The organism is Haemophilus sp. HN_Hi16 (assembly GCF_049823435.1).
Lineage (GTDB): Bacteria > Pseudomonadota > Gammaproteobacteria > Enterobacterales > Pasteurellaceae > Haemophilus > Haemophilus influenzae_D.
On record NZ_CP187500.1, the window covers coordinates 170,726 to 228,396 of the forward strand.

General features: G+C 38.6%; 52 protein-coding genes, 2 tRNA genes, 3 pseudogenes and 1 riboswitch (2 of these 58 running past the window's edge). Of the genes and pseudogenes, 19 read left to right on the forward strand and 38 right to left on the reverse strand.

The annotated features are described in order from the left end of the window. Together rsmD and trmL are read left to right on the forward strand one after the other, a co-directional pair. Window positions 1-34, forward strand: the 3' end of a protein-coding gene (rsmD, locus tag ACPT9C_RS00875; protein ID WP_014551074.1) for a 16S rRNA (guanine(966)-N(2))-methyltransferase RsmD. It extends 548 nt beyond the left edge of the window; 34 of the gene's 582 nt are visible here — the last part of the coding sequence; the start codon falls outside the window, past its left edge; its stop codon occupies window positions 32-34. Window positions 35-44: 10 nt separating this feature from the next. Beyond that, window positions 45-527: a tRNA (uridine(34)/cytosine(34)/5-carboxymethylaminomethyluridine(34)-2'-O)-methyltransferase TrmL gene (gene trmL, locus ACPT9C_RS00880; protein ID WP_005685948.1), complete on the forward strand. Its 483-nt coding sequence runs from the start codon at window positions 45-47 to the stop codon at window positions 525-527. Window positions 528-575: 48 nt separating this feature from the next. Here the strand turns inward: trmL and ACPT9C_RS00885 are convergent, their stop codons facing one another. Beyond that, on the reverse strand, window positions 576-1,346 hold the full coding sequence (locus ACPT9C_RS00885; RefSeq protein WP_050948741.1) for a glycosyltransferase family 25 protein: 771 nt from the start codon (window positions 1,344-1,346) through the stop codon (window positions 576-578). Window positions 1,347-1,442: 96 nt separating this feature from the next. Then, window positions 1,443-2,090 carry a 3,4-dihydroxy-2-butanone-4-phosphate synthase gene (ribB, locus tag ACPT9C_RS00890; RefSeq protein WP_050948742.1) on the reverse strand — a complete coding sequence of 216 codons (648 nt, stop codon included), beginning with the start codon at window positions 2,088-2,090 and terminating at the stop codon, window positions 1,443-1,445. Between the two features lie 88 nt (window positions 2,091-2,178). Continuing rightward, a riboswitch (FMN riboswitch) is annotated at window positions 2,179-2,356 on the reverse strand. Here ribB and nadR point away from each other — a divergent pair. Continuing rightward, window positions 2,333-3,574: pseudogene (gene nadR / locus ACPT9C_RS00895) on the forward strand (multifunctional transcriptional regulator/nicotinamide-nucleotide adenylyltransferase/ribosylnicotinamide kinase NadR); the annotation flags it as partial. It overlaps the preceding riboswitch by 24 nt. Continuing rightward, on the forward strand, window positions 3,571-4,251 hold the full coding sequence (locus tag ACPT9C_RS00900; RefSeq protein ID WP_021034689.1) for a metallophosphoesterase family protein: 681 nt from the start codon (window positions 3,571-3,573) through the stop codon (window positions 4,249-4,251). The pseudogene nadR and the gene ACPT9C_RS00900, both read left to right, overlap by 4 nt. Window positions 4,252-4,312: 61 nt before the next feature. On the opposite strand, the gene ACPT9C_RS00905 is transcribed toward ACPT9C_RS00900, so the two are convergent. From ACPT9C_RS00905 to pyrR, 14 genes are all read right to left on the reverse strand, one after another. Next, window positions 4,313-5,983 (reverse strand): fructose-specific PTS transporter subunit EIIC, encoded by a 1,671-nt coding sequence (locus ACPT9C_RS00905; protein ID WP_050948743.1) that lies wholly within the window; start codon window positions 5,981-5,983, stop codon window positions 4,313-4,315. A 1-nt stretch (window position 5,984) separates the two neighbouring features. Then, window positions 5,985-6,926, reverse strand: coding sequence for a 1-phosphofructokinase (gene fruK / locus ACPT9C_RS00910; RefSeq protein WP_050948744.1), 942 nt, complete (start codon window positions 6,924-6,926; stop codon window positions 5,985-5,987). Window position 6,927: 1 nt separating this feature from the next. Next, window positions 6,928-8,427 carry a fused PTS fructose transporter subunit IIA/HPr protein gene (gene fruB / locus ACPT9C_RS00915; protein ID WP_050948745.1) on the reverse strand — a complete coding sequence of 500 codons (1,500 nt, stop codon included), beginning with the start codon at window positions 8,425-8,427 and terminating at the stop codon, window positions 6,928-6,930. 71 nt (window positions 8,428-8,498) lie between these two features. Continuing rightward, entirely contained in the window at window positions 8,499-9,029 is a 531-nt protein-coding gene (locus tag ACPT9C_RS00920) for a hypothetical protein (protein WP_050948746.1), read from the reverse strand. Window positions 9,030-9,124: 95 nt separating this feature from the next. After that, a complete protein-coding gene (vapD, locus tag ACPT9C_RS00925) occupies window positions 9,125-9,403 on the reverse strand; it encodes a virulence-associated protein VapD (protein WP_050848517.1) in 279 nt (92 codons plus the stop codon). An 8-nt stretch (window positions 9,404-9,411) separates the two neighbouring features. Then, on the reverse strand, window positions 9,412-9,603 hold the full coding sequence (locus ACPT9C_RS00930; RefSeq protein ID WP_012055040.1) for a DUF5397 family protein: 192 nt from the start codon (window positions 9,601-9,603) through the stop codon (window positions 9,412-9,414). A 70-nt stretch (window positions 9,604-9,673) separates the two neighbouring features. Continuing rightward, window positions 9,674-10,972, reverse strand: a complete 1,299-nt coding sequence (locus ACPT9C_RS00935) for a hemolysin family protein (protein ID WP_050948747.1) — start codon at window positions 10,970-10,972, stop codon at window positions 9,674-9,676. 50 nt (window positions 10,973-11,022) lie between these two features. Beyond that, window positions 11,023-11,547 carry a DUF1523 family protein gene (locus ACPT9C_RS00940; protein WP_050948748.1) on the reverse strand — a complete coding sequence of 175 codons (525 nt, stop codon included), beginning with the start codon at window positions 11,545-11,547 and terminating at the stop codon, window positions 11,023-11,025. A 26-nt stretch (window positions 11,548-11,573) separates the two neighbouring features. Further along, complete coding sequence (locus ACPT9C_RS00945) at window positions 11,574-12,356, reverse strand: YchF/TatD family DNA exonuclease (RefSeq protein WP_050948749.1); 783 nt, start codon at window positions 12,354-12,356, stop codon at window positions 11,574-11,576. A gap of 38 nt (window positions 12,357-12,394) precedes the next feature. Next, window positions 12,395-13,375 carry a DNA polymerase III subunit delta' gene (locus tag ACPT9C_RS00950; RefSeq protein ID WP_050948750.1) on the reverse strand — a complete coding sequence of 327 codons (981 nt, stop codon included), beginning with the start codon at window positions 13,373-13,375 and terminating at the stop codon, window positions 12,395-12,397. Then, a complete protein-coding gene (tmk, locus tag ACPT9C_RS00955) occupies window positions 13,372-14,004 on the reverse strand; it encodes a dTMP kinase (RefSeq protein ID WP_050948790.1) in 633 nt (210 codons plus the stop codon). Before tmk ends, ACPT9C_RS00950 begins: the two co-directional genes overlap by 4 nt. Before the next feature lie 16 nt (window positions 14,005-14,020). Next, window positions 14,021-15,064, reverse strand: a complete 1,044-nt coding sequence (gene mltG / locus ACPT9C_RS00960; protein WP_050948791.1) for an endolytic transglycosylase MltG — start codon at window positions 15,062-15,064, stop codon at window positions 14,021-14,023. A gap of 69 nt (window positions 15,065-15,133) precedes the next feature. After that, entirely contained in the window at window positions 15,134-16,069 is a 936-nt protein-coding gene (locus ACPT9C_RS00965) for a peptidylprolyl isomerase (RefSeq protein WP_050948792.1), read from the reverse strand. 76 nt (window positions 16,070-16,145) lie between these two features. After that, the gene (gene pyrR / locus ACPT9C_RS00970; RefSeq protein ID WP_042593314.1) at window positions 16,146-16,685 is read right to left on the reverse strand and encodes a bifunctional pyr operon transcriptional regulator/uracil phosphoribosyltransferase PyrR; all 540 of its coding nucleotides are present in this window, start codon (window positions 16,683-16,685) and stop codon (window positions 16,146-16,148) included. A gap of 131 nt (window positions 16,686-16,816) precedes the next feature. Between pyrR and mazG the strand changes: the two genes are divergently transcribed. Next, entirely contained in the window at window positions 16,817-17,608 is a 792-nt protein-coding gene (gene mazG / locus ACPT9C_RS00975) for a nucleoside triphosphate pyrophosphohydrolase (protein WP_050948751.1), read from the forward strand. Window positions 17,609-17,747: 139 nt separating this feature from the next. Here the strand turns inward: mazG and ACPT9C_RS00980 are convergent. From ACPT9C_RS00980 to mutY, 5 genes are all read right to left on the reverse strand, one after another. Next, window positions 17,748-17,823, reverse strand: a tRNA-Asn gene (locus ACPT9C_RS00980). 2 nt (window positions 17,824-17,825) lie between these two features. Then, window positions 17,826-17,901: transfer RNA gene (locus ACPT9C_RS00985), tRNA-Phe, on the reverse strand. Window positions 17,902-18,138: 237 nt separating this feature from the next. Continuing rightward, complete coding sequence (gene mltC / locus ACPT9C_RS00990) at window positions 18,139-19,212, reverse strand: membrane-bound lytic murein transglycosylase MltC (RefSeq protein WP_050948752.1); 1,074 nt, start codon at window positions 19,210-19,212, stop codon at window positions 18,139-18,141. Between the two features lie 14 nt (window positions 19,213-19,226). Next, window positions 19,227-19,499, reverse strand: a complete 273-nt coding sequence (locus ACPT9C_RS00995; protein ID WP_005690347.1) for an oxidative damage protection protein — start codon at window positions 19,497-19,499, stop codon at window positions 19,227-19,229. Next, window positions 19,477-20,613 (reverse strand): A/G-specific adenine glycosylase, encoded by a 1,137-nt coding sequence (mutY, locus tag ACPT9C_RS01000; RefSeq protein ID WP_050948753.1) that lies wholly within the window; start codon window positions 20,611-20,613, stop codon window positions 19,477-19,479. The genes ACPT9C_RS00995 and mutY overlap by 23 nt, the downstream gene beginning before the upstream one ends. Before the next feature lie 175 nt (window positions 20,614-20,788). Here mutY and rpmE point away from each other — a divergent pair, with 175 nt between their 5' ends. Beyond that, window positions 20,789-21,001, forward strand: coding sequence for a 50S ribosomal protein L31 (rpmE, locus tag ACPT9C_RS01005; protein WP_005625828.1), 213 nt, complete (start codon window positions 20,789-20,791; stop codon window positions 20,999-21,001). A 77-nt stretch (window positions 21,002-21,078) separates the two neighbouring features. On the opposite strand, the gene ACPT9C_RS01010 is transcribed toward rpmE, so the two are convergent. Continuing rightward, window positions 21,079-21,762: a 2,3-diphosphoglycerate-dependent phosphoglycerate mutase gene (locus ACPT9C_RS01010; protein WP_021034671.1), complete on the reverse strand. Its 684-nt coding sequence runs from the start codon at window positions 21,760-21,762 to the stop codon at window positions 21,079-21,081. 175 nt (window positions 21,763-21,937) lie between these two features. Between ACPT9C_RS01010 and envC the strand changes: the two genes are divergently transcribed. Both envC and ACPT9C_RS01020 read left to right on the forward strand, forming a co-directional pair. Beyond that, window positions 21,938-23,170, forward strand: a complete 1,233-nt coding sequence (gene envC / locus ACPT9C_RS01015; RefSeq protein ID WP_050948754.1) for a murein hydrolase activator EnvC — start codon at window positions 21,938-21,940, stop codon at window positions 23,168-23,170. Continuing rightward, window positions 23,170-24,012, forward strand: coding sequence for a divergent polysaccharide deacetylase family protein (locus ACPT9C_RS01020; protein WP_050948755.1), 843 nt, complete (start codon window positions 23,170-23,172; stop codon window positions 24,010-24,012). Before envC ends, ACPT9C_RS01020 begins: the two co-directional genes overlap by 1 nt. A 60-nt stretch (window positions 24,013-24,072) precedes the next feature. On the opposite strand, the pseudogene ACPT9C_RS01025 reads toward ACPT9C_RS01020, so the two are convergent. From ACPT9C_RS01025 to ACPT9C_RS01045, 5 genes and pseudogenes are all read right to left on the reverse strand, one after another. Further along, window positions 24,073-24,816 (reverse strand): annotated as a pseudogene (locus ACPT9C_RS01025) (glycosyltransferase family 25 protein). A gap of 168 nt (window positions 24,817-24,984) precedes the next feature. Then, window positions 24,985-25,131, reverse strand: coding sequence for a hypothetical protein (locus ACPT9C_RS01030; RefSeq protein WP_230306563.1), 147 nt, complete (start codon window positions 25,129-25,131; stop codon window positions 24,985-24,987). A 195-nt stretch (window positions 25,132-25,326) separates the two neighbouring features. Continuing rightward, on the reverse strand, window positions 25,327-29,220 hold the full coding sequence (gene purL / locus ACPT9C_RS01035) for a phosphoribosylformylglycinamidine synthase (RefSeq protein WP_050948757.1): 3,894 nt from the start codon (window positions 29,218-29,220) through the stop codon (window positions 25,327-25,329). Window positions 29,221-29,573: 353 nt separating this feature from the next. Continuing rightward, complete coding sequence (xerC, locus tag ACPT9C_RS01040) at window positions 29,574-30,461, reverse strand: tyrosine recombinase XerC (protein WP_021034665.1); 888 nt, start codon at window positions 30,459-30,461, stop codon at window positions 29,574-29,576. Continuing rightward, window positions 30,461-30,895: a GNAT family N-acetyltransferase gene (locus ACPT9C_RS01045; RefSeq protein ID WP_021034664.1), complete on the reverse strand. Its 435-nt coding sequence runs from the start codon at window positions 30,893-30,895 to the stop codon at window positions 30,461-30,463. The genes xerC and ACPT9C_RS01045 overlap by 1 nt, the downstream gene beginning before the upstream one ends. 165 nt (window positions 30,896-31,060) lie before the next feature. Here ACPT9C_RS01045 and tpiA point away from each other — a divergent pair, with 165 nt between their 5' ends. Then, on the forward strand, window positions 31,061-31,852 hold the full coding sequence (tpiA, locus tag ACPT9C_RS01050) for a triose-phosphate isomerase (RefSeq protein WP_050948758.1): 792 nt from the start codon (window positions 31,061-31,063) through the stop codon (window positions 31,850-31,852). Window positions 31,853-31,936: 84 nt separating this feature from the next. Here the strand turns inward: tpiA and glpE are convergent, their stop codons facing one another. Genes glpE through ilvY form a run of 3 tightly spaced genes read right to left on the reverse strand, consistent with a single transcriptional unit; the run spans window position 31,937 to window position 34,043 of the window. Next, window positions 31,937-32,254 carry a thiosulfate sulfurtransferase GlpE gene (gene glpE, locus ACPT9C_RS01055; RefSeq protein WP_050846532.1) on the reverse strand — a complete coding sequence of 106 codons (318 nt, stop codon included), beginning with the start codon at window positions 32,252-32,254 and terminating at the stop codon, window positions 31,937-31,939. Further along, window positions 32,255-33,133 carry an EamA family transporter RarD gene (gene rarD, locus ACPT9C_RS01060; RefSeq protein ID WP_050948759.1) on the reverse strand — a complete coding sequence of 293 codons (879 nt, stop codon included), beginning with the start codon at window positions 33,131-33,133 and terminating at the stop codon, window positions 32,255-32,257. It abuts the gene before it with no gap. A 31-nt stretch (window positions 33,134-33,164) separates the two neighbouring features. Beyond that, window positions 33,165-34,043 (reverse strand): HTH-type transcriptional activator IlvY, encoded by an 879-nt coding sequence (gene ilvY, locus ACPT9C_RS01065; RefSeq protein ID WP_050948760.1) that lies wholly within the window; start codon window positions 34,041-34,043, stop codon window positions 33,165-33,167. 124 nt (window positions 34,044-34,167) lie between these two features. Between ilvY and ACPT9C_RS01070 the strand changes: the two genes are divergently transcribed. Both ACPT9C_RS01070 and ilvC read left to right on the forward strand, forming a co-directional pair. Further along, window positions 34,168-34,332, forward strand: a complete 165-nt coding sequence (locus tag ACPT9C_RS01070) for a hypothetical protein (RefSeq protein ID WP_021034659.1) — start codon at window positions 34,168-34,170, stop codon at window positions 34,330-34,332. Then, a complete protein-coding gene (gene ilvC, locus ACPT9C_RS01075) occupies window positions 34,308-35,786 on the forward strand; it encodes a ketol-acid reductoisomerase (protein WP_050948761.1) in 1,479 nt (492 codons plus the stop codon). The genes ACPT9C_RS01070 and ilvC overlap by 25 nt, the downstream gene beginning before the upstream one ends. Window positions 35,787-35,896: 110 nt before the next feature. Here the strand turns inward: ilvC and glpC are convergent, their stop codons facing one another. The 3 genes from glpC to glpA are packed head-to-tail and all read right to left on the reverse strand — an operon-like array spanning window position 35,897 to window position 40,168. Then, window positions 35,897-37,177 carry an anaerobic glycerol-3-phosphate dehydrogenase subunit GlpC gene (gene glpC, locus ACPT9C_RS01080; protein ID WP_021034657.1) on the reverse strand — a complete coding sequence of 427 codons (1,281 nt, stop codon included), beginning with the start codon at window positions 37,175-37,177 and terminating at the stop codon, window positions 35,897-35,899. A gap of 11 nt (window positions 37,178-37,188) precedes the next feature. After that, a complete protein-coding gene (gene glpB, locus ACPT9C_RS01085) occupies window positions 37,189-38,487 on the reverse strand; it encodes a glycerol-3-phosphate dehydrogenase subunit GlpB (RefSeq protein WP_050948762.1) in 1,299 nt (432 codons plus the stop codon). After that, complete coding sequence (gene glpA, locus ACPT9C_RS01090) at window positions 38,477-40,168, reverse strand: anaerobic glycerol-3-phosphate dehydrogenase subunit A (protein WP_005667659.1); 1,692 nt, start codon at window positions 40,166-40,168, stop codon at window positions 38,477-38,479. Before glpA ends, glpB begins: the two co-directional genes overlap by 11 nt. A 292-nt stretch (window positions 40,169-40,460) precedes the next feature. Here glpA and glpT point away from each other — a divergent pair, with 292 nt between their 5' ends. The 4 genes from glpT to glpK all read left to right on the forward strand — a co-directional run bounded on the left by glpT (window position 40,461) and on the right by glpK (window position 45,656). Beyond that, window positions 40,461-41,903, forward strand: a complete 1,443-nt coding sequence (gene glpT / locus ACPT9C_RS01095; protein ID WP_038440425.1) for a glycerol-3-phosphate transporter — start codon at window positions 40,461-40,463, stop codon at window positions 41,901-41,903. 103 nt (window positions 41,904-42,006) lie between these two features. Further along, a complete protein-coding gene (gene glpQ / locus ACPT9C_RS01100) occupies window positions 42,007-43,101 on the forward strand; it encodes a glycerophosphodiester phosphodiesterase (RefSeq protein ID WP_038440423.1) in 1,095 nt (364 codons plus the stop codon). A 228-nt stretch (window positions 43,102-43,329) separates the two neighbouring features. After that, on the forward strand, window positions 43,330-44,124 hold the full coding sequence (locus ACPT9C_RS01105) for an MIP/aquaporin family protein (RefSeq protein WP_038440421.1): 795 nt from the start codon (window positions 43,330-43,332) through the stop codon (window positions 44,122-44,124). A gap of 20 nt (window positions 44,125-44,144) precedes the next feature. After that, window positions 44,145-45,656, forward strand: coding sequence for a glycerol kinase GlpK (gene glpK / locus ACPT9C_RS01110; protein ID WP_050948763.1), 1,512 nt, complete (start codon window positions 44,145-44,147; stop codon window positions 45,654-45,656). An 83-nt stretch (window positions 45,657-45,739) separates the two neighbouring features. On the opposite strand, the gene gpt is transcribed toward glpK, so the two are convergent. Beyond that, on the reverse strand, window positions 45,740-46,207 hold the full coding sequence (gpt, locus tag ACPT9C_RS01115) for a xanthine phosphoribosyltransferase (protein WP_005632242.1): 468 nt from the start codon (window positions 46,205-46,207) through the stop codon (window positions 45,740-45,742). Between the two features lie 21 nt (window positions 46,208-46,228). Here gpt and ACPT9C_RS01120 point away from each other — a divergent pair. The 3 genes and pseudogenes from ACPT9C_RS01120 to ACPT9C_RS01130 form a co-directional block, all read left to right on the forward strand. Continuing rightward, window positions 46,229-46,366: pseudogene (locus tag ACPT9C_RS01120) on the forward strand (glycerophosphodiester phosphodiesterase family protein); the annotation flags it as partial. 125 nt (window positions 46,367-46,491) lie between these two features. Continuing rightward, window positions 46,492-47,316 carry a lipoprotein e(P4) gene (hel, locus tag ACPT9C_RS01125; protein WP_011272171.1) on the forward strand — a complete coding sequence of 275 codons (825 nt, stop codon included), beginning with the start codon at window positions 46,492-46,494 and terminating at the stop codon, window positions 47,314-47,316. A 177-nt stretch (window positions 47,317-47,493) separates the two neighbouring features. Continuing rightward, window positions 47,494-48,177 carry an rRNA large subunit pseudouridine synthase E gene (locus tag ACPT9C_RS01130; protein WP_048942484.1) on the forward strand — a complete coding sequence of 228 codons (684 nt, stop codon included), beginning with the start codon at window positions 47,494-47,496 and terminating at the stop codon, window positions 48,175-48,177. Between the two features lie 63 nt (window positions 48,178-48,240). Here ACPT9C_RS01130 and ppx read toward each other — a convergent pair whose 3' ends face one another. From ppx to slyD, 4 genes are all read right to left on the reverse strand, one after another. Then, window positions 48,241-49,770 (reverse strand): exopolyphosphatase, encoded by a 1,530-nt coding sequence (ppx, locus tag ACPT9C_RS01135; protein ID WP_050948764.1) that lies wholly within the window; start codon window positions 49,768-49,770, stop codon window positions 48,241-48,243. 7 nt (window positions 49,771-49,777) lie between these two features. Next, entirely contained in the window at window positions 49,778-53,674 is a 3,897-nt protein-coding gene (locus tag ACPT9C_RS01140; protein ID WP_118879797.1) for an autotransporter assembly complex protein TamB, read from the reverse strand. Between the two features lie 9 nt (window positions 53,675-53,683). After that, window positions 53,684-55,420, reverse strand: a complete 1,737-nt coding sequence (locus tag ACPT9C_RS01145) for an autotransporter assembly complex protein TamA (protein WP_050948766.1) — start codon at window positions 55,418-55,420, stop codon at window positions 53,684-53,686. Between the two features lie 147 nt (window positions 55,421-55,567). Beyond that, the gene (gene slyD, locus ACPT9C_RS01150; RefSeq protein WP_050948767.1) at window positions 55,568-56,128 is read right to left on the reverse strand and encodes a peptidylprolyl isomerase; all 561 of its coding nucleotides are present in this window, start codon (window positions 56,126-56,128) and stop codon (window positions 55,568-55,570) included. Window positions 56,129-56,356: 228 nt separating this feature from the next. Between slyD and ACPT9C_RS01155 the strand changes: the two genes are divergently transcribed. Then, window positions 56,357-57,671, forward strand: the 5' portion of a protein-coding gene (locus ACPT9C_RS01155; protein ID WP_050948768.1) for a site-specific DNA-methyltransferase. 602 nt of this gene lie beyond the right edge of the window; 1,315 of the gene's 1,917 nt are visible here — the first part of the coding sequence; it begins with the start codon at window positions 56,357-56,359; its stop codon lies beyond the right edge, outside the window.

The window sequence follows — 57,671 nt, forward strand, 5'->3', positions numbered from 1 at the left end:
GGGAATGGTGAGTTATCGTTTATATCAGAATTAGAGAAAAAATTATGTTAGATATTGTTTTATATGAACCAGAAATCCCACAAAATACCGGTAACATTATCCGCCTTTGTGCCAATACAGGATTTCGCTTGCACTTAATTGAACCCCTAGGTTTCACTTGGGATGATAAACGCTTACGCCGCTCAGGTTTGGATTATCACGAATTTGCGGAAATCAAACGCCACAAGACTTTTGCAGCCTTTTTAGAAAGCGAAAAACCCCAACGTCTCTTGGCACTCACAACAAAAGGCAGTCCAGCACATAGCCAAGTAAAATTTGAACTTGGGGATTATTTAATGTTTGGCCCAGAAACTCGTGGCATTCCGATGTCAATTTTAAATGAAATGCCGCTGGAACAAAAAATCCGCATTCCAATGACAGCCAATAGCCGCAGTATGAACTTGTCTAATTCGGTTGCAGTAACGGTTTATGAAGCGTGGCGACAATTAGGCTATAAAGGTGCGGTAAATTTACCAGAAGTAAAATAAACAAAAAAGTGCGGTTAAAATTTAATAAGATTTTTAACCGCACTTTTGTTATTTAAATGGAACTTGTTTTCCGAACATTTTTATTTTTACTCGTCCAAATTCATTTTTTATTTTTTCTAAAATAGAAAACTTACGTTGATTTCCGTGCACTCTATCTCTCCCCTCTTTTAAACTGCTTTCAAAAGGATGATCTGGATGTAATATAAAATCTTGAACGCAAATACCAGGTGAAAGTTGTACTATTTTATAATTCTTGAAATGTAAAAAATCCTCAAAAACAAGGGAATCAACTGCTACATCAAGTGGTTTATTTTTTACTAATTCAAGCAAATATTTAGCCCCTTTCGCTGTAACAGTATATCCAGCACATCCTGATTGTTTTACCGTAATGGGATAAACATTTCTATCACATTTTACAGATTGTGGTTTTTTTAAGAACATTTTGCCATTTGCTTCTAATTTTAAAACATGAATATCATCAGAAATATAATCAATTTCTAATAATTCTTTGGCATTTTCCCCTAGATGAATGTCATCTTCAAAAATATTGATATAGTTTAAATTGTTCTCTAAGGCTAAATTCCACAAGACAATATGACTTAATGCACAACCAATTTCTCCATCTGATAACTTGGCTTGAGGAGAACGATCTAATGTAATATTAAATTTTTTAGCGGTTTCTTCAATAAGGTCAGGCGTGATAGCATCAAAGAATGCAAAGGGAATATTCTGCTTACCGAATTCTTCGGTAATGTGTTTTCGGCGTTTTTGTTCGGTAGTTAAACTGATAACATAATTGTGCTGAGCTGCATTATGCATAATAAGTAACCCAAATAAATAAAAAGGTGGAACAGTATAATATAAAAAGTGCGGTGAAAAATCATAGAAATTTTAACCACACTTTTCTCTCTAAAATTAAATATTATTTGCTAAACGATATTCAACCAAATCTTCAATGGTAAGCACAGAATAACCAAATTTCTTTGCAAATTCTACAATATCGGGGGTGCGAGCCATTGTGCCATCGTCGTTAGTAATTTCACAAATAACACCTGCTTCTTTAAATCCTGCTAAACGCGCTAAATCAACGGACGCTTCAGTGTGTCCGCGGCGAGTAAGTACGCCACCATTTGCTGCACGAAGTGGAAATATATGACCAGGACGATGCAAATCTGTTGGAAGTGCATTATCCGCAATCGCCATTTGAATAGTAGTTACTCGGTCTGCGGCAGATACGCCTGTAGAAACACCTTTCGCGGCTTCGATCGTTACAGTGAAAGCCGTTTTGTTTACGCTATTATTGTGTTCTACCATTGGCGGTAAATCGAGTTGTTGGCAACGTTCATCGGTAATACATAAACAAACGATACCACTGCCATAACGAATTAATTTTGCCATTTGTTCTGGCGTGATTGTTTCTGCTGGGAAAATTAAATCGCCTTCATTTTCACGATCTTCATCATCTAAAACTAATACGCCATTTCCCTTTTTGAAGGCATTAATTGCTTTAAGTACGCGTTCTTCAGCGGTATTGCCGAATGGAGATAAAATTGACTGATTCATAGTAATTTCCTAATTTGAGATTTCAATTAAATACCAGAATCAGGGCTGAGAAATGCAAATAAAATGAACGATTTGGGAACCCAATTCGTTTTATTCTCTTTCATCCAGACTTTACTGTCGGCTTTGGAATTTCACCAAATCTGCTGACTTTAAAAATGAATGTCAGGACAATTTCGCAGGGAAAATTTGCCAAAAATTGACCGCACTTTTAAACGCTCGTGGGCTTTACCACCGGTAGGGAATTTCGCCCTGCCCTGAGAATGCGTGCTAAGTATAACGCAAAATACCTAGGCACTAAATCAGAACGTGAAAAATATTTTCATTTATCCTACAATAAACACACTCAATTCTTACGCTATCAAGAGCGGATTATGTCAAAAGCAAAAGAAAAAAAAGTCGGTGTCATTTTCGGGAAATTTTATCCTGTACACACAGGTCATATAAATATGATTTATGAAGCGTTCAGTAAAGTCGATGAACTACACGTTATCGTGTGTAGTGATACGGAGCGCGATTTGAAATTGTTTTACGATAGTAAAATGAAACGTATGCCAACCGTGCAAGATCGTTTGCGTTGGATGCAGCAAATTTTCAAATATCAAAAAAATCAGATTTTTATTCATCATTTAGTTGAAGACGGTATTCCAAGTTATCCAAATGGCTGGCAATCTTGGAGTGAAGCGGTTAAAACCCTATTTCATGAAAAACATTTTGAACCTTCAATCGTATTTAGTAGCGAACCTCAAGATAAAGCACCTTACGAAAAATACTTAGGTTTAGAAGTTTCGTTAGTCGATCCTGACCGCACTTTCTTTAATGTGTCCGCCACTAAAATTCGTACGACACCATTCCAATATTGGAAATTTATTCCGAAAGAAGTTCGTCCTTTCTTTGCCAAAACGGTAGCGATTTTAGGAGGAGAGAGCAGTGGTAAAAGCGTGCTTGTGAATAAATTAGCCGCCGTATTTAATACCACTTCCGCGTGGGAATACGGACGTGAATTTGTATTTGAAAAGCTAGGTGGCAATGAGCAGGCCATGCAATATTCTGATTATCCGCAAATGGCTCTTGGTCATCAACGATACATTGATTATGCAGTTCGCCATGCACATAAAATTGCATTTATTGATACGGATTTCATCACTACGCAAGCGTTCTGTATTCAATATGAAGGAAAAGCCCACCCATTTTTAGACTCAATGATTAAAGAATATCCTTTCGATGTCACTATTTTGCTTAAAAATAATACTGAATGGGTGGATGATGGCTTGCGTAGCTTAGGTTCACAAAAGCAACGCCAACAATTTCAACAACTACTCAAAAAACTGTTAGATAAATATAAAGTTCCTTACATAGAGATTGAATCGCCAAGTTATCTTGAACGTTATAACCAAGTTAAAGCCGTCATTGAGAAAGTGTTAAATGAAGAAGAAATCAGTGAATTACAAAACACAACTTTTCCTATAAAGGGGACATCTCAATGATTTTATTTGCTGGTGATCCGCACGGAAGCTATGATCATATTTACCCTTTTATAAAAGAACAGGAAAATGTCGCACTGATAATTTTAGGCGATTTACAGCTCACGACAGCAGATGAATTGGATAAACTCGCACAACATTGTGATATTTGGTTTATTCATGGAAATCATGATAGTAAAACCATTAGTGCTTTTGATTCAATTTGGGGTTCTGAGTGGCAATCACGTAATTTACACAATCGCGTAGTTGATATTCAAGGAACCCGCATTGCGGGATTAGGCGGTGTATTCCGCGGGCAAATCTGGATTCCGCCAAATCGCCCCATGTTTTTTGATCCTATTCATTATTGTCAATATAGTCCACAAGAGAAAATCTGGCGAGGCGGTGTGCCTTTGCGTCATCGCACGTCAATTTTTCCATCAGATATTGAAATCTTAGAAAACCAACAAGCGGATGTGTTGATTTGTCACGAAGCTCCTAAGCCACATCCGATGGGTTTCCAAGTAATTAATGATTTGGCAATGAAGATGGGGGTTAAGCAAGTATTCCACGGACATCATCACGAAAACTTTACTTATCGAACAAACTACCCCTACAAAATCACAAATGTAGGTTTCCGCAGTCTTGCTGATGCAGAGGGAAATTATTTGCTACAAACGATCGACGATCGTGAAAAATAAATCTATTCCAAAATAAAAGCCGATTCAAATGAATCGGCTTTTTTACATTCAAAGTGCGGTATTATTCCGCATTGTTTTTCGATTTAATGACAGCGTAAACTACACCTGTTGATAAAGCACCAATCGCAATTGCACCAAGATATTTCAACGGCTCAGATACAAATGGAATGACAAATAATCCGCCGTGCGGAGCTTGTAATGTAATATTTAATCCCATTGAAATCGCACCAGCCACCGCACCACCAATCACAGAGCTAATAATGACTCGAATTGGATCTGCTGCCACAAATGGTAATGCGCCTTCAGAAATAAAGCATAAACCAAGGACAAATGATGCTTTCCCTGCATCGCGTTGGCTAACTGTGAATTTATTGCGAGCAATCCAAGTCGCAACTGCCATACCAATTGGTGGAACCATACCTGCTGCCATTGCCGCAGCCATTGGCGTATAAACTTGGGAAGCAATCAATCCAACCGAAAAAGTGTACGCTGCTTTATTTACCGGTCCGCCCATATCGATACACATCATTGCGCCGATAATTGCACCTAACACAATCGCATTCACTTCGCCCATTGAAGTAAGCCAATTACTTAACTCTTTCATAATTTCAGCCACTGGTGGATTGATGAGATAAATCATCGTCAAACCAACAATCATCGAACCTAAGAGCGGTAAAATTAAAATCGGTTTTAATGAAGTCAGGCTTGCTGGCAATCGAATAATCACATTCAGCCCTTTCACCACATAGCCCGCTAAGAAACCAGCAATAATACCGCCAAGAATCCCTGCACCCGATTCACTTGCCAACATCCCAGCAATCAAACCAACTGCAAGCCCTGGACGATCAGCGATAGAAAATGCAACGTAACCAGCAAACACGGCTATCATTAATTTAAACGCCACACCTCCGCCGATATTCATCAACATATCGGGAAGATCTTGAAAAACTCCTGTATTTTCAATTACATTAAAACTGAACATAAAGGAAATCGCGATCAACAACCCACCCGCAACCACTAACGGTAACATATGAGAAACACCAGTCATTAAGTGTTTGTACACACCTTTTTTCTCACGGCTTTCTTCTTTCGATTCCGAATTATTTCCACCATCAAAAATTTTGGCTTCTTTAAATGCTTGATCAAATTCTTGCTCGGTTTTCTTCAAGGCTAATCCTGTTGAAGTGCGGTACATTGGTTTACCTTTAAATTTATCTAAAGGCACATCAATATCTGCTGCAACAAATACCAAATCAGCCGCCGCGACTTCTTCTGCAGTAATTTCATTGCCAGCCCCAACTTGACCACGGGTTTCAACTTTTACATTCCAACCTTGTTTTTTCGCATAGGCTTCAATCGCTTCGGCAGACATAAACGTATGTGCAACGCCAGTTGGACAAGCAGTTACCGCAACAATATTTTTTACACCAGAAACACCCGTAAAACTTACCGCACTTTTCGGTGCAACATAATCTGCCCCATTGGCTAAGGCATTTGCCAGCGTTACTTCAGGAGAAATCATGGCGATAGCTTCACCGATAATAAAGACTTTTTTACCAACTAAAGCAGGGTTATTTGGTAATACAGAACCAAATACGAGAACAAGATCTGCTTCGGCTGGTGTTTCTACAATAAAAACATTCGCTTTTTGCGCAGCCGCTCGAAAAACTTCATGTAATAAATAGGCTTTCGCATCGCCTACATTAGCTGATTGGGTTAAAAATAACTTCATACTATCCTTCAATCATCGTTATTTGTACTTTGTCTAAAATGGGGTCAAGTAAACTCAAATCACTCACACCAACATTACTTTGAGACACTGCAAAAGCGGACACAGCCGTAGCAAAAGCTAAGGTTTCTGCTTTCGATAAACCTTTTTCAAAACCATAGATTAAGCCTGCTACCATGGAATCCCCTGCCCCAACGGTACTCACTACATTTTCACATTTTGGTGGTTCTGCTTTGAGCACTCCTTCATTATTAATCCATAAAGAACCTTTTGCGCCCATTGAAATAATCACGTTTTCAATGCCTTCCGCTTTGAGTTGCTGTGCAGCGGCAATAATTTCTTCAAGACGATTTAATGGATGACCAACCCAAGCCTCAAGTTCTCGATGATTGGGTTTTACTAGCCAAGGTTTCGCTTTTAATCCAGCGGTGAGCGCAGCATTGCTACTATCAAGCACCACTTTTACACCAGCTTTATGAAGCTGATTTAACCAATCAGCAAACAATTCAGGAGACACACCTCGAGGTAAACTGCCACAAACTGCGACAATGTCATAATCTAAACAATAAGCCAAAGAATCCGTCACAAATTGTTGCCAAACTTGTGGACTTATTTGATATCCCAAGAAATTTAAGTCTGTCACATCCGCTTCAGTCTCGGTAATTTTTACATTGATACGCGTTTTGCCATCAACACGGTGGAATTTATCTTCCAAACCGTGCTGATTAAACATTTGCTCGAAATCAGCTGAATTATCCTCGCCCAAGAAACCACCGACTGCAACATCAACGCCTAAATCTTTTAGTACTTTTGCAACATTAATGCCTTTCCCTGCAGGAAATAAGCCCAGCGTTTCTACGATATTTACTTCGCCAAGTTGAATACGTTTTAAACGCCCGACTAAATCATAAGCGGTATTTAAGGTAATTGTTACGACGTTTGCCATACTATTCCCCTAAACCCGATTCGATTACAGCACCGATTCCGTCAATAGCTTGTTGCGCTTCATCGCCCGTCGCAACAAAACGTAAACGAGTCCCTTTCACTACGCCTAATGCCACAATTTTCATCAAGCTTTTAGCACTGACTAATTGAGAATTACGATCAAGATTTTGAACTGCTACGGAAGCATTATATTTCTTCACTTCGTTTACCAATATCGCACTTGGGCGAGCGTGCAAACCTTGCTCATTTTTAATCACAAACACGGCCTCAATGGCATTTGCTGGCAAATTATCATCTTCTGTTACCGCAGATGTGTGAATTTGATCGCCCATAATCTCAATGGTATCGGGTTCAGACGGTGGCACTGCAGAAACATTCTCGCCCAAGCCATTGGCTATCGCTTTGCCCAATGATTCAATCGCTTGTTTGGCATCTTCTCCTTCAGCCACAAAACGTAAGCGATGCCCTTGCGTTACACCAAGTGCAACTATTTTCATCAAGCTTTTTGCACTGACGACTTCACTTTCACGAGTAAGATTTTGCACAGTAATTTTAGAAGTGAATTTTTTCACTTCATTAACCAAATTTGCACTTGGACGAGCATGTAAACCGTGTTCATTACGAATTGTAAAAGTTCCTACAACAGCACCTTCTACGGATTGAGTTTTAACATCACACGCTAAACCCAAAAGTGCGGTCAAAATTTCTGTTGAATTACCATTGAGCAAGGTTGTTTGAACCTCATCATCTAATAAACGCGCTAAAGTTGGATTAATTTGATCACTGACAGCTGCAACAGTTATCACGCCTTTTACGGCTTTGCCATTGTGGCTAAAGATCGTTTTGGCACGACTAAATGCTAAGGCATTTTTCACATTTCCTACGACAGAATCCGTTACCCATAATCCTTTGCCAAGCGGTAATGCCGCATTATTAATCACTTCAGAAATAAAGCGATTTTCTACCGCACTTTGCACCTGTAATTGCCCCGCATTAATCGCAACTAAAGTTAATAAACTTTGGGTATCTACGTCTAAACTGATATTGGCAGCAGGAATTTCAAATGGCTCAATTATCTCGCCCATTAAAATCGTGCGAAATTCATCCACATCAGTTATTTTTGCTAATTTCGCTGCGGTATCTTCATCGCTCAAAACCTGAGTAAGTTGGCGTAACAAAGACAAATGTTCATCAGATCGCGCCGCAATACCAATCACGACATAAGCAATATTGCCCTCGCCCCATTCTATGCCTTGAGGAAATTGAAACACTTGCACGCCCGTTTTCTTTACCATCGAACTAGTATCCAAGGTGCCGTGAGGAATCGCGATACCATTGCCTAAAAAGGTAGAGGTTTGCAACTCACGCGCTAACATTCCTTGCAAATAACCATTTTCCACATTGTCTGCTTGAACTAATGCGGACGCTGCCATTTCAATTGCTTGTTGTTTATCAGCTGCGTTAGCATTTAAATGAATGTTGCTTTCCGAAAGTTCTAACATTCTTGCTCCTTAATAATTTAAAAAGAAAGCTGCGGATGAAACAAATCGACCAGCAGCTTATTGAAAAACAATTATTTAGATGTACAGGCTTTCAGCAGCGCCTCACTACCTTGCACAATATATTCATCATTTTCTCCGCGAGCTTCGCCTTTTTGTAAATCACGCATCGCATCATAAATACCTTGAGCCATACTTTGCGAATCTACTTTTTCCCAACAGCTTACACTTAAACGTTTAAGATTAGCTTGCAATGCTTCCGCATGTAACACGCCACTATAATAAGCATATACATCAGAATCATGTCCGCCAGTGTAAAGTTTATCTTGAATTTGTTTCACAGGAACTAAAATACGACCTAAATACCAGTCATTCGCACCACTTGCAAAATTATCTACAAAGAAATTTTCATTCACGCGACCTTTATATGTCGCCACTGTCGCTTCATAAGCTGCTGCATAGGATTTCTGATCGATTTTATCCTTATCTAAATCAATCACTTTTTTATCATTCCCCATAAATGGAACATAATTAGTAATAGACGACCAAGAAGAACAACCTGCCAATATTAAGGTAAAAAATAAAACAGAGGTTTTTTTAAACATAGTCATACCTAATTGAGAATCAACAAAAACGCAGCCATTATACTGGCTGCGTGGGATTAAGCAAGGAAGCCTATAAGCCCCATTTAAACAAATGCTTAACTTCGTATAAAGTCAGTGAAGTCAGACCATTGCTCAATACGAAAAGCACGAATATCTCGTACCGACTGAGAAATCCACGCCAACTGTTTTAGCGAATTCATTGCCTGAAAAAGGTTTGCCATATCTTCATTTGTATTGGTATATAAACTTCCTTGTGTTCTAACAAAACCAAATTTTGCTAAAACCGCACCAATGTCTGTATAAGCCTGCTGAACACCTTTTGGATGATAATCTTGAGTGTCTTTTACAACTAAATCAAAAGCAATCGCGTACATAGTTTTCCTTATTCAGCTTCGGGATCTTCAAGTAAGTGAGATAAGCGATAAATATCTTTTTCTCCAGATTGTAACAATGTGATATTTACCAACGCATCGCCATCTGGCAAAAATTCCGCAACCTCGCCAACCACATAAGGCACGCCAAATTGCCCGAATTGTTTAATACAGCCCGTTGGAATTTGTTGTCTTAGTTCCATATTTAACCTCATATTTTTATGGTTTTATAACATAATTTTGTAGAAAAATGGATAAAAATTTACCGCACTTCTACTCCTGCTCTTTAACTAAAGACACCAAAATCTGATCGATTTTAAAGTTTTCTGTATCAATCACTTCAAACTTGTATTTTCCGTAAACCACAGAATCGGTTTTTTTCGGGATTTTACGTAACATATACATCATAAAACCACTGATGGTTTCGTAGTTTTCTTCATCGGGAAAATAAGCAATATCTAATACTCGAGTAACTTCTTCTAATGGCGTTGCGCCATCAATCAGCCACGAGTTTTCATCACGGCTCACAATATATTCTTCTTCGTTAGAAACCAATTCCCCCATAACAATGCTCATCACATCATTTAGTGTAACAATACCCACCACAAGAGCATATTCATTCACAATAATGGCAAAATCTTCGCCAGTAGATTTAAACAATTCCAACACTTCGTAAAGAGAAAGCGTATCAGGCACAAATAATGCTTTACGGAGTAGTTTAGGATCTGTGAGCACCACATTTTCATTTTGCAAATACATTGTGAGCAAGGTATGGGATTCGATATAACCTAAGATTTTATCAAGGCCATTGTCACAAATCACAATTTTAGAATGAGAATTACGAGAAAGCGTATCCATGACTTCTTGGCGAGAAAAAGTGCGGTCTAAATATACGATGTTTTCACGGGTTGTCATGGTGGAAGTTACTGTACGGGCTTGCATATCGAAAATGTTTTCGATCAAATAATGCTCTTGAGTTTTCAACACACCAGCTTCTGCGCCTGCTTCAACTACGGCGAAAATATCTTCAGAGGTCATGCCATCTTCACGCACAGTAGAAATGCGAAATAGACGGAAAAAGGCATTAGCAAGCGTATCAAATAACCACACAAGCGGTTTAAACACATACATACTAAAATTCATAATACCCACAACGCGCAAAGCCACCACTTCAGGATAAGTAATGGCAATACGTTTTGGAATAAGATCAGCAAATAAAATAAACAAACAAGTCACTAATATAAAAGCGATTGTAGAGGCGGTTGGCTCAATCCAACTTCCTTCAAAAGAACGATTTAAAATATCTGCAATGTAAGGACTTAGCGCACTTTCGCCAATTCCCCCACCCAAAATCGCCACCATATTCAACAAAATTTGAACCACCGTAATAAAACGACCAGGATGCTCTTGTAATTTAAGCACTTGAAGCGCACGCACGTCGCCTTCGTTCGCAAGAGATTGCAATTTTAACTTGCGAGAACTCGCTAGAGAAATTTCAGCAGAAGAAACAACTGCACTACTTAAAATTAAAGCCACAATTGCCAAAATAGTATGAAATAATTCCATAATCATTACTCAAAAATATAAAAGAAAACGACCGCACTTTGCGGCCGTTTGGGAGATTACTTGTCGCTGTCAAACCAGCCGCGAATAAATTGGATAGACAAAAATAATGTCGCCAGCAAGAATACATATAAAATCCACGAAACAATCGGATTGCTTGGTGTATCATCAACAGTAATTTCTTTAATTGAAGTTGCATTGCGATATTCATCTATCATCGTAATACGCCAACCATAGTATTTAATTTGCACAAGTTTGTTGTCATTCCCCAAAGCCTGCGCTTCAGCCTGTAAATTGGCTGAACCAAATTTGAAGTAGAACGGGAAACCCCAACGCGTATCTTCATTGCGATACACCATAATTTTGCCATCGTCATTTTGCGTATTGATGTAATACACATCACGTGTTGGGCCATTAGCTGGATTCGATTTGGTGATTGGCCCATCTTTATCAACACGTTTAACTTCTACGCCAGTAACACGTGTCACATCATAATGGGGGAACACATAATTCACCACAGAAAACATAAAACCGTGGAATAAAAAAACAACAATAAATAAGAAATATTTAAAAAACTTTCGCATACTTTTCCCTTGTCAGAACTGTTCATTTATTCTACACGAATTTTAAATAAACGCTCGAAATTTTTTGTAGTGATTTGAGCAAACGCATCGGCAGAAACGCCCTTTAAGGTTGCCACATATTCACAAACTTCTCTCGTATAAGCGGGTTGATTTTCTTTTCCTCGATAAGGCACTGGCGCAAGATAAGGCGAATCCGTTTCCACCAATAAGCGATCCATTGGTACATAACGAATAACCTCACGAATCGCTTCGGCATTTTTAAAGGTTACAATACCAGAACAAGAAATGTAAAAACCTAGATCCAACGCTTTTTTCGCAAATTCCATGGTTTCCGTAAAACAATGAATAACGCCACCGCACTTTTCAGCATGGTGTTGGCGTAACATTGCAATGGTGTCATCGCCTGCCGAACGTGTATGAATAATTACAGGCTTATCTAATTGGTTTGCAATATCGATTTGGCTGCCAAACACCGCTTGTTGTGCCGCTTTATTGTCTGAGCTGTAATAATAATCTAATCCAATTTCGCCAATCGCAATCACTTTCGGATCTTGCGCCAAACGCAATAAACGTTCTGCGTCATAAGGTTCTTCTTCAAAATCCAGTGGATGCACACCACAAGCAAGGGAGACATTATTAAATTCCCGTAAAGAGTCATAAGCCTGCTCAAAACGGCTTAAGGTTACACCAATGGCAAGCAAATGTTTCACATCACGTGCGCGCGCTTTTTCCACCACATCCGCGATATTTTTATGTAAATTTTCATAATCCAACGCATCTAAATGACAGTGAGAATCAACAATAAACATAATTATTTTCCTAATTTGTACCTTGGGTAAATTGATAATTAACCCTTAAACACTTCTGTGACTAATCGCGTCAAGCCATCTAATAGCATTAATTCAACATTCACACCATTAATTGTAAGCAAATCTGACCGCACTTTTTGCACAATTTTGATTGCTTGTAATAAACCAAGAGCAGTTTGCTCATCGCTGAATTGTTCAATACCACGCCCGAGATCAGCCACTTGTCGATAGCTATCAATTTCAAGTTTATGTTTTAAACAATCAGAAAGAAAAGCCAAGATCCAATCCACTTGCTGAACATAGCGTTCTTTGTCAAACAACGGAAGCAATTCCAATGGCGAACGTCGGCGATAGAACACCCAAAATTGACGTAAGAAGTTTTTACGCTGTTCAATCAGCCCTTGTTGTAACGTTTCTAAGGCTAAAAGCGGTCGCCCAAGATTCATCGCAAGTGCGGTCAAAATTTCCTGATTTTCAGCCGCACTTTCTGATTTCAACCAATCAACAGCCATTTGTTCATTAGGCACGGACAGATTCCACACTTGGCAACGACTGTAAATAGTTGCCAACAAACTAGCTGAACTATCCGCTTGAAGCAAAAAATAAGTATTTGGACGAGGCTCTTCCAATGTTTTCAATAACGCATTAGCAGCCGCTTCCGTTAAACGTTCCGCCCCTTGCACATACACCACTTTATTGCCGTTTTGTTGTGCGTGTTGAGCAACAATTTCATTAATATTGCGTACTTGATCAACGCCAATATCCTTACCGTCAATCGGGCTTAACTCGTGATAATCTGGATGGCTATGGGCTTGCATTAAATGACAAGAATGGCATTGACCACAAGGTTTATCGCCTTGAGCCACACACATTATTTTCTGTGTAAGTGCATCAAATAAACGTTCTACACCTACACCAGCATCCGCTTTAATCAGCACAGCATGATGCCCCAAACCTTCATCAAAGGTTTGAGCAATTTGATGATAAATTGGCATTAGCCAAGGATAAAGTGCGGTCATTTTTCGTTTAATTTCCACCAATTTTTAACCGCACTTTCTATATCAGCTTGAACAAGTTCAATACTCTGCTCTGCATTAATCATTACTGCTTTTGGATTATCTTTTACTAATGCTAAATAACTTGCTCGAGTACGATGGAAAAAATCCAAATCCATTTGTTCAATACGGTCTAACTCGCCACGTCCACGAGCTCGCGCTAAACCAACAATTGGATCTATATCCAAATAAATTGTGAGATCTGGCTCAAAATTGCCTAATACGGTTTCTTTCAAAGTAAGCATAAAATGCGGATCTAATTGACGTCCGCCACCTTGATATGCCTGAGATGACATATCGTGACGATCTCCCACTACCCATTTTCCTTGCATTAAAGCAGGCTTAATCACATTTTCCACCAACTGAATACGTGCTGCATAAAGCATTAATAACTCTGCTTTATCTGTCACGGGTTCTTCGGTTTCATGTTTAATTAGATGGCGTAATTTCTCTGCCAATGGCGTTCCACCAGGCTCGCGAGTAAACACCACATCTTTAATCCCCAGTTCATGCAAAACTTGCACAACAGACTGATGAGCGGAGCTTTTCCCCGCACCTTCCAAGCCTTCAATGACAATAAATTTTCCTTTCATATTTTCTTCCGCACTTTTATTTGGCATTTTTCTGGCTGCGATACCAACGTAAATATTCTTGTACCGCTTTATTATGTTCATTCAAATTGCGGGTAAATTTATGCCCACCAGAACCATCTGCCACAAAATAATAGAAATCTGTTTTTTCTGGGTGCGCAACAGCCTGTAACGAACTGCCACTTGGCATAGCAATTGGCGTTGGCGGTAATCCATCAATCACATACGTATTATAAGGCGTTGGCATTTCTAAATCTTTTTTGCGAATATTACCATTGTAATTTTCGCCCATCCCATAAATTACCGTTGGATCCGTTTGTAATTTCATTTTTGCTTTTAAGCGGTTGAGAAATACCGATGCCACTTTTGCTCGCTCAGCAGCAATGCCCGTTTCTTTTTCTACGATAGACGCCAGAATCAACATTTCATAAGGATTGACTAAAGGTAAATCCTCGTCACGCTCGCTCCAAGCCTTATTTAACGCCTTTTTCATTCCCTCAGCCGATCGCTTAAGTAACTCGAAGTCTGTCGATTTAGGCGTATAGTTATAAGTATCAGGATAAAGCCAACCTTCCACATTTTTTAGTTCAAGATTTTGACCGACATCTGGCAAATCAAGTAATGAGAAAATTTCTTCGTTACTCTTATCTTTCAAGGTTTGCACCAAGTGCGGTGCATTTTCGAGATCTTTTCGCCAATCCTTGAAGGTCTTTCCTTCAATCCATTTTACATTGAACTGCACTTCCTTACCTGAATTAAGCAAATCCAGTAAATCTTGCACAGTTTTAACATTCTCAAGAGAATAAGTCCCTGCTTTTATTTTATTTAGCTCGGGTTTCAATTTAAGCAAATAAGGTAATAATTTCCCATCATCAATTAATTTTTCTTGCTCAAAAAGTGCGGCTAATTTTGAACCTGTTGTGCCACGTTCAATAGTTAAAAGTTGATCTGCCAGCGCATTTACTGGTGTTTTTACAAATTCAGTCATTTTGTAATAACCAAAACTAGCCACGCCCGCTAAAATCAAAATTAAAAGTAAAATCGCAATTAAAAATTTCTTCATAAGGTATAAGAAAGAGAAAATAAAAAACAACAAAAGGGGCAATTAAGCCCCTTTGTTTTTGATACTTTGTTATTTATTAAAATACTGAATATTCGCTCTTTTACGCAATGCTTTGACCCAATCGTTCGTCGCATCTTGTAATTGAGTATTTACTAAACGTTCATATGCTTTTTGGGTGTAGGCTTCTGATGTAAGATCGCCATCACGTGTGCCAGTTACTTCCAAAATATGCCAACCAAACTCAGTTTTAAATGGTGCAGAAATCACACCTTGTTTACTTTTCACAACAGTTTGCGCAAACTGTGGTGCATAAGTTTCTGGGAACGCATAACCTAAACTACCGCCATTCGCCCCCGATAAATAATCTTTAGAATATTTTAAAGCCGCATCTGCAAAAGTTATTTTACCTGCAATAATATCAGAACGAATTTTAGCTAATTGTTTTTTTGCTTGAGCATCATTTAACAATGGATTAAGTTTTAACAAAATATGGCGAACTTCATATTCTTTACCTGTAACTTTTTGTGCCGTACCCTTTTCTTTCGCTTCTTCTAACATTTTTTGACCGAGTGCGACAACTTCTTCACGCGTCACATCAATGCTTTCTTGAATAGCTTTGTTGCGTACAGCCCCCATCATCATTTGATTGGCAATTTGCTGACGAAATGCATTTAATGAAATACCTTGATAATCCAGTGCATCTAAAAATTGACCATAAGTTAAGCCATTTCTAGCTGCGGTGTCTTCCACAACATGATCAATTTCACGAGGATCAATTTTGACTCCCGATTCTTGAACTGCTTTTTGCACCAAAATATCATCAATAATTTTATCAATCGCGCTTTGGCGATCACCTTTTTTACCCATATTCGCACGTACTTGACTTTCTAATACAGGAATACCATCCACTGTTGCTACAACACGTTCCTCCGCTTGTGCCATAGAAACGAAAGCGACACATCCCAAAGCAGCCAATAAAAAAGATCTTAAAACAAATTTTTTCATTTTCATTTCATCCAAAAAAGAGTCAATAACGTTGGTTAGAGTAACAATTCTACTGAAGGTTCACAATAGACAAAATTTATTTCCCTAATATAACGACTTCGTAACTGCCATCTTGTTTTTCAGTGCGAACTTGGACAAGTTCATCACGACTTGTTGGCACATTTTTACCTACGTAATCAGCACGAATTGGTAATTCACGATGACCACGATCAACAAAAATCACTAATTCAATTTTTGCCGCTCGTCCAAAATCAGTCAGTGCATCCATTGCCGCTCGAATGGTTCGACCAGTAAACAACACATCATCAACCAAAATGACGGTTTTATCTTGAATATTCAAATATTGTGATGAACCACTATAAACTGGCATTTTATCTTCCTGATCCACCAAAGTTAAATCATCGCGATAAAAAGTGATATCCAGCTCCATTGAGGGTAAATTTATACCACTTAATTCTTCAACTCGACGTTGTAATAATTCAGCAATTTCCGCACCACGGCGTTTAATCCCAACAATAATAAGATCATCCAAAGATTGATGCTTTTCAATAATTTCGTGAGAAATACGCGAAATCGTGCGAAGAAAACGATCGTGGTCGATAATAATTTTTTCCATTTTTCCCAGCTTTATCAATAATGTTTTAATGCGCAAAGTATAAAGAAAATACGCCTAAAAAGCGATGGTATTTGCACCATTTTTATCCTTCGTTATACTATCCAAAACATTCCATCAAAGGAAATAAAATTATGCGCTACTCCATTCAAGATTTTATTCAACTCATTGCCCAACTTCGTAATCCAAATGGCGGATGCCCTTGGGATTTAAAACAAAATTATCAATCCATGATTCCTTGCTTAACGGAAGAAACTTACGAAGTAATCGAAGCGATTGAGAAAAAAGACATACCAAACTTACGCGAAGAATTAGGGGATTTATTGTTACAAGTCGTTTTCTTCAGCCAGCTTGCTACAGAGGATAAATACTTTACTTTTGACGATGTGTTGCAAGATGTCGCTGAAAAGATTGTGCGCCGTCATCCTCACGTGTTTGGTGATGCAAAAGCGGGGGACGAAACAGAAGCCCTTTCCCGTTGGAACGAAATGAAAGCCAAAGAAAAACAAGGTAAAAGTGAAGAAACCTCTATTTTAGATAATGTGCCTCGTGCTTTTCCTTCTCTTACGCGAGCGGCAAAATTACAAAAACGTTGTTCAAAAGTAGGGTTTGATTGGGAAGAAATTTCACCCGTATTTGACAAAGTGCGGGAAGAATTAAAAGAAGTTCAAGCTGAAATTAACCGTACTTCGATTGAACAAAATAAAGTGGAAGAAGAAATCGGCGATTTATTGTTCGCAACTGTCAATCTTGCTCGCCACTTAAAATGTGATCCTGAAGATGCATTGCGGAAAGCAAATTTAAAATTTGAACGTCGTTTTCGAGCAGTAGAACAAGCGGTTCAACAACAAGGCAAGCAAATTAATGATGTGCCACTTATTGAGTTAGATTTGTTGTGGGATGAAGTGAAAAAACAAGAAAATTAATTGAAAAGTGCGGTAAAAATTAGCACAATCAAACAATCATCAGATTAATATTTCTCATCTAAATTATTTATTAAAGACTTTAACAAATAATAATAGAAAGCAAAAAACCGCTAAATTTATTTAGCGGTTTCTTTGAATTTGGCTCCTCCTGCGGGACTCGAACCTGCGACATATGGATTAACAGTCCACCGTTCTACCGACTGAACTAAGGAGGAAATGGTGCCTCGAGGCGGAATCGAACCACCGACACGGGGATTTTCAATCCCCTGCTCTACCGACTGAGCTATCGAGGCGTTATCGTTATTGGCTACTGCCTGACAACGGGGCGTATTAAACTATTTTTTCGGTTTTCGGTCAATAACTAAATTCAAAAAAAATGGAAAAAACATTTCATTTGAATAGTTAATCATCAATATGTTTATTAAAACAACGAAATAATAAAAACTATTTTAAAATTTGCCGCACTTTTTTAATAAAAAATGCTCGATGGTGTTAGCCAACGAGCATTTTGATTATCTGAAAAAATTCAATTATCGTCTTACACGAAATTTTTTCTGTGCTTTATCTACTTTCAACAAATAATTGCGAGCTTGTGATGATGGGTGAGCAGTCGTTAGAATGCGATAAACTTGCTCTGGATACATTTGGTTGATTTTGTAAATCGCCATATCCTTATCATTATCAAAAACACGTAACACTGCACCTGCACCACTATTATATGCAGAAATCATTGCGAAACGTTTTGAGGTTGGATTTGTAATACCATCTAAATATTGATTTTGCAAAATCCATAAATAAGACACGCCAGCATCAATATTATTTGCAGGATCATATAAATAACGCGTTGATGGCTGTCCACCTTTGCCTTTCATTGTAAATACATCTCGACCCGCAGTGTGAGGCACCACCTGCATTAAACCAATGGCATTGGCATAGCTAATCGCATATGGGTTAAAACTTGATTCCGTTTGCATAATACCCAAAATCAAACTTTCATCGATACCATAACGTTGTGCAGCTTTACGAATTAATGGTAAATATTTTCGTGCACGCACCTCTACGTGGTTTGCAATCATAGGAACAGAGACAAATTGCACAGTATGCCCGTTTTGTAATCGACGTGTTTGCAATTTATTTTGAATCAAATAAGTGGCGAAATTACTTGCGATAACTTGATTAGCAATTTGTTGCCCTTGATGATCCACAACCTGCCCTAAAAGGAATGGGCGAGAGCTAATCGGCACATCGCCAGAAGCAAATAAATCAATACCTTTTGCATCAGCACCCATTAACAAGGTATGAACAATCGCATTATGTAAACGATTTAGATCTCGCTGGGTTTCAATAACGATATTACCTTCATCAAAACTCACGTGGCTACGCGTATAAAAGGAATCTGTATATTTCACATAATCTTTACGGCTTGCCACTAACAATTCATTTACGCCCCAAATGCGGTCAATATTATGCGAGAATTGCCCAGTGAGAATATCTAACCCTTGCGTGTCTTTAGCAAAGGCTTCATCATAGTTAATACCTTGATTCAGTGAGTTACTACAAGCATACAAAAAAGGCAACAATGCCAATAATAAATATTTTTTCATTGTAGGATAGATAACTAATTTGATGGTGGAACATAGCCTTCAATATGAACATCTTTACCTTCAAACAAAAAATTAACCATTTCTTGTTCTAATAATTTACGGTGCTCTGCATTCATCATATTAAGTTTTTTTTCATTCACAAGCATCGTTTGTTTCTTAATCCATTCGCTCCAAGCCTGTTTACTTACTGAATCAAAAATACGCTTGCCCAACTCTCCCGGATAAAGTTGGAAATCTAAGCCTTCCGCTTCTTTTTTGAGATATTCACAAAATACTGTTCTTGCCATAATGATTCCTTACAAATTGTATTAAAAGATTTTTCACAGGCTGAGCCAGCCCGATCGATTCAGGATTTTGCGGATCATACCAATATTTGACCGCACTTGATAGGTTTGATTGGTATTCTTTTGGACTTTCCATCACTTTTCGCCAGTCCAAATTAGCCTGCTCCACACATAAAGTACTCTCCATTTCGGCGTAAATTGGATGAATATCTAAATGAAAATGGCTGAATGTATGTCGAAAACTCGACCATTCTTGATAATGCGTGACTTTTTCTTGGGCTAAAAAACGAAGCAACGAGGCTTTATCTTCAAATTGTGGAAAACAAAATAATCCGCCCCATAATCCCGAGTTTTCTCGCTGTTCCAAACATACTTTGCCATTTTTCGACAAAATTAAAAAATAGGTAGTTTTTTCTGGCATCACTTTTTTAGGTTTTTTAGCTGGAAATTTTTCCCAGTTTGCATTTTTATAAGCCAAACAATCAATATTTAACGGACAAAGATCGCATTTGGGCTTAGTTCGCGTGCAAACCATTGCACCAATGTCCATCATTGCTTGATTAAAATCTGCCACACGCGCTGTAGGTGTTACTTGCTCCGTTAATGTCCACAAGCGATTTTCTACTTTTTTCTCGCCACTCCATCCCTCAACAGAAAAATAACGCGCCAACACACGTTTCACATTACCATCTAAAATTGGATAAGGCTGATTTAAAACAGAAGATAAAATGGCACCAGCAGTCGAACGTCCCACTCCAGATAATGCCCAAACTTGCTCAAAATTTGTTGGGAAATTTCCATTAAATTCATCCCGCACTTTTTGAGCAGCTTTATGTAAATTACGCGCTCGTGCATAATAGCCCAAGCCCGTCCATAAATGTAACACTTCATCTTGTGAAGCATTGGCAAGTGCGGTGATATTTGGAAATGTTTTGATAAACCGCTCAAAATAAGGAATTACCGTCGCAACTTGCGTTTGTTGCAACATCACTTCAGAAAGCCATACACCATAAAGCGTTTTATTTTGCTGCCAAGGCAAATGCTTGCGCCCAAACTTGTCATACCAAGCTAAAACAGATTTGGCAAATGGCGCATTGATGGAAGATTTTGCTAACATAAAAAGAAAAGTGCGGTAAAAAATGCTGATGATTTTACACGAAAATAGAGCTTGTTTATCTGTATTTTTTCAGTATAATTCGCAACCTATTTGGTGCCAATTATGGCGTATTATTCACTCACGCGGTGTAGGGAGAAAGTTCCTATAGCGGCGTGGCTTCATTTTGAGGTTTTCTATGAAACAAGGTATTCATCCAGAATATAAAGAAATTACTGCGACTTGTTCTTGCGGTAATGTGATCAAAACACGTTCAACTTTAGGCAAAGACATCAACCTTGATGTGTGTGGTAACTGCCACCCATTCTACACTGGTAAACAACGTGTTGTTGATACTGGTGGTCGTGTTGAGCGTTTCAACAGCCGTTTCAAAATTCCAAGCACAAAATAATTTGGACTTGTTTAAAAACCCCGCCAATTTGCGGGGGTTTGTTTTATAAAGCTAGCACTACAATACGTTGAACTTAATTAAAGATAATAATGTTCTACGTAATTTAATTTATCATCAAGTTTTAAAACTAAAGGCTGACCTGTTGGAATTTCAAAATCCATAATTTCAGCATCAGAAATACCAATAATATGTTTTGCCAACGCACGGAGTGAGTTACCGTGAGCAACCACTAAAACACGTTTGCCAGAAAGCATTGCCGGCGCAATTTGATCTTCCCAGAATGGAAGTGCGCGTTCTAATGTTAATTTTAAATTTTCTGCGTTTGGCACAACATCAGATGGAACATTAGCATAACGGCGATCATTGTGTGCAGAGTTTGGATCTTGTGGATCTAAATCTGGTGGAGAAATATCATAAGAACGACGCCAAATATGAACTTGTTCGTCACCGTATTGCTCCGCAGTCGCTTTTTTATCTAAACCTTGCAAAGCACCGTAGTGACGTTCATTTAAACGCCAGTTTTTCACTTGGGGAATCCATAATTGATGGGATTCTTCTAATACAATATTACAAGTTTTGATTGCTCGAGTTAAAACAGAGGTAAATGCGATGTCAAATTCATAACCTTTGTCTAACAGTTTTTTACCCGCTGCTTTTGCTTCTTCTACGCCGCGTTCTGTTAAATTTACATCACGCCAACCCGTGAATAAGTTTTTCGCATTCCATTCACTAAAACCGTGACGGATAAATACTAATTCCATAAGAATCTCCTAATGTTTTCAAATAAAAAGAACGCACATTTTATAGCAAAAAATCCTTAGCTTTAAAAGTTAAAAGGGATGATTTCCTGATCTTTAGCAAAAAATAACCATCAAACTTTTTCGCCTTTTCACAAATATGATAAGATTTGCGAGTTTTACGGATTTAGGATGAATTATGTTGCGTTTAGGCGTTAATCAAAAAACATCATTATTATTAACCGCACTTTTAAGCTGCGGTTTATTAATATTTTCGCCTGTCAGCCAATCTTCAGATCTCAATCAAATTCAAAAACAAATTAAGCAACAAGAATCTAAAATTGAGAAGCAAAAACTTCAGCAAGCTAAGTTGCAAGCGAATTTAAAAAAACACGAGAGTAAAATTAACAGTGTTGAGGGCAAACTGCTTGAAACAGAAATAAGTTTAAAGGAAATTCGTAAGCAAATTGCCGATGCAGATAAGCAGCTCAAACAATTAGAAAAACAGGAACGTGAGCAAAAAAAACGATTAGCTAAACAAATGGATATAATTTACCGTTCAGGCATTAATCCATCGCTGATTGAACGAATGTTTGCCCAAGATCCAACAAAAGCAGAGCGAATGAAAGTTTATTATCAGCATTTAAATCAAGTTCGGATTGAAATGATTGATCATTTAAAAGCAACGCAAGCACAAATTGCAGTACAAAAAGAGGCGATTCTCGCTCAACAAAAAAACCACCGAAATCAACTTTCCACACAAAAAAAACAACAACAAGCATTGCAAAAAGCACAGCAAGAGCATCAATCTACGCTGAATGAACTCAATAAAAATTTAGCCCTAGATCAAGATAAATTGAATGCATTAAAAGCAAACGAACAAGCACTTCGTCAAGAAATTCAACGAGCAGAACAAGCAGCGTGCGAACAAGAAAAACGTGAAAGAGAGGCACTTGCGCAACGCCAAAAAGCTGAAGAAAAACGAACATCAAAACCTTATCAACCAACTGTGCAAGAACGACAATTACTTAATAGTACAAGCGGTTTAGGGGCAGCAAAAAAACAATATTCCTCACCAGTTTCTGGTTCAATTTTGCATACTTTTGGTTCTATCCAAGCAGGCGAAGTACGTTGGAAAGGTATGGTAATTGGCGCATCAGCAGGCACGCCTGTTAAAGCAATTGCAGCTGGACGCGTTATTTTAGCGGGATATTTAAATGGTTATGGTTATATGGTTATTGTTAAACACGGCGCAACTGATTTAAGTTTATATGGCTTCAATCAAGCGGTGTCAGTGAAGGCTGGTCAGCTTGTTTCTGCAGGGCAGGTTATTGCTCAAGTAGGAAATACAGGGGAAATATCACGTTCTGCGCTTTATTTTGGTATTAGCCGTAAAGGAACGCCAGTAAATCCTGCAGGGTGGGTTCGTTGATGAATATTCTGATAAAAAGTGCGGTAAAAAATTTCATCATTTTTTCTACCGCACTTTATGCCTCTTTTTCTTTTGCTCAAAGCAAACTTGCGATTGTCATTGATGATGTAGGCTATCATTCCAAAGAAGATGCAGCTGTTTTTGCAATGCCACGTGAAATTTCCGTAGCAATTATTCCTGCCGCACCCTATGCTCGAGTACGTAACCAAGAAGCAAAATCTCAAGGCAGAGACATTTTAATTCATATGCCGATGCAACCAATTAGTGCAATTAAAATCGAAGACGGTGGATTACATTTAGGAATGTCTGCGGCACAAGTAAATGATCGCGTTAATACCGCTAAAAATATTGTACGTGATGCCATCGGTATGAACAATCATATGGGCAGTGCAGCAACGGCCGATCCCCAATTAATGACTTATTTAATGACCGCACTTCAAGAAAAACATTTATTCTTTTTAGATAGTCGAACAATAGGAAAATCTGTCGCAGGAAAAATAGCAAAAGAACAAGGCGTGCGTTCATTAGATCGCCATATATTTTTAGATGATAGTAACGAATTCGCAGACGTTCAGCGTCAATTTAAAGCAGCAATTCACTATGCAAGGAAACATGGTACCGCGATTGCGATAGGACATCCTCGTCCAAATACCATTGCGGTGTTACAAGCAGGACTTCGTAATTTACCCGAAGATATTCAATTAGTCGGAATGGGAAATTTATGGCGAAATGAAAAAGTTATTCCGCCCAAGCCATTTATTTTATTATTCAGCGAAATGCCTGCGCCAACCTCAATGGGACCTTTTGAGCCTGTAGGATTATTACGTGGAGTTCCAAAATAAAACAGTTGCTAATATTTAAAAATAAACATTAACAACTGCTTTGTCTACTATATCAATTTATCAATGGAATAAGTTATAAATACGTCTTTTAATATTAGTTTTTAGATTAAACAACTCTCTCATAATCACTATTTTTAATGATTTCTATTTCTTTTGTTTCTCATAAATAGTTGATTCTATCTCGCCATCATCTTCTAAGCAAAATGGTACTATTGCATAAGGTGGCACTTTATTCTCAAAAAAACGATCCATTGTCACATCCACGGTTAAATACCACTCCTTGCTTTGTGTTAAAAATTTCCTTGCTGCTTGGGGAGTTAAATAATAACCTGTAGCACCAGCGAATCCTTTACTAAATTGATATATCGAAAGATTACCGAAATTAGAGATCAATTTTCTTTTATTTTTCAAACGATCAGGTTGTAACCAGAAAAATTCAAACGTATTTTTATCGCTATTAATAAAATCAAGTACTTCTAAGAAATTATTTTTAAATTTAGCATCATCTTCTAATACAATAATAGGGTAATCTAATTCTACACATTTCTCCCACATAGAATAATGGCTCGCATAACAGCCTAATTGACTCAAGGTTAAAGGATACCCCTTTGCATTCAACCGCTTATTTTCATTGTAACGTTGAAACAATGGGTAATTTGGATTTGATTTTCCATAAATAGCATTAAAAAAGTGAATTTCTTGTATTAAATTATTCGAAAATAACTGTTCAAACTGTGCTTGCATATAAGCTTTTCGATCTGTAGATTTTTCTAGATTAATAACGAAGATAGGTGTAATAAACATAATCTCTCCATAGTTATTTAAATGGAACGATAAATTTCTGCTTATTTTGTTTAGCAGTAATTCTTTTATGTTTAGTAAACAATCTTATTATTTTTTCTAATATTGTTCTCTTTTCTTTTACCTTATTTATTTCTTGAAGAATAATTTGTTTGCTTTGTGATGTACTATTTAAGTCACTCTTTGCTTGCTTGCTTGCTTGCTTGCTTGCTTGCTTGCTTGCTTGCTTGCTTGCTTGCTTGCTTGCTTGCCAAGACTATCTAAAATTTCATTTCTTATTATCAAGTTATTATTAATATGTGTTAATGTGATTAACATAATTCCACCTTCATAAAATATTTATTTATAAAAAGACAAATCGTAAACGATGTGATTTGTTTAGTTATGGTAGATAATTATACCCCTACCTATTCATTTTACAAATACGTAAATTCCGTTTTAAAAGTAACGCACACAGTGAAAATCTGCTAGATTTCCACCGCACTTTTTTAGCGTTCAAGTCCATTTATTTCTCTAAAATACCATTCTTGCATTTCTGAATAATCTCATCCACGCACCGTCTTCTGTCCAGTTTTCGGGGTGCCAAGAGTTACTCACAGCACGGAACACGCGTTCAGGGTGTGGCATCATAATAGTAACTCGCCCATCAAGATTTGTAATTGCAGTAATGCCCTCCACAGAGCCATTCGGATTGGCAGGATATAGTTCGGTAGAGTTACCGTTATTGTCGATGTATTGTGCAGCAATGATGCCTTGTGCTTTTAAGCCTACAAGCTGTTCAGCTGATTTAAACTTAACTTGCCCTTCCCCGTGGGAAACCGCAATGGGCATATGTGAGCCAGCCATTCCTGCAAACCAAACTGAAGCCACTTCATTAATTTTCACTAAACTCACACGAGCTTCAAAGCGTTCAGATTTGTTGCGTACAAAATGCGGCCAGTTTTCTGTACCTGGGATAATTTCCGCCAAGTTAGAGATCATTTGACAACCATTACATACACCTAAGGTCAGTGTGTTTGGATTGATAAAAAACTGGCTGAATTGCTCGTGTAATTTCGGGTTAAATAAGATGGATTTTGCCCAACCACCCCCTGCGCCAAGCACATCCCCGTAAGAGAAACCGCCACAAGCAACCATTGCATTGAATTCAGCTAAATTGCGACGGCCAGTCATTAAATCAGACATATGCACGTCAATTGCATTAAAGCCTGCACGATCAAATGCTGCTGCCATTTCATAATGGCTATTTACACCTTGTTCACGCAAAATTGCAATGGTTGGTTTTACACCTTTATTGATAAATGGTGCAGTAATATCTTCGTTCACATCGTAAGTCAAAAATGCGGATAAACCTTTGTCGTCAGGGTTTTTCTTCACCATAAATTCTTGCTCAGCACAATCTGGATTATCGCGTAAGCGTTGCATTTGGTAAGTTAATTCCGCCCAAATACTACGTAATTCAGAGCGTTTTTCGCTGAATAATTTATGGCTGCCGCGGCTGATCTCAAAGCGATCATCAGCAGTTACCGTACCAAGTTCGTGGGTAATGCCAAGCAAATTGTGAGCATTTAACACTTCACGCACGCATTCTAATTGGCTGTCAGCAACTTGGATAACCGCCCCCAATTCTTCGTTAAATAATACCGCTAAATCATTGTTGCCTAAGGCGGAAATATCCACTTCTACCCCACAATGCCCAGCAAACGCCATTTCTGCAAGAGTTGTGATTAAACCACCGTCCGAACGGTCGTGATAGGCAAGTAATTTTCTTTCTGCGACTAAAATTTGCATTGCGTTGTAGAAATCTTTTAAGCGTTGAACCTTTACCACATCGGCAGGCTTGTCACCTAACTGTTTGTACACTTGAGCAAGTGCGGTCGCACCTAATCGATTATTGCCTTCGCCTAAATCAATTAATAATAAACGCGATAAACCTTTGTCGATACGAAGTTGTGGCGTAAGCGTTTTACGTACATCTTCTACACGAGCAAAAGCGGAAATTACTAATGAAAGTGGAGCGGTCACTGATTTTTGTTCGCCATTGTCGATCCAAGTGGTTTTCATCGACATTGAATCTTTACCCACAGGAATAGTTAAGCCTAACGCAGGACAAAGTTCTTCGCCCACAGCTTTTACTGCTTCATAAAGTCCTGCATCTTCGCCTGTGTGACCTGCTGCACTCATCCAGTTAGCAGAAAGTTTAATACGTTTCATCTCGCCAATATGGGTGCCTGCAATGTTAGTAATCGCCTCCGCCACCGCTAAACGAGCAGAAGCCGCGAAATCTAGCAAGGCAACTGGAGAGCGTTCGCCCATTGCCATTGCTTCACCGTGATAGCTATCTAATGAAGCTGTAGTAACTGCCACATCAGATACAGGAATTTGCCAAGGCCCCACCATTTGATCACGGGCTACCATTCCTGTTACCGAGCGATCACCAATAGTAATTAAGAAAGTTTTTTCTGCGACAACAGGTAAACGTAATACACGATGGAATGCTTCTTTTAATTGAATATTTTCCGTTGTAATCGGTTGATTTTCCACCGTTTTTGAGGAAACCTCACGTGTCATTTTAGGCGTTTTACCTAATAACACATTCATTGGTAAATCAATTGGATTATTATCGAAATGACTATCGTGCAAGATTAAATGTTCTGCTTGTGTTGCTTCGCCAATCACTGCAAAAGGGGCTCGTTCACGCTCACAAAGTGCGGTAAATAATTCGAGTTTTTCTGGCGCAACCGCTAATACATAACGTTCTTGCGATTCGTTACACCAAATTTCCAATGGCGACATACCTTTTTCATCACAAAGAATAGAACGCAGATCAAATTTTCCTCCACGCTTGCCATCGTGTACCAATTCAGGCATTGCATTAGATAAACCACCCGCCCCCACATCGTGAATAAACAGGATTGGATTTTCTTCCCCTAATTGCCAACAGCGGTCAATAACTTCTTGGCAACGGCGTTCCATTTCTGGATTTTCACGTTGAACAGAAGCAAAATCTAAATCTTCTTTTGATTTTCCACTATTCATCGAAGAAGCAGCGCCACCGCCCAAACCGATATTCATCGCTGCCCCACCCAGCACAATCAATTTAGCTCCAACTGGAATTTCGCCTTTTTGAACCTGTTCGCCACGAATATTACCGATTCCGCCCGCCAACATAATCGGCTTGTGATAACCACGCACTTCTTTACCAGCAAAACTGTTTACTGTTTCTTCATAAGTACGGAAATACCCCAATAATGCTGGACGACCAAATTCATTATTAAATGCCGCACTGCCTAAAGGCGCATCTATCATAATTTCTAAGGCTGAAGCAATGCGATTTGGTTTAGACAATGGATTTTCCCAAGATTGTTCAAAGTTTGGAATAGCGAGGTTAGACACCGAGAAACCTGTTAAACCCGCTTTGGGTTTTGCTCCACGCCCCGTTGCCCCTTCATCACGAATTTCTCCGCCCGAACCTGTTGCCGCACCGGGAAATGGCGAAATGGCAGAGGGATGGTTATGAGTTTCTACTTTCATTAAAATGTGCGCATCTTCTTGATGAACACGATATTGTCCATCTGGATCAGGAAACCAACGCCCAACTTTCGAACCTTCCATTACTGCAGCATTATCTTTATAAGCAGAAAGCACAAAATCAGGCGTTTGCTCAAAGGTATTTTTGATCATTTTAAACAGCGATTTATCCTGTTTTTTGCCATCAATAATCCAATCGGCATTAAAAATTTTATGGCGACAATGTTCCGAATTTGCTTGTGCAAACATATAAAGTTCGATGTCGTGTGGATTGCGGTTTAAGGCCGTGAAGTTTTCGACTAGATAGTCCATCTCATCATCTGCCAACGCCAAGCCCAAGGCAATATTCGCCTGTTCTAATGCTTGACGACCACCATTTAAAATATCAATGGTGGTTAATGCTTTAGGTTCTTGTTGAGTGAAAAGCAAGGCTGCTTCTGTTTCGTGATTTAACACGGTTTCTAACATACGGTCGTGTAATAAATCTTTCAGCGTAGCCAATTCTGCTTCGGTTAAATTACGTTCAATATTGAAATAATAGGCTATACCACGTTCAATACGATTTACCTTTGACAAACCACAATTGTGAGCGATGTCTGTCGCTTTTGAAGACCAAGAGGAAATTGTCCCCACTCGTGGAGTCACAATTAAACAATATTCTGTGGGCTTGAGTTCAGAAAACATTGATCCATAATGCAACAATGCTTGTAATTTAACGATTTCATCTTCTACAAGCAATGTTTTTTGTTCAACAAAATGCAAATACTCTGTGTAAACTGACGTAATAGGCAATTGATATTGCTGACATTTTTGTTGAAGCTGAGTTAAACGAAATTCAGAAAGCGCAGGCGAGCCACGAAAGGTTTTGACAGTCATATTGCAGTTCCGTATAAAAGAAAAGTAAAAAAACGGACGCATTATAACGAACAAAGCAAACGTTTGCATTCAAAATAAAACAATAAGATTTATGTTCAAACATACTTCCTATTTTTCCAAAAATACTATCCCCAACCATCTCAACACGGAAAACTTTGCTTATCACACAAAATATAAACTCTTCAAAAAGGAAATTCATAAATACATTATATAAATGACGCTAAAAAATAGAGCTTTCACTATTACCAAACTTACACAATTCATTTCCAATATTCAGCAATCCTCACTTTACGTCTCATTGACACACTCTAATCTTTCATCATTTAATAGTTTCTCTTTTTATATAACACTTTTTATTTCTTCCTTTTTGCTCTTGGGTGTGTTTGATCATACACTTCCGCTAAATGTTGAAAATTTAAGTGGGTATAAATTTGTGTGGTGGAAAGGTTACTATGCCCGAGCAATTCTTGTACCGCACGCAAATCAGAACTAGCTTCCAACATATGCGTCGCAAAGGAATGACGCAGTTTGTGCGGATTGAGGTGGATATTTAAGCCTTGGCGAATGCCCCAGGTTTCCAAACGTTTTTGAATGGCTCGATGAGAAATGCGATTTCCAAGCTGGCTAACAAATAACGCCTCATCTTTTGGGTTAAATAACGACCGCACTTTTAACCATTCCTGAATGGCATGCGAAGCATAACGCCCAAACGGCACTACACGCTCTTTTTTGCCTTTCCCGATAACGCGCACTTCCCGCACTCGGGTATTAATGCTGTTTAAATCTAAGCCTTGTAATTCAGATAAACGTAAACCTGAACTATACATTAATTCCAAAATCGCACGATCACGTATATCAATCGGCTCTTTGCTATCGTTTGCAAGCAGCTGTTGAACTTGCTCGCCATCCATATTTTTCGGTAAATGCTTGCCTTGTTTTGGTGCGGAAATACCTGTGGCAGGGTTTACTTTCAATTCTCCCTGTTGCACTAAAAAACTGAGAAATCGACGCAATGCGGATAAACGTAAAGCCAAGCTTTTTTCTTTTAGGCCTTGTTTTTTGCTTTCCGCCAAAATAAAGCGCACCACGCTGGGTGTCACTTGTGCCCAAGCATGAATGTCTTGTTGTGCTAAGATTTTGATGATGGCATCAAGTTGATGTTGATAATTGGTGAGCGTGTGAGGGCTCATTTGGCGTTCAATCCGCAAATAATCCCAATAACGATTTAACGCAGTTAGCATTACAGACTCAATTCAAATAAACGTTCTTTTGGGTTCAATTTAAACCCTTCCGATTCCAACATTGAATATTGATTTTGCGCTAATTCCGCTACTAAACGATTTGATTGCGTAAAATGTACAAAGTCTTTTGCTTTAGAAATCAACGCCGCATAAATTTCTGTTTGTTGAGGATGTTCTAACACAAAAATATCGGTAATTTGCCAATAGCGTTGTAATTGTAAAGAAGAAAGGCGAGGGAAAAGCTGCACAAAGCCAATAGCCTTTTCATTTTCATCCACCGCAATAAAAAACAGGCTTTCATTAAAACGCATACGATTAGTTAAAAAAGCCAAGGTGCGTTCTGGATTCTCTGCTTGTCCATAGGCTTGGCGATAGGCTTCAAAAAGAGGAAGAAGCACGTCAATATTCCATTGTTCAGCTTTGAAAAGTTTCATAATTGGTTATTTTTTATTGGTTCCATACAGGTAATTGTAGCTTTTTAGCACAAGATAATCATCTTTCTATGAGAATTTTTTTAATTTTATGATCTTCTGCAAAGAATCGTGGTGAAATTTTGGTATAGTAAGCAAGTTAATTTTATCAACTATGGAGAAACAAAAATGGTACGTCGTCCTTTAGTTATGGGTAACTGGAAATTAAACGGTTCCAAAGCGTTCACCAAAGAATTAATCGAGGGATTAAAAGCAGAATTACATGATGTAACAGGTTGTGATGTAGCAATTGCCCCCCCCGTTATGTATTTAGGTACGGCTGAAGCAGCACTTTCTGGTTGTGGTTGCAGCTGTGGCGGTAAAAGTGTGGTTCAATTAGGCGCACAAAACGTTGATGTGAACGTAAAAGGTGCATTTACTGGCGATATTTCAACTGAAATGTTAAAAGATTTCGGGGCAAAATATATCATTATTGGACACTCTGAACGCCGCACTTATCATAAAGAAAGCGACGAATTTATCGCGAAAAAATTTGCCGCACTTAAAAAAGCAGGTTTAGTGCCAGTATTATGTATCGGTGAATCGGAAGCAGAAAATGAAGCAGGCAAAACAGAAGAAGTGTGTGCACGTCAAATTGATGCAGTAATCAACGCATTAGGTGTAGAAGCATTCAATGGTGCAGTGATCGCATACGAACCAATCTGGGCGATCGGTACTGGTAAATCAGCGACCCCAGCACAGGCGCAAGCCGTTCACGCATTTATCCGTGGTCACATCGCTGCCAAATCTCAAGCCGTGGCAGAGCAAGTGATTATCCAATACGGTGGTTCTGTAAATGATGCAAATGCCGCTGAATTATTTACTCAGCCAGACATCGACGGTGCATTAGTGGGTGGCGCATCATTAAAAGCTCCTGCATTTGCAGTAATTGTAAAAGCAGCGGCAGCAGCAAAAAACTAATTTTCAGTTAATTAGAATAACAACAAAAGTGCGGTAAATTTTTACCGCACTTTTTTATATCTTATATGTTTTTGATGAAATGGGTTAGTAAGCGGTATCAATCGGCAATTCTGCTCTGCACCATCCATCAAATCCGCCAATCATACTAAATACATTTTCATAGCCTTGTTCCACGAGAAAAGTCGCTACATTTCGACTACTCACGCCGTGATAACAACTCACAATAATAGGCGAGTCAAAATCGGCTAACTCTTCAAATTCCAAAAAACTTTGGTTGGTTAAATGAAAAGCACCTTTAGGATGTGAATAAGCAAAGCGCATATTATCTCGAATATCGACTAATATCGCGCCTTGTTGCATCATTTCCCAAGCTTTCTGTGGGATTATTTCTTTAAATGACATTTATAAACTTCTTTTTGCGTGTTGTTTGTACACGCCATCAATCATAACAAGAATCATCGCGATGACTAAACAAATAAAAAGTGGGTAGCTTTCGCTATCAATTTGTTCTCCGATCAAAAATGATACGCATAGCATCATAATAGTTTCAACATAACCAAGCAGACCGAGTAAACTCATAGGAAGCATATTACTGGCTATTACATAGGCAATTAACGCAGTACCGCTGATTAATCCTAGCAATACAAGCAACCCCCAAATAAACGGATTGGTTTTTTGTACTGTCGCGAAATCTGTTTGTAAAGCAAAATAAATACTGACAGGAATAAGGCTTAACATTTCTAAACAAAAGGAAGCAAGATCGGTATTTTTTAACGCTTTTCGGATAGAAAAATACGCGGTGTAACCTAAACAGATAACAATGGCTTCCCAAGAAAGACCGCCTTTTAACACAATATTAGAAATTACGCCTAATGTTGCAATGATAACTGCAATAAATTTGAATGTTGAAATGCGTTCTTTAAAAAACACGCGACCTGCTGCCACCATTACAATTGGTAAAAGTAGATAACCAAAAGATACACTTAATGAACTGCCATTATTCGGAGCCCAAAGAAAAAGCCACATTTGAAAGCCCATTAATAATCCGCAAAGTAAATATGACAATGCTAAGTGCGGTCGTTTTTGAATGCGTTTTAAACGTTCAATTAAAGCCGCTTTTTGTTTAAATAATGTGACGGACAACAGGACAAAAGGAAAAGTAAATATCATCCGATAACCGAAAATATCTGTACCACTCAAAGGTTTGAGTAACGTAGAAAAATAATACATATAGCCAAATAGAAAAGAGGCTAATAATGAAACGAGAATACCTTTAAACATAAGAAATCCTTATTTTAAACCATTATTTATTCTATTCTAACATCGCCCAAAATGCACGGACTAGGGGCTGTTCGAGATTTCTTTTTTGGGTGCAAATACCTAATTCAAAAGGCTCAATAGGCTTATCAAGATTGAGTTTGGAAATTTGGTTATTCATTGGGCTGCTGTCAATTACTGCATCAGGTAACATTGCTAATCCAAATCCTAATCCCACCATCGGCACAATTCCTTCGTGCCCCGCAACAGTGGCATAAATTTTCGGATGTTTAATTTGTTTCTCTCGTAGCCATTGTTCAATCCGCTGCCGAGCGTGTCCTTCAACAGGGAAAATAAAAGGCATTTGCTGCCAATCAATTGGTTTTTCTTGCAGTAATTGTGTCGCCAAACAAGCCACCCGTGGGGCAATTAGGGACAAACTAATATCATCTATTTTATGAAACACTACACTAGACGGCAGATTATTCGGTTTGCCCGCAAGTGCGAGATCGACTTGTTGTGCTTGAATTAACTCTAGTGCTAACGCTGGATCACCCGTAGTCAGTTGAATTTCCACTTTAGGATAACGCTGGCGAAACTGTTTAAGCACCTGTGGAAGATGGCTATAGGATGCGGTTACAGAGCAAAAAAGTTTAATTTCACCGCAAAGTTCATCGGATTCATCTTGAAGTTGTTGTTTAAATTGTTGCCAGTTTTGCCATTCTGTTTTAGCAAATTGCAAAAATTTCTCGCCATATTCAGTAAGTTTGACTTGCCGATTATCACGAATAAAAAGTGTCTTCCCTAACTCGTTTTCCAATCGTTGAATTTGACGGGAAAGTGTGGAGGGGGACATGTGGTTTTGGGTGGCGGTTTTAGCAAAGTTTTTTGTGTCACTGAGATGAATGAATATTTGTAGGTCAGTAAATTCCATAATTTCTTCTTTTATTTTATTTAATTTCGGGTTTCGCCGATGGCGACCTACTTTCTTTTACACGAGTAAAAGAAAGTAGGTCGCTCATCGAGCGAAATACGATACCAATCCACAAAAAAACAACATGATTGCACAAATCGCAACATTACATTCCCATAATATCACTTTACGCAATCATAAAAAATCCTATAATCAAACCACAACAAAAAAATATGCAAACACAACATCATACAATTATCAACCTTACACAATTAAGGACAAAAAATGGCTAACTATTTCAACACTTTAAATTTACGTCAAAAATTAGACCAATTAGGTCGTTGTCGTTTTATGGATCGCGAAGAATTTGCAGATGAAGCAAACTTCTTAAAAGGCAAAAAAATCGTTATCGTGGGCTGTGGTGCACAAGGTTTAAACCAAGGTTTGAATATGCGTGATTCTGGCTTAGATATTAGCTATGCCTTACGCCCTGAAGCAATTGCAGAAAAACGTGCGTCATTCCAACGTGCAACCGAAAATGGTTTTAAAGTGGGTACTTATGAAGAATTAATTCCAACTGCAGATTTAGTCGTAAACTTAACGCCAGACAAACAGCACTCTAAAGTAGTTGTTGATGTGATGCCTTTAATGAAAAAAGACTCTGCATTTGGTTATTCACACGGTTTCAACATTGTTGAAGTAGGCGAAGAAATTCGTAAAGACATTACTGTTGTGATGGTTGCACCAAAATGCCCGGGTACTGAAGTACGTGAAGAATACAAACGTGGTTTCGGTGTGCCAACATTAATTGCGGTTCACCCTGAAAATGACCCGAAAGGCGAAGGTATGGCGATCGCAAAAGCATGGGCTGCTGCAACTGGCGGTCATAAAGCAGGTGTTTTAGAATCTTCATTCGTGGCAGAAGTAAAATCCGACTTAATGGGTGAGCAAACTATCCTTTGCGGTATGTTACAAGCAGGTTCTATCGTATGTTATGACAAATTAGTGGCAGACGGTAAAGATCCTGCATACGCAGGTAAATTAATCCAATACGGTTGGGAAACCATTACCGAAGCGTTAAAACAAGGTGGTATCACATTAATGATGGATCGCCTATCAAACAGTGCAAAATTACGTGCATTTGAACTAGCTGAACAAATCAAAGAAAGCCTTGGTTTCTTATATTACAAACACATGGATGACATCGTCAGCGGTCACTTCTCTGCAACCATGATGGCAGACTGGGCAAATGGCGATAAAGATTTATTCGCATGGCGTGAAGCAACAGGTAAAACCGCCTTTGAAAATGCACCAAAATATGATGGCAAAATTAGCGAACAAGAATACTTTGATAACGGTGTATTAATGATTGCAATGGTTAAAGCTGGTGTAGAATTAGCCTTTGATGCGATGGTTGCAAGCGGTATTTATGAAGAATCAGCTTACTATGAATCACTTCATGAATTACCATTAATTGCGAACACCATCGCACGTAAACGCTTATACGAAATGAACGTAGTAATTTCAGATACCGCAGAATATGGTAACTATTTATTCTCTAACGTAGCAACCCCAATTCTTGCAAAAGAAATTATCCCTAACCTTCAAAAAGGTGACTTGGGCGAGCCAACTCCAGCAGCGGAAATCGATAACATTACCTTACGCGATGTAAACGATGCAATTCGTAACCACCCTGTTGAATTAATCGGTCAAGAATTACGTGGTTATATGACAGATATGAAACGTATTGCTGTTGCAGGTTAATGTTAAATTGAACTGAATTAAAAACCGACTTTATCAATATAAAGTCGGTTTTTTCATAGATAAAATTAATCATAAAAATGCACGTTAATTACAACGTGCATTTTTCTTATTTAAGCATCCATCGACATACAAAGTAAAGTTAATGGATGAATACAGGTCACGTTAGATGACATATCAATTTGCCATTTACAGGTTTGACATTCAGATATAACGTAATCAAATCCACCCTCGTTAATATTATCGAATAGATTTTTACCAATAGATTGTGAAATTTCATAGTTTTCTGATTTAAAACCGTAAGTCCCCGCAATACCACAGCATTGGCTAGGTAACATAATGATTTCTAAACCAGGAATTTTTTTCAACACTTCCAAAGTATAAGGTGCCCAGCCCGCCTTATCTACGTGACAAGCAGTGTGATAAGCCACTCGGAGTTTGAGTGGTTTCAACGGTAATGTTTTACCCTCTTTGAAAAGCTGATATAAAAATGGGGTTACCATATGGATATGCGGACGGACTTTGGCGTTATCGATACCTAAAATATGATGATATTCGTCGCGTAAATTAAGCGAGCAACTTGATGCCTCACTAATCACATCTATTCCATTTTCATCTACCATTTTTCCTATATAATCGGTATTGAATTGTGCAATATTACGAGCGCGATTAGGAAAACCGTTTACCATTAATGGTAAGCCACAGCATTTTTCTTTTTCTAATAACATTACCCCAATGTTCATTGCATTGAACACTTTAAGAAATTCTTTGCCAAGCTGTGGATTATTATAATTAACATAACAACCGTGGAAATATGCTACTTTTCGCTCAAATTTTTGTTGGTCTTGTAACGCATTTTTCATATACCAGCTACGGAATGTACCAAACGCATATTTAGGTAAAGTACGTTCTTTACTGATTTTAAGTGTTTTTTCCAACATAAATTTAGTGGCTTTCAGACCCGTAATGGTGTTCACAATGGGAGCAAGTGGAGTATTAATTTTACCCATTACATCTGTGTTACTTAAAATCGCATCACGCAATTTATTCATTAACGGTTTTTTAGACTGCGCTAAGTGATTATTACGCGCACGTACAATTAAATCGCCAATTTTCACATCAGACGGACACGCCACTTCACAACGTTTACAGTTGGTGCAATATTTAAGTGCTTCATCATAAAGTTCAGCAGATTTTAAGCGTAAACGCTCGCCATCAGGCCCTGATTGTTTTGGCCCTGGATAAAGCGGATTGTTGCGTGAAACCGGACAAACAGCAGTACAAGCCGTACATTTAATACAGCTTTCAAAACTTTCGTCGATATATTTATGGCTTTCAGGCGAATTAAGGGATTGTTTTGCACTATCAATGAGTCGTTGAATATTATTATCCATATTATTCCCCCTTATTTCGCTAAGATTTCATCTGCCACTGCCAAGGCAGTTACAACTGCGACACCCGAACCACAACCAAGCTCAAGGGCATTAAAACCACCAATCACATTACCGACGGCATATAAATTCGTTAAAAATTGACCGCACTTTTGCACTTGGCATTGAGCATTAATTGCTACGCCTGCTGATTGATAAGGTTGTGGATGTGCAAAGCGATGAACAGTCCAAGTGAAACGATCTTTCTGGTTGAAACCTTCAACACCGATAATATCGGATTCAAAAACAGGTTCATAAATTTTATCAAATTCGGAAATAAGCCCTTTACTGAAGAAACTTCCTGAAGCTAGTACGAAATTATCTGCAGTAATTTCTTCATCTTCGAGTAAACGAGTATTGATACAACGTACTTTATTTCCTTCAAATGTTGCATTCAATGCACTGTCGCCATTAATCATTAAACCACCAAGGGATTCAAATTTATGGCGTAATTGAATACGTTGGCGCATACCGAGCAATGATGGTGGCAGCGTTGGTAATTCAAATAATGCAAGTTTAGTTGCATCACGAAGTGCGGTCATAAATTCTTGGTTTTCTAAACCAAAGCAAGCAGGTAAAAATACCGCTTCTGCACCTTGCGATGATTCTATGATTTCTTTCACTAAATCTTTAAAAGCGAGTTTGTGTTCTAGAAGTTGAGAGATATTCACACTACGGAATTCTCGGGCATTTTTACGAAGCTCGTCTAATTGTGGAATATTCAAGAAACCACTTGTTACTTCACAATATTCAAATTGTGGATTTAACACCAAATTTGCCGCTAAAAGTTGAGGTTGAAAATCGTGATAACCTTCAATACCAAGCACCGCAATACGTTTATGCGGAAAAAGTTCATTGCCTTGCACAGTTGGCACGCTATTTGGCGAAAGCCACGCACCGCGTAAACTGCCTAAGCCTGTTACACGCCAATGGTTCTTTTCCGTAGAACCAATTAAATCAAGATGTAATTCATTGGCTAAACGTTCAAAATCTTGTGCTTTAGCAAGCACTTTCTCAGCACCCAATAAACTATAAGGGTGGGCAGGTAATTCATTACGAAGTGCGGTGATATTTTCTTTTAAATTTTCTACCGCGCGACTTTCCCCATATGTCGTTGATGGCATACGGCTTAATAAATCTAAAGAGCCAGATGCAAAATCAATGGCTGCTTGACCGTTGTTGATAATCACGCAACGTTTACCGCATTGTTGAAGGGCGATGCCACAGGTTAAACCCGCCAAACCACCGCCAATAATGGCTACATCAAAATTCATTGCTATCCGTCCCTTGTTGTGCTTGTTCATCAAGCGGTTTCACATCATTTAAACCTAATACGCTACCATACATCCAAGAAGTAAATTCGGCTTCGCGAATAGCTTCCCCCCAAGCAATTGGTTCAATACCACGCCAGCGTTCTTCCATAAAAGCAGAAAGTTGAGTGGTTGATTGACGTGGTGTTGCCACTTCAAAACGATTCATTAGTCCTGCAGCACGACAAGCACAGAGTTCAGCTTGACAAGTTCCCATTCCAACTCGGGAGCGACGACGTAAATCGACGAGATTATTTACATCCAGTTCATCAACAGCGTAACGAACTTCCCCCGCTGTTACCGCTTCACATTCGCAAACCATTGAACGATCTAAACGTTCTTTTTCAAGCAAACGAGTAGCCCGTGAACCGTGACGATATACGGCAGAATAACGAATAGTACTTGGTAATGAAATAACTTTTTGATTAGTTTCTTGGCGGCTTTCAGTCGAACCTGGTAGAGCCTGTTCAGCAGTAACACAACGAGCCGTTTTATTGAGTTTTTTACAAACAAGGTCAGTCGCCCATTCAGCCATTAAACGATAAGTCATTAACTTACCGCCAGTGATTGTAATAAAGCCATCTAAGCCATCACGCTCTGCGTGGTCAAGTAGTACAATACCACGGCTCACATTTCGACCTGATGGATCATCATCACTCGCAACTAATGGTCGCACCCCAGCATAAGCACGTAATACGCGAGTATGACGTAAGCTCGGTGCAAGTTTTTCTCCCTCACGGAAAAGAATATCCACTTCCTCTGGCGTTACTTCCATATTATCAATTTGATCATAAGGAATGCGGCTAGATGTTGTTCCTATAACACAAATTGTATCGCCAGGTACGAGAATATCCGCATCAGCAGGTTTACGGCAGCGGTTAATCACAAGTTTATTAATGCGATGGCCCATTACGAGCAATGCGCCTTTTGCAGGGAACATTTTAATTTTGAGATCGGCATATTCCGCAATCCCTTGTCCCCAAATACCACTAGCATTTACAACAAGCGGTGCAAAAAATTGGCGTTCTCTGCGATTTTTGTGATCGTACACATTTACGCCAATCACTTTTCCACCTTCACGAATCAAATTTTTTACTTCGCAATAAGTGAACATTTTTGCACCGTTTTCTGTCGCATCCATCATATTAGAGGCGGTTAAACGGAATGGGTCAATAGAACCATCTGGCACAACAACAGCGCCCACTAAATCAGGGTTTACTGAAGGTTCCATAATTTTAGCTAGTTCAGGATCAATGGCTTGCGCATCAATTCCAGATTTTGCACAGCTCTCAAGGAAGGTTTTTTGATAGTCGAGCGAATCTTCAGGCAAAGTGATAAATAAGCCTTCCGTTTCATCTACGCAATGACGTGCAATTTTGCGCAAAATGCGGTTTTCTTTAATACATTCTTCAGCAGATTCTTGGTCGTTCACGGCGTAACGCGCACCACTGTGTAATAATCCGTGGTTACGTCCTGTGGCGCCTGTCGCAATATCTCGACGTTCCAATAAAATACAATCAATGCCACGAAGTGCGCAATCGCGCGCAATACCTGCTCCTGTTGCGCCACCACCGATAATGATCACATCAGTGCTAAGTGACGAAAGATCTCCAACATCTTTATAGATACTAGGCGATAATCCCATTGTTTACCCCCGATTCCCAAAATGTAATAAAAAATAATATAAAAAGTGTAATCATTGTAGAGAAGTGCGGCAAAATTAACAACATTTTGAGCGTAAAAGAAAACTATTTTGTGATATTGATCACAATAATTTTCGCATTCGCTCAAGCGGTGTAAAAATTTTGTGAAACACTTCAAATTTTTGATTTTTTTTACTTTCTTATTTTTTATTTTCTTTTATGATTCACAAACCCCTTACTGTTTCAAAAGGGGAAATTTAGATGACACATAATTAAAAAGTTGGAGAAAAAATTATGTTTGGACCATTCAAACCCGCTCCGCATATTGCGGAACTTCCAGCGGAAAAAATTGATTCCACGTATAAACGCTTACGTTGGCAAGTGTTTGCAGGGATCTTCTTCGGTTATGCTGCATATTATTTTGTGCGTGCAAACTTTGACTTAGCACAACCAGGTTTAATTCAAGCTGGCTTGTACTCAAAAGCGGAACTAGGTGTTATCGGATCAGCGGCTGGTCTTGCTTACGGTTTATCAAAATTCGTTATGGCAGGTATGTCTGACCGTTCTAACCCTCGTGTATTCTTACCGTTTGGTTTATTGCTCTCTGGTTTATGTATGACCTTAATGGGTCTATTCCCATGGGCAACTTCAGGCATTGCCATTATGTGGGTAATGATCTTCTTAAATGGTTGGTTCCAAGGTATGGGTTGGCCTCCATGTGGTCGTACTATGGTGCATTGGTGGTCTAAATCTGAACGCGGTACTATCGTGTCAATTTGGAATACTGCGCACAATATCGGTGGTATGGTGCCGGGTGCGATGGTGCTATTAGCAAGTGCAATTTTCTTCAGCACTCACGGTATTGAAGCGCAGGCGAAAGATGTTTGGCAACAATCATTATACTTCCCAGGCATTGCTGCAATGATCTGTGCAATTCCTGTGTATTTCGTGATGCGTGATACGCCACAATCTTGTGGTTTACCATCAATCGAAAAATGGCGTAATGATTACCCAGATGACTATAACGAAAAAACTTATGAAAACGATTTAACTGCAAAAGAAATCTTTGTCACTTATGTATTAAAAAACAAATTGTTATGGTACATCGCACTGGCTAACGTATTTGTATATTTAATTCGCTATGGCGTATTAAAATGGTCTCCGGTTTACTTAAGTGAAGTAAAACACTTCAACATCAAAGGTACTGCATGGGCATACACAATCTATGAATTAGCAGCGGTTCCAGGTACGTTATTATGTGGTTGGGTATCAGATAAAGTATTCAAAGGTAAACGTGGTTTAACTGGTTTCATCTTCATGATCTTAACCACTGCAGCAGTTGTTGCATACTGGATGAATCCTGCGACACCAGAAGCTGAATTAGCGAACTACAGCACATGGTATCAAAACCCATACCAATTAACTGACTTCGTATTAATGACTTTAATCGGTTTCTTAATCTATGGTCCTGTAATGTTAATCGGTTTACATGCGCTTGAGTTAGCACCGAAAAAAGCAGCAGGTACTGCAGCAGGTTTCACCGGTTTATTCGGTTACTTAGGTGGTACAGTTTCTGCATCAGCAGTTATCGGTTGGGCTGCTCAACATTATGGATGGGACGGTGGTTTCTTCGTCATGATCGGCGGTGGTGTATTAGCAGTGTTATTACTCTTAATCGTAATGGTTGAAGAAGGAAAACACAAAGCGAAATTAGGCGATACTTACGGTACTAAATAATTAGCTTAAAAAAGGCGGTGGGCAAATTGCTTAGTCGCCTTTTTTGTAACTAAAATCTAAAAACCTCATAAAAATTTACCGCACTCTCAAGGAGAAAATACTTATGAAACTTAAAACTTTAGCACTTTCTTTATTAGCAACTGGCGTACTTGCAGGTTGTAGCAGCCATTCATCAAGCATGGCAAATACCCAAATGAAATCTGACAAAATCATCATTGCTCACCGTGGTGCTAGCGGTTATTTACCAGAGCATACGTTAGAATCTAAAGCACTTGCGTTTGCACAGCACGCTGATTACTTAGAGCAAGATTTAGCAATGACTAAAGATGGTCGTTTAGTGGTTATTCACGATCACTTTTTAGATGGCTTGACTGATGTTGCGAAAAAATTCCCACATCGTCACCGTAAAGATGGTCGTTACTATGTTATCGACTTTACCTTAAAAGAAATTCAAAGTTTAGAAATGACAGAAAACTTTGAAACCAAAGATGGCAAACAAGCACAAGTTTATCCTAATCGTTTCCCCCTTTGGCAATCCCATTTCCGTATTCACACCTTTGAAGATGAAATTGAATTTATTCAAGGTTTAGAAAAATCGACGGGCAAAAAAGTAGGGATTTATCCAGAAATCAAAGCACCTTGGTTCCACCATCAAAATGGTAAAGATATTGCTGCTGAAACGCTCAAAGTGTTAAAAAAATATGGCTATGATAAGAAAACCGATATGGTTTACTTACAAACTTTCGATTTTAATGAATTAAAACGTATCAAAACGGAATTACTTCCACAAATGGGAATGGATTTGAAATTAGTTCAATTAATTGCTTATACAGATTGGAAAGAAACACAAGAAAAAGACCCAAAGGGTTATTGGGTAAACTATAATTACGATTGGATGTTTAAACCTGGTGCAATGGCAGAAGTGGTTAAATATGCCGATGGTGTTGGCCCAGGTTGGTATATGTTAGTTAATAAAGAAGAATCCAAACCTGATAATATTGTGTACACTCCGTTGGTAAAAGAACTTGCACAATATAATGTGGAAGTGCATCCTTACACCGTGCGTAAAGATGCACTACCTGCGTTTTTCACAGACGTAAATCAAATGTATGATGCCTTATTGAATAAATCAGGGGCAACAGGTGTATTTACTGATTTCCCAGATACTGGCGTGGAATTCTTAAAAGGAATAAAATAATTTCTATTATAACCGTAGGTAAACATACCCACGGTTAACTAGGTTTCTATATCGTAGAAACTAAAAATCTACTCTAACAGAGTAACATCATAATCAATCTAGGTGTTCTAACCTAGAATTCAAATAAGGAGGCTATTTCAAAACACTCCGTATTCTTTTTTAATAAATTCTTCCCCTTTACTTAGGGAAAACACTCTTCATTTCAACCGCACTTCTAAGGAGTGATCTATGGATAAATCATTAAAAGCGAACTGTATTGGCGAGTTTTTAGGTACAGCCTTATTGATTTTCTTTGGTGTGGGCTGCGTTGCAGCACTAAAAGTAGCAGGCGCTAGTTTTGGCTTGTGGGAAATCAGCATTATGTGGGGGATGGGCGTTGCACTTGCAGTATATGCAACAGCGGGTTTATCTGGCGCACATTTAAACCCTGCAGTAACCATTGCCCTTTGGAAATTTGCTTGCTTTGATGGCAAAAAAGTAATTCCTTACATCATTTCACAAATACTCGGCGCATTCTTTGCTGCCGCATTAGTTTATGCCTTATACCGCAATGTTTTTATCGATTATGAAACAGCCCACAATATTGTTCGTGGTACACAAGAAAGTTTAAGCCTTGCGGGTACATTCTCCACTTATCCTCATCCAAGTTTAAGCATTGGTGGCGCCTTTGCTGTGGAATTCGTGATTACTGCAATTCTTATGGCATTAATTATGGCATTAACTGACGATGGAAACGGAGTACCTCGTGGTCCACTTGCCCCATTATTAATCGGTATCTTGATAGCCGTTATTGGTGGTGCTATGGGACCACTAACTGGTTTTGCCATGAATCCAGCACGTGACTTCGGACCAAAATTCTTTGCTTATCTCGCTGGCTGGGGCGAACTCGCTTTAACTGGCGGACGCGAAGTCCCTTATTTTATCGTTCCAATGGTTGCACCTGTTTTAGGCGCATTAGCTGGTGCATGGTTATACAAAAAAGCAATTGGCGGCAATTTACCTTGTAATTGCGGCTGCGAATAATTATTTGAAGGAGTAATACTATGACAGACAAAAAATACATCATTGCATTAGACCAAGGCACAACAAGCTCTCGCGCAGTATTATTAGATCATAATGCGAATGTGGTTGAAATTGCACAACGTGAATTTACCCAAATCTACCCTCGAGCTGGTTGGGTAGAACATAACCCAATGGAAATTTGGGCAACTCAAAGCTCAACCTTAAACGAAGTCGTTGCAAAATCGGGCATTACATCTGATGAAATCGCTGCTATCGGTATCACCAACCAACGTGAAACCACCATTGTATGGGAAAAATCAACGGGTACACCTGTTTACAACGCTATCGTTTGGCAATGCCGCCGTACTGCAGAAATTACCGATAAATTAAAAGCCGATGGCCATGAAGAATATATTCGTAATACCACAGGCTTAGTGGTTGACCCTTACTTCTCTGGTACAAAAGTAAAATGGATTTTGGATAACGTTGAAGGAGCACGAGAAAAAGCTGAACGAGGCGAATTATTATTTGGTACCGTTGATACTTGGCTTGTATGGAAATTGACTCAAGGCCGAGTGCACGTAACCGATTATACCAACGCATCTCGTACCATGTTATTTAACATCCATACTAAACAATGGGATGACAAGATGCTTGAAATCTTGAATATTCCTCGTTCAATGTTACCTGAAGTACGTAATTCTTCTGAAATTTACGGCCAAACCAATATCGGTGGTAAAGGTGGTGTGCGTATTCCTGTTGCAGGGATTGCTGGTGACCAACAAGCCGCTCTTTACGGACATCTTTGCGTACATGCAGGCCAAGCCAAAAACACTTACGGCACAGGTTGCTTTATGTTACTCCACACGGGTAACAAAGCTATTACATCCAAAAATGGACTACTCACAACCATTGCTTGTAATGCAAAAGGCGAACCAGAATATGCCTTAGAAGGTTCAGTATTTATCGCAGGTGCATCAATCCAATGGCTCCGTGATGAACTCAAAATTGTTCACGATAGTTTTGACTCTGAATACTTTGCACAAAAAGTGACTGATAGTAATGGCGTATATGTTGTTCCAGCTTTCACAGGCTTAGGTGCACCATATTGGGATCCATATGCGCGCGGTGCGATTTTTGGTCTTTCTCGCGGTGCAAACTGTAATCATATTGTTCGAGCAACCTTACAATCTATTGCTTACCAAACCCGTGATGTCTTAGAGGCTATGCAATCAGATTCGGGTGAACGATTACAATATCTCCGTGTAGATGGTGGTGCGACAAACAATAACTTCTTAATGCAATTCCAAGCTGACATTTTAGATGTAAATGTAGAGCGCCCAGTTGTGAAAGAAGTGACCGCTCTAGGTGCAGCTTATCTTGCTGGTTTAGCAACAGGCTTCTGGAAAGATTTAGACGAGCTTCGCGATAAAGCCCGTGTAGAACGCACTTTCAGCCCAGACAGCGACAATGAAAAACGTGAACGTCGCTACAAAGGCTGGAAAAAAGCAGTTAAACGCTCATTAGAATGGGCAAAAGAAGATGAAGAATAATTTATAAATTAATTCTCATACAAAAAGAGCGGTCAAAACTTCTTTTATTTTGACCGCTCTTTTATTCTGTATCTGTATAAAAATTATTTTCTAGAGAGAGGTGGAACAAAGGTTAAACCTAAATCCCAAGGTTGCTCAATCCAAGTATTTTGTGGAATATCAATTACGTAATCATCCACTAATTCCGCACCTGCAGGTTTTGCAAATACAGTGACAAATTTTGCATTAGGGTACATTTGACGAATCGCACGCGCAGTATTACCCGTATCAACTAAATCATCTACCACGATAAATCCTTCGCCACCATTTGGCACTTGGGCTGCATGAAGAACTTGTAGTTCTCCCTGGTTGTTATGATCGTGATAACTTGCGATACAAACGGTTTCAATATGACGAAGACCCAATTCACGAGCCAATACAGCCGCTGGAAATAAACCACCGCGACTCACCGCAATAATACCTTTCCATTGAGAAGCTGGAAGTAAACGTTCTGATAATTTTCGGGCATGCATTTGAAACATATCCCAAGTTACCACATATTTTTCGCTCATAATTGCACCTTAGTTTAAATTTTGCGTAAAGATGCACTACCCGCGTTTTTCACAGACGTAAATCAAATGTATGATGCCTTATTGAATAAATCAGGGGTAACAGGTGTATTTACTGATTTCCCAGATACTTGCGTGGAATTCTTAAAAGGAATAAAATAATTTCTATTATAACCGTAGGTAAGTTTACTTACGGTTATTAATGCCGTCTATGATGAAATTATCTTTTCAATTGAAAAGTGTTTTTCAGAAAGACTTACTATATCCTTAATGAATAGGAACATAATATGAAAACAACGTTAAAAATGACCGCACTTACGGCTCTTTCTGCTCTTGTCTTAGCTGGCTGTGGTGCACACCAAATGAAATCAGAAGAACAAGCAAATATGCAATTACAACAACAAGCTGTTCTTGGCTTAAACTGGATGCAAGATTCTGGCGAATATAAAGCATTAGCTTATCAAGCGTACAATGCGGCAAAAGTTGCATTTGATCACGCAAAAGTGGCAAAAGGTAAGAAAAAAGCGGTTGTGGCTGATTTAGATGAAACTATGTTAGACAACAGCCCTTATGCTGGCTGGCAAGTTCAAAATAACAAACCATTCGATGGTAAAGATTGGACTCGTTGGGTAGACGCACGTCAATCTCGTGCCGTTCCGGGTGCGGTAGAATTTAATAATTATGTAAACAGCCACAAAGGTAAAGTGTTCTACGTAACAAACCGCAAAGACAGCTCTGAAAAAGCAGGCACTATTGATGATATGAAACGCTTAGGTTTCAATGGCGTGGAAGAATCTGCATTTTATTTGAAAAAAGACAAATCAGCTAAAGCGGCTCGTTTTGCAGAAATTGAAAAACAAGGCTATGAAATCGTACTTTATGTAGGCGATAACTTAGATGACTTCGGTAATACCGTATATGGCAAATTAAACGCTGACCGCCGTGCATTCGTTGATCAAAACCAAGGCAAATTTGGTAAAACTTTCATCATGTTACCTAACGCAAACTACGGTGGCTGGGAAGGCGGTTTAGCTGAAGGGTATTTCAAAAAAGATACACAAGGCCAAATCAAAGCTCGTTTAGATGCAGTACAAGCTTGGGATGGTAAATAATTTTCCATTAAAAAGATCGATTTAAATATTGATTCTAAAAATTTAGTTTGGGGGCTAAGCTCAGTTTTTACTGGCTTAGCCTTTTTAGTTTTTCAGGTTCACTCAAGTAATCATCATTACTACAGGCTGAAGTTTTGTTATGATGTTACAAATCTTTCAAAATAGAAATCTAATTCAATGAAGAAAAATTTTTCGGCAGGAAAATTGCCGTCTAAAGGAAAAAGTGCGGTTAATTTTCACCGCACTTTTAAGCCAAAATCAAAACCTAAAACGCTGTCATTGGATGAAACCAAAGCTGTGTTATTCAATAAACCTTTTGATGTACTCACGCAATTTACCGACGAACAAGGGCGCGCCACTTTAAAAGATTTTATCTCAATTCCAAATGTTTATGCTGCAGGTCGATTAGATAGAGACAGTGAAGGGTTACTGATTTTAACCAATAATGGCGAATTACAACATCGTTTGGCAGATCCAAAATTTAAAACAGAAAAAACCTATTGGGTGCAAGTGGAAGGTATCCCTGAAGAAACCGATTTAGCACAACTCAGAAAGGGTGTAGAACTCAAAGATGGTATGACTAAACAGGCTCAAGTGCGGTTAATTTCAGAGCCAGATTTATGGGAACGCAATCCACCTATCCGAGAACGGAAAAATATTCCCACAAGCTGGTTAGAAATTAAGATTAGTGAAGGGCGCAACCGCCAAGTGCGGAGAATGACTGCGCATATTGGTTTCCCCACTTTACGATTAGTGAGAGTAAGTCAGGGCTCATTATCTATTGATGGATTAGCAAACGGTTCATTTAGATTATTATCATTGGATGAAATAAAAGCATTATTTCAGACCGTCAAATTATAAAAATAGGGCAAGTATTTTGCTTGCCCTAAATTTTTCGCTCAAAAACATTGAGCAGAAAGATAATTAATAAAAAACTAAACTGCTTTCAAACTCTTTCAGAAGATTACTTTCAGCTCGCAATTCATTCCAAATTAACGGGTTACGGTCTAAGTATCCGCTTTCAAAATTCAATGTCCAATCATTCAAAGTGCGGTGCATTTCAAGGGTGAAATTTTTTGCTGTTTCTGTTGCTTGACGGGATTTATTGAAAATAACCGCAAGACGAAGCAATCGCATTAAAGCCATCACATCTTGCTCGCTATAACGTGCAAATTTAAAAAATTCAGCAGGTTTAATCGTGCCAATATGCCAACGTACTAACGCGGTAAGCAAACGTTGCTGTTCACGATCAAAACCTGGTAATTCCATATTTTGTAAAATGTAAGCAGAATGTTTTTGTAAACCTTTGTGATTAATCACAATGCCTACTTCATGCAAGCGCGCTGCCCAAAGCAGGATTTCGCGCATTTCTTCAATAAATTCTGTCGATTGCCAATTTTGATATTGCGTGCTGAGTAAATTTGCACTATCCGCAACGCGATGAGCTTGGGCTTGGTCAATATTGAATTGTTCACTTAATCCCCAAGCTGTGCGCGCTCGAATATCTGCTACTTGAAAGTTTTTCTCTAGGCTATAAATGACGCCTTCACGCAATGCACCGTCAGAATAGCGCATTTGTTGAATATGAAAGACTTCAAATACCGCACTTAAAATCGCTAAACCCGGTACAAAAACATCTATGCGGTCTTGGTTTAAACCGTTAATATTTAGCTCAGTAAAATGCTTCGCTTGTAGCGTTTGCTCAATTAAAGCATTTAATCGCTCGGCTGTAATGGTTCCATTTGGATCAAGATTAGTCGAAATGACTTGCGCTACAGTTTTAATCGTCCCCGATGAACCTAGCACAGATTGCCAACCTAATTTGCGATATTCAAAGCCTAAATCTTCGATTTTATTGACCGCACTTTGACGCGCGCGTTGAAAGTTTTCTGGGGAAATGACGCCATCGGTAAAAAATTGAGTCGCAAAACTCACACATCCCATGTGGCGGCTTTCAGCCATAAGCGGCGTGAAATCATCGCCGATGATCATTTCTGTCGAACCACCACCAATATCCACAACGAGCTTACGGCCTTTTTCTGGTTGAGTATGGCATACGCCTGCGTAGATGGTTTTAGCTTCCGTTTGCCCACTAATAATATCAATGGGATAGGGGAAAACTTTGGCTGCTTGACGTAAAAATTCATCATTATTGATGGCTCTGCGTAAGGTATAAGTGCCAACTACATTGACATTTTCAACGGAAAAACCTTGTAAACGTTCAGCAAATAAGGCTAAGCAATTCACGCCACGCGTGATAGCCTCTTGATTAAGCACAGCATTTTCGTCTAAACCTTCCGCGAGTTTAACTTTTTGTTTTAAGCGCGAAAGCACTTGGATTGAGCCGTTTACAATGCGTGCAACAATCATATGAAAGCTGTTTGAGCCAAGATCAATCGCAGCAATTTCACGTACATTGCCACGATGCTTGGGTTCTAAAATAGCGTCATTCATAACATTCCTAAAATTCAAATTTATAAAGCAAATCAAACACTTGGTTTGTGCTAGAAACGGATTGAAAATAAAGCTGTGGCATTAGGCGATAACGTAAGGTGACTTCTGCTAAACCATCAAATAAACCTACGCCATATTTTATTTGTAAGCGATTGGTAATATTTCCACTTACTGTAACCTTAGATTTATCGCCCACGCCAGATGTACCAAGGTTTAAGTCTTGAATACCAAAAACTTCGCCAATACTGCCCACTAATTTACCGCTCTTTGAAATGCCTAAACCAATCAATGCTGCGCCAATCGAACCACTGGAGCCAGCTTCACCGCTACTTTCTAACGAACGACCTGTTAATAAATAAGAAAGTGCTTGATCTTGTGGTTTGCTTGGTTCACTGAAAATAGTGACTTCTGGGCTATCGGCTATGCCAATCACTCTCACTCCAGCAGTAATTTTGCTGTCTTCCATTGTTTCAGGATTACGAATAGCCTCAATATTCAACGTAGGTTGTGCCGCTTGCCCAGAAAAACTAATAAGCCCTTTACGAATGAGTAAATCTTGTCCGAAAGAAGCATAGCGACCTTTGGTTAAATTGATTTGCCCGAATAAACCTAAATTGCCTTTGTCTTGTTTCACAGAAAGTAAACCATCAAGATTGGTTTTTAAGCCATAGGCATCAAGGCTGACGTCTTTACCAATATTGATGCGTAAATCAGAGCGAATATCCATTCCTGATTTCGTTTTTGCGGCAAATTCACGTTTAATCAGTTCTTCTTTGCTCTTGTGCGGGCCGTTTAAAATCACTTCATCTTCGCTGACTGGCTCAGCAGTATCTGGCAGACTGTCAATTTTAATACGCGCCCAAGGAATATCCACTGTTCCGCTTAAATTCAATTCCTTAGGATTGGCTTTTATCGTGATATCTGGACTGAAACGTAGCTTCGCCATAGATGGAATATCCACGTTGAAATTATTTGCTTGTGCATTCAATTCTGTCGTCCAATGTTCAATATTCGCCCAGTTTGCACGTCCAGTTAAGTTTAAGTGACTATCTACTGTTTCGATTTTCCCTTGCAATGTTGAACGGTTACCATTGAAACGTAGGGCAATATCGCCATCAGTAATATTTACTGGCATAGATTTCAATTTGGTACGAATATTACGAATATTGAAGTCACCATTTAATAATGGTTTCTCTAAATTCCCGCCGAAACTCAACTTCGAGACTACCTTACCATTCACTGATTCACCGCTAGTAAGTAGCTGATTTGCGATCGACAAGTTTAATCGTTCTATCGCAAGGGTTCCGCCAAGTTGGCGAGTTTTAACAAAATCATTTAAACGAATATCGCCTACAATTCTGCCTTGATTATGCAAATTGATGTCTGTTTTTAAAACCAAATTATTATTTTGAATGTCGGCATTAAGGGTTAATTTTGGAATATCTAATTTAAACGTGCGGTAATCCAATTTTTGAGAGAAAGCTAAATGATTGCCATCTACTTTTGTGCTAAATTGGAATGGTTTATCCGTAAACCAAGCCACATTACCTTGCACTTGCAAGTTTCCTTTGAGGCTATCTTGTTCGATAAGTTTATTCACTAAATCCAAATTAACACGTTTGAATTGGAAAGGAATATTGCCTTGCTTGCCTGCATTGAATGCTTGTGGGAAACATAATTCTATATCTGTGTTTTGCCAGCAATGTGCGGCAATATTGGCTTGTGTTTGTTTGTTATCGTAAAACACCGCAATCGCTTGGTTAGATTTTACATCGCCAATCGGGGTTTCAAATTTTGCTTGTGAAAGTGTGCCTTTCCACTGTTCCAAAGTGCGGTCAAAATGTCCATTAATTTGTAAATTTGCAGCAACTGGCTCGCCTTGAGATTTTAGGATTAGTTTGTGATTTTGTTCATCGCCTGATAAATCAAGATCAAGTAAATGAAGTTTAATATTTTCGCCATAATGAAGTTGTTCTGATTTAATATTCAATTTTCCACTCGAGAGTGGGGTATTGTTTATATGACCTTTTATACTTGCTTTGGCTAACTGAAAACCTTGTAAATGTAAATTGGATGAAGTTAAATCAATATCAAGATTAGGTGTCGTAATTTGACCAGAAATCGATACACGACCATCCACTCGCCCTTTTAAATCTGACCATAAACCACGTAAATTTGGCGCATCTATATCTAGCACAAAATCAGAATGATCATCTAATACGCCACTGGCTTTAAGATAATTTTCGCCATATCTAATCTGTAAATCAGGCACGGTTAGAAGTACCTTTTGATTGAGCGTTGCAGAACCTTTTAAACTGATAGGTTTTGCAGAAAGCGTTCCGTTTAAATCGGCTACTGGCACTTCCACTTGCCAACCTTGAGAGTCCGCAAAACCGCGAGAATGTAATTTACCCGATAATATTGCAGGCATAACTGGAACAAAAAAACCAATATTCATTTTTTCTAAATCGGCTTGAATATCCCAGTTTGCACCATTTTTCCAATTCGCATTACCCGCAAATTCACTTTTACCATCTAACGAAACTATCCCCAATTTATTTACGGTGACTTCATAAAGTTTGCCGTCGGCATTAAGTTCTACTTGAGATGCGGGAATATAATTCATTCCTGCTACATTGCCCTTAAGTTCAGCGTGATAATTTAGTAAATCCCCCGTGAGTTTAAGCGTCACATCATTAATTTTGAGTGGTACCATTGTGTTTACAAAAGCGTATTGTCCTTTTGCTACATTTAATGTGAGGTTTAAGGGCATTTTGTCTTGTGCTAATTGCACGTCGCCATTCAGTTCAGCATCTACTACACCTTTTGTTTTCAAAGAAAGTGCGGTGGATTTTTTCAATGATCCCGAAAGTGTAAGATCCACATCACTCGCTGGCAGAATTTCTTTTCCAGCGGATTTCAACGGCTCCAAATGGGATTTTAAAGTTAAATCTAATGGCATATCGCCATCAAGTTGTAATTTACCTTGTGAATAAAGATTACCCAACGAACTTTCAACCGATAATTTTTGTAATTGCAGTTGGTTATCGACGGTATCCGCCTGTACAATTAAACTAGATATTTCAACAGATTGAAGCGTTTCGTCTTTTTCATTCACTGCTTGATACTGCCAGTTTTTGCCTGAAATTTCAGGAATATGTAAATCAAAAGGAAGAATGATTTCTGATACATTACCTAAAAAAGCAGGCGTTAAAGATTGCTCAATCGCAGCCCAATCTACAGGTTTATTCGGTTGTTTGGCTTTCAGCTCAGGTTTAACTTCAGGCAATTTTTTTGCAACCACTGAAATATCGTTAATTTCAGTCGGCGCAATAGTTAAGCCTTTTTCATTATTTAAACGTACCGCACTTTTAAAATTTCCAAACGTAATATTAGTCTGATCAACATTTACGGATAAATCTTGCACCAGTAAATTTTCTGCATTGATACTAATTGGCAAGGAAATACGCTTCATCGGGCTAGACTTGGGATTATCAGGCGTTGATGGCGGTAGCAATGCGGTATTAATCGCAATTGTCGGTTTATTTAGAGTAAAGTCTCGTAAACAAACTTCACGTGAAAGCAAACAACCAAAATCGAGCTGTAAACGTGCTTGTGCAATATGTGTCTCAATCCCAGCGGTTTGATAACGAACATTCTTTAACACCAAGCCATTTTGTAATCCGCCTTCAATTTGCTCAACGGAAAAACTATCGAGCATTTTGTCGGCTAGTTGAATTAAACTTTTTTGTCCCGCATCGAAAGAAATCACCCCAGCAACACCTAAAACAGGTATAAAAATGACCGCACTTCCAATACAAATAACTTTGCGTACCCAGTGTTTTTTATTTGCTTGTTTTGGTGCTTTTGGTGAAGTATCTGATGGTTGTAGTTGTTTTGTCATAAATTCACCTTAAATTTCTGTACCAAGTCCAATGTAAAATTGAATATTTTTGCTGTTATCTTTATCGCGAATGGGTGTGGCAATATCAAATTTAATCGCACCCACTGGCGATGCCCAACGCACACCAACGCCTGCGCCATAACGCAGCTCTTTTGCTGTGTAATCATTAGCGGCTAATCCACTATCTGCAAAAGTTGCCGCCCACCAATTTGGATAAACTTGATATTGATATTCTAAAGAACCTGTAAGCAAACGTGAGCCACCCACCAATTTCCCATTTTTATTTTTAGGCGCAATTTTTTTATAGCCGTAACCGCGCACACTGCGATCGCCACCAGCAAAGAAACGCAGTGTAGGCGGAATTTTTTCAATATCTTTTGTATGTAAATACCCGATTTCAGCACGAGCAACAATACGATGATTTTCTGCATAAGTACGAATCCACGCACTAGATGCTTGCACTTTTATAAAAGAAGATTCTGATAGCCAAATTCGTTTGCTTAAATCAAAAGTAATTTTTTGCACATCGCCCCAAGTGGCAAAGGAACCACCACGTAATCGAGTACGAGTAAATCCAACAGTTGGATAAAGAAGTAAGGTTTTATCAGTGATATCCGCTTGTGTAAAACTATCGTATCTTGCTCGAAGTCCGCCAAAATATTGCCAACCACGCGCATTATTCCAATAACGTAACGCTGACAACGTAAGCGCTCTCGTATTGGTATCGTTCTCTTTTTCCCCTTCCCAACCGACGGCAAAATCATAGTAATAATTTAATGGATTTTTCAGCAATGGTATTCGATAAGTGGCTTCTAACGTTTGTTTCGGTGCGGAGAGATAAAGATTTGAACGCAAACTATGTCCACGGCTATTAATCCAAGGTTTTGTCCAGCCTATTTGTCCGTGAACTCCGCCATCAGTGTCAAAGCCCACACCCAGTTCCATCGCATTTTTTTTACGTGGATAAAGAATGATTTCTATATCTACCGTTTTACTTTTATGATTGATATTAGGTTGAACTAAAACTGAATTAAACCAATTTGAAGATGAAAAATTGCTGGTTAAATCCGACAAATTATTCATTAAATATGGATCGCCAGATTTTATGTTAAGAATATTATTGAGATAATCGTCGCGGATTTGTGAATGGCTAAAAGTAATATTGCCATAATGATAACGAACGCCGCTATCAAATAACATTCGCCACCACGCTTGATGGGTTTCTGGGCTGATTTCTAAACGTGAAATTTTAAATTCCCCATCAAAATAGCCTCGATTTAATGCTAAACGTGAAATCGCTGTTTTGTAATCATCGTAAGTTTGGTGTTCAACCAAAACGCCTTCTTTCGGTAAGTTTTTACGTAACGCATTAAAATTTTCATCTTGAGCGGCTTCCCCCTCAATTTGCACATCAGTGCCTGCAATTTTTGTTGGCTCGCCTGGTGTAACGTGCGCAATCAACAAATCGCGTTTGCCTTGACGCTGTTTTCGTTCGAAACGCACGGAAGATTCATAATAACCAAACACACGCAAACCACGATCCACGGCTTGAGTGACTAAATGCTGATAGCGTTCAGAGCCATCCATTTCTTCTTTATTGATCAAATTAACATTCAGATCCGTATTACGAACAGCACGGAAACCACGGATACCTTGAACTTCAATATCAACGGTTTGTTCAGCAAAGGCAGGAAAGCAATTTAATGCTAAAAAAAGTGCGGTAAGTTTTAGCAGTGTTTTATTCATTTTAGGACTAAACGTTTTGAGTGTATTGCCCTATAGTCTACCGAGAAGTTCGACAGGATCCAAGATTTTCAACAGATTTTGTCTGGTTTTAATAAAGAAATACCGCACTTCATTGCTAAAGTGCGGTAAATTTTTGGGCTGTTTTAATTAGTGACCGCCACAACCACAGCTGCCGTGATTATGTTCGTGATGATGACCGCCACAGCCACAACCGTGACCTTCTTCGTCATCATCGTGGGTGTGCGCACCGTGAACGTGACCGTGTGCGATTTCTTCTAACGTTGCTTCACGGGTTGCGACAACCTCAACCGTGAAATGTAATTCTTGACCGGCTAACATGTGATTTCCATCAACCACAACTTCATCGCCATCGATTTCAGTAATCACTACTGGAACTGGGCCAATGTCAGTATCCGCTAAGAAACGCATACCCACTTCAAGTTCATCAACACCTTGGAATACATCTTTTGGTACACGTTGAACCATATTTTCGCTGTATGCACCATAACCTTCTTCAGGTTGAACGCGTACTTCAAATTTGTCGCCTACTTCTTTACCTTCAAGCGCTTTTTCAAGACCGATCACTAAATTATTATGGCCCTGTAAATATTCTAGTGGTTGATTCGCTGGAGCTTCATCTACCAATACGCCATCTTGTGTGCGAACTTGGTAAGCAATGCTCACCACTACATTTTTTGCTACTTTCATTATGTTTTCCTTATAAAAATCGGTTAAAAAAGCCGTATCATTGTAACGAAAATTATTCCTCGCGCAATGCTAAAATTTAATAGCCTTTCATTATTTAACTTTAACAAATTTTAAATTAATGTGGCTTTGTTTTTAAATTTAGGCTGTGTTATCAAGGTCAACACTTGCAAAGCTAGCCTGTTATACGGCAAAATCAAATAATTATATTAACAAGCAAGCAGAAAAATTATGGCCGAAATCACCAAAGAAACTTTGTTTTCATCAAACACCCAAGCTGAAAACGAACAGCTAAGCATATTAAAACGCCATTTCCCAAATTGTTTTGATAAACAAGGCGCATTTTTGCCTGAAAAAATGGCGGAAACGTTGCAATCAAACGGCATTAAAACAGAAAAAGAAAGCTACAGCCTCAATTGGCTGGGCAAATCCTATGCCAAAATTTTAAAAGACAGGCAGCCTGAAACGCTTTTAGCGGAAGATATTGAACACAACCAAAAACCGGAAAATCAAAATAGCGAAAATATCTTAATTCAAGGCGATAATTTGGAAGTGTTAAAACATCTGAAACACGCTTATAAAAATCAGATCAAGATGATTTACATCGATCCGCCGTACAACACAGGTTCAGACGGTTTTGTTTATCAAGATGACAGAAAATTTACGCCGCAGCAGTTGGTTGATTTGGGGATGGATTTGGAAAAAGCCAAGCGTGTGCTGGAATTTACTGCTAAAAAATCCAATTCACACAGTGCGTGGCTGACGTTTATGTATCCGCGTTTGTATATTGCGCGTGAATTGTTGCGCGATGACGGCGTGATTTTTATTTCTATTGATGATAATGAACAAGCACAATTAAAACTACTTTGTGATGAAGTGTTTGGGGAAGAGAATTTTATAAAAGACCTAATTATTAATACATCTGAAGGTGGTGGTAACGCAAAATATGTAGTTAATGGTCATGAAACCGTTCTTGTATATGCTAAGAATATTGATAATTTTGATAATTTAAAACGACCTAAAGATATTCGTGGTAAAAAAATTGTTATAAATGATGAATTATATTGGATTCAAGAAGATGCTATTCGAGAGCAATTTGGTAAATATGGTAATTTACATTACGAAGATATCGAAGAAATCAAAGGTATTGAATTTAAGAAAAAAATTGATGATGGAATCGCTAATAATGAATATGTCTTAGTTCCAAAAACTTATGGCAAAACCGTGATTGGAAAATTAAGAAAAATATCAGATGATTTTTCAAAATTCCATAGTATTTTAAATATTGGAAATATTAATAAACATTTGACTGCTGATGGTATTCGTGAATTGGAAGAGTTATTTGATGTGGCTAAAGGACTATCTCCCTTTAGAACACCCAAGCCATTAGATTTATTGAAAAGACTAGTCCTTTCATTAACTTTTAAAGGAAATCAGAACGATATAATTCTAGATTTTTTTGCAGGTTCTGGCACAACCGCTCATGCTTTGATGCAACTTAATGCCGAAGATAAGGGTAATCGTAAATTTATTTGCGTACAATTAA

Excerpts from the sequence above, each read along its gene's own strand:
- trmL (WP_005685948.1), top strand. The coding sequence starts at position 45 with ATGTTAGATATTGTTTTATATGAACCAGAAATCCCACAAAATACCGGT.
- ACPT9C_RS00885 (WP_050948741.1), bottom strand. The coding sequence starts at position 1,346 with ATGCATAATGCAGCTCAGCACAATTATGTTATCAGTTTAACTACCGAA.
- ribB (WP_050948742.1), bottom strand. The coding sequence starts at position 2,090 with ATGAATCAGTCAATTTTATCTCCATTCGGCAATACCGCTGAAGAACGC.
- ACPT9C_RS00900 (WP_021034689.1), top strand. The coding sequence starts at position 3,571 with ATGATTTTATTTGCTGGTGATCCGCACGGAAGCTATGATCATATTTAC.
- ACPT9C_RS00905 (WP_050948743.1), bottom strand. The coding sequence starts at position 5,983 with ATGAAGTTATTTTTAACCCAATCAGCTAATGTAGGCGATGCGAAAGCC.
- fruK (WP_050948744.1), bottom strand. The coding sequence starts at position 6,926 with ATGGCAAACGTCGTAACAATTACCTTAAATACCGCTTATGATTTAGTC.
- fruB (WP_050948745.1), bottom strand. The coding sequence starts at position 8,427 with ATGTTAGAACTTTCGGAAAGCAACATTCATTTAAATGCTAACGCAGCT.
- ACPT9C_RS00920 (WP_050948746.1), bottom strand. The coding sequence starts at position 9,029 with ATGTTTAAAAAAACCTCTGTTTTATTTTTTACCTTAATATTGGCAGGT.
- vapD (WP_050848517.1), bottom strand. The coding sequence starts at position 9,403 with ATGTACGCGATTGCTTTTGATTTAGTTGTAAAAGACACTCAAGATTAT.
- ACPT9C_RS00930 (WP_012055040.1), bottom strand. The coding sequence starts at position 9,603 with ATGGAACTAAGACAACAAATTCCAACGGGCTGTATTAAACAATTCGGG.
- ACPT9C_RS00935 (WP_050948747.1), bottom strand. The coding sequence starts at position 10,972 with ATGATTATGGAATTATTTCATACTATTTTGGCAATTGTGGCTTTAATT.
- ACPT9C_RS00940 (WP_050948748.1), bottom strand. The coding sequence starts at position 11,547 with ATGCGAAAGTTTTTTAAATATTTCTTATTTATTGTTGTTTTTTTATTC.
- ACPT9C_RS00945 (WP_050948749.1), bottom strand. The coding sequence starts at position 12,356 with ATGTTTATTGTTGATTCTCACTGTCATTTAGATGCGTTGGATTATGAA.
- ACPT9C_RS00950 (WP_050948750.1), bottom strand. The coding sequence starts at position 13,375 with ATGACCGCACTTTATCCTTGGCTAATGCCAATTTATCATCAAATTGCT.
- tmk (WP_050948790.1), bottom strand. The coding sequence starts at position 14,004 with ATGAAAGGAAAATTTATTGTCATTGAAGGCTTGGAAGGTGCGGGGAAA.
- mltG (WP_050948791.1), bottom strand. The coding sequence starts at position 15,064 with ATGAAGAAATTTTTAATTGCGATTTTACTTTTAATTTTGATTTTAGCG.
- ACPT9C_RS00965 (WP_050948792.1), bottom strand. The coding sequence starts at position 16,069 with ATGAAAAAATTTGTTTTAAGATCTTTTTTATTGGCTGCTTTGGGATGT.
- pyrR (WP_042593314.1), bottom strand. The coding sequence starts at position 16,685 with ATGGAAAAAATTATTATCGACCACGATCGTTTTCTTCGCACGATTTCG.
- mazG (WP_050948751.1), top strand. The coding sequence starts at position 16,817 with ATGCGCTACTCCATTCAAGATTTTATTCAACTCATTGCCCAACTTCGT.
- mltC (WP_050948752.1), bottom strand. The coding sequence starts at position 19,212 with ATGAAAAAATATTTATTATTGGCATTGTTGCCTTTTTTGTATGCTTGT.
- ACPT9C_RS00995 (WP_005690347.1), bottom strand. The coding sequence starts at position 19,499 with ATGGCAAGAACAGTATTTTGTGAATATCTCAAAAAAGAAGCGGAAGGC.
- mutY (WP_050948753.1), bottom strand. The coding sequence starts at position 20,613 with ATGTTAGCAAAATCTTCCATCAATGCGCCATTTGCCAAATCTGTTTTA.
- rpmE (WP_005625828.1), top strand. The coding sequence starts at position 20,789 with ATGAAACAAGGTATTCATCCAGAATATAAAGAAATTACTGCGACTTGT.
- ACPT9C_RS01010 (WP_021034671.1), bottom strand. The coding sequence starts at position 21,762 with ATGGAATTAGTATTTATCCGTCACGGTTTTAGTGAATGGAATGCGAAA.
- envC (WP_050948754.1), top strand. The coding sequence starts at position 21,938 with ATGTTGCGTTTAGGCGTTAATCAAAAAACATCATTATTATTAACCGCA.
- ACPT9C_RS01020 (WP_050948755.1), top strand. The coding sequence starts at position 23,170 with ATGAATATTCTGATAAAAAGTGCGGTAAAAAATTTCATCATTTTTTCT.
- ACPT9C_RS01030 (WP_230306563.1), bottom strand. The coding sequence starts at position 25,131 with ATGTTAATCACATTAACACATATTAATAATAACTTGATAATAAGAAAT.
- purL (WP_050948757.1), bottom strand. The coding sequence starts at position 29,220 with ATGACTGTCAAAACCTTTCGTGGCTCGCCTGCGCTTTCTGAATTTCGT.
- xerC (WP_021034665.1), bottom strand. The coding sequence starts at position 30,461 with ATGCTAACTGCGTTAAATCGTTATTGGGATTATTTGCGGATTGAACGC.
- ACPT9C_RS01045 (WP_021034664.1), bottom strand. The coding sequence starts at position 30,895 with ATGAAACTTTTCAAAGCTGAACAATGGAATATTGACGTGCTTCTTCCT.
- tpiA (WP_050948758.1), top strand. The coding sequence starts at position 31,061 with ATGGTACGTCGTCCTTTAGTTATGGGTAACTGGAAATTAAACGGTTCC.
- glpE (WP_050846532.1), bottom strand. The coding sequence starts at position 32,254 with ATGTCATTTAAAGAAATAATCCCACAGAAAGCTTGGGAAATGATGCAA.
- rarD (WP_050948759.1), bottom strand. The coding sequence starts at position 33,133 with ATGTTTAAAGGTATTCTCGTTTCATTATTAGCCTCTTTTCTATTTGGC.
- ilvY (WP_050948760.1), bottom strand. The coding sequence starts at position 34,043 with ATGGAATTTACTGACCTACAAATATTCATTCATCTCAGTGACACAAAA.
- ACPT9C_RS01070 (WP_021034659.1), top strand. The coding sequence starts at position 34,168 with ATGATTGCACAAATCGCAACATTACATTCCCATAATATCACTTTACGC.
- ilvC (WP_050948761.1), top strand. The coding sequence starts at position 34,308 with ATGGCTAACTATTTCAACACTTTAAATTTACGTCAAAAATTAGACCAA.
- glpC (WP_021034657.1), bottom strand. The coding sequence starts at position 37,177 with ATGGATAATAATATTCAACGACTCATTGATAGTGCAAAACAATCCCTT.
- glpB (WP_050948762.1), bottom strand. The coding sequence starts at position 38,487 with ATGAATTTTGATGTAGCCATTATTGGCGGTGGTTTGGCGGGTTTAACC.
- glpA (WP_005667659.1), bottom strand. The coding sequence starts at position 40,168 with ATGGGATTATCGCCTAGTATCTATAAAGATGTTGGAGATCTTTCGTCA.
- glpT (WP_038440425.1), top strand. The coding sequence starts at position 40,461 with ATGTTTGGACCATTCAAACCCGCTCCGCATATTGCGGAACTTCCAGCG.
- glpQ (WP_038440423.1), top strand. The coding sequence starts at position 42,007 with ATGAAACTTAAAACTTTAGCACTTTCTTTATTAGCAACTGGCGTACTT.
- ACPT9C_RS01105 (WP_038440421.1), top strand. The coding sequence starts at position 43,330 with ATGGATAAATCATTAAAAGCGAACTGTATTGGCGAGTTTTTAGGTACA.
- glpK (WP_050948763.1), top strand. The coding sequence starts at position 44,145 with ATGACAGACAAAAAATACATCATTGCATTAGACCAAGGCACAACAAGC.
- gpt (WP_005632242.1), bottom strand. The coding sequence starts at position 46,207 with ATGAGCGAAAAATATGTGGTAACTTGGGATATGTTTCAAATGCATGCC.
- hel (WP_011272171.1), top strand. The coding sequence starts at position 46,492 with ATGAAAACAACGTTAAAAATGACCGCACTTACGGCTCTTTCTGCTCTT.
- ACPT9C_RS01130 (WP_048942484.1), top strand. The coding sequence starts at position 47,494 with ATGAAGAAAAATTTTTCGGCAGGAAAATTGCCGTCTAAAGGAAAAAGT.
- ppx (WP_050948764.1), bottom strand. The coding sequence starts at position 49,770 with ATGAATGACGCTATTTTAGAACCCAAGCATCGTGGCAATGTACGTGAA.
- ACPT9C_RS01140 (WP_118879797.1), bottom strand. The coding sequence starts at position 53,674 with ATGACAAAACAACTACAACCATCAGATACTTCACCAAAAGCACCAAAA.
- ACPT9C_RS01145 (WP_050948766.1), bottom strand. The coding sequence starts at position 55,420 with ATGAATAAAACACTGCTAAAACTTACCGCACTTTTTTTAGCATTAAAT.
- slyD (WP_050948767.1), bottom strand. The coding sequence starts at position 56,128 with ATGAAAGTAGCAAAAAATGTAGTGGTGAGCATTGCTTACCAAGTTCGC.